Source organism: Streptomyces sp. NPDC047315 (genome assembly GCF_040643215.1).
GTDB lineage: Bacteria > Actinomycetota > Actinomycetes > Streptomycetales > Streptomycetaceae > Streptomyces.
On the sequence record NZ_JBEYTZ010000031.1, the window covers coordinates 55,737 to 103,346 of the forward strand.

37 protein-coding genes and 1 tRNA gene (1 of these 38 cut by a window edge) are annotated in these 47,610 nt (G+C 71.0%); 24 read left to right on the top strand and 14 right to left on the bottom strand.

Going from position 1 to position 47,610, the window contains the following annotated elements; translation table 11 throughout:
* Positions 1-1,658 carry the 3' portion of an NACHT domain-containing protein gene (locus tag ABZ842_RS30025; protein ID WP_361543592.1) on the top strand. It extends 1,366 nt beyond the left edge of the window, so the window shows 1,658 of its 3,024 coding nt (coding positions 1,367-3,024); its start codon lies off the left edge, out of view; the stop codon is at positions 1,656-1,658.
* Here the strand turns inward: ABZ842_RS30025 and ABZ842_RS30030 are convergent.
* Positions 1,635-2,228, bottom strand: coding sequence for a GNAT family N-acetyltransferase (locus ABZ842_RS30030; protein WP_361543595.1), 594 nt, complete (start codon positions 2,226-2,228; stop codon positions 1,635-1,637). The genes ABZ842_RS30025 and ABZ842_RS30030 overlap by 24 nt on opposite strands.
* 188 nt (positions 2,229-2,416) lie before the next feature.
* Here ABZ842_RS30030 and ABZ842_RS30035 point away from each other — a divergent pair, with 188 nt between their 5' ends.
* The 3 genes from ABZ842_RS30035 to ABZ842_RS30045 all read left to right on the top strand — a co-directional run bounded on the left by ABZ842_RS30035 (position 2,417) and on the right by ABZ842_RS30045 (position 3,861).
* Positions 2,417-2,923: a hypothetical protein gene (locus tag ABZ842_RS30035; RefSeq protein ID WP_361543598.1), complete on the top strand. Its 507-nt coding sequence runs from the start codon at positions 2,417-2,419 to the stop codon at positions 2,921-2,923.
* A 121-nt stretch (positions 2,924-3,044) separates the two neighbouring features.
* Positions 3,045-3,437 (top strand): ribonuclease domain-containing protein, encoded by a 393-nt coding sequence (locus ABZ842_RS30040; protein WP_361543601.1) that lies wholly within the window; start codon positions 3,045-3,047, stop codon positions 3,435-3,437.
* 34 nt (positions 3,438-3,471) lie between these two features.
* The gene (locus ABZ842_RS30045) at positions 3,472-3,861 is read left to right on the top strand and encodes a barstar family protein (protein ID WP_361543604.1); all 390 of its coding nucleotides are present in this window, start codon (positions 3,472-3,474) and stop codon (positions 3,859-3,861) included.
* Between the two features lie 17 nt (positions 3,862-3,878).
* Here the strand turns inward: ABZ842_RS30045 and ABZ842_RS30050 are convergent, their stop codons facing one another.
* Both ABZ842_RS30050 and ABZ842_RS30055 read right to left on the bottom strand, forming a co-directional pair.
* Positions 3,879-5,381, bottom strand: a complete 1,503-nt coding sequence (locus ABZ842_RS30050; protein ID WP_361543607.1) for an ankyrin repeat domain-containing protein — start codon at positions 5,379-5,381, stop codon at positions 3,879-3,881.
* Between the two features lie 23 nt (positions 5,382-5,404).
* Positions 5,405-6,601, bottom strand: a complete 1,197-nt coding sequence (locus ABZ842_RS30055; RefSeq protein WP_361543610.1) for a hypothetical protein — start codon at positions 6,599-6,601, stop codon at positions 5,405-5,407.
* Positions 6,602-6,955: 354 nt separating this feature from the next.
* Here ABZ842_RS30055 and ABZ842_RS30060 point away from each other — a divergent pair, with 354 nt between their 5' ends.
* From ABZ842_RS30060 to pyk, 8 genes are all read left to right on the top strand, one after another.
* Complete coding sequence (locus tag ABZ842_RS30060; RefSeq protein ID WP_361543613.1) at positions 6,956-7,708, top strand: serine protease; 753 nt, start codon at positions 6,956-6,958, stop codon at positions 7,706-7,708.
* A 289-nt stretch (positions 7,709-7,997) separates the two neighbouring features.
* Complete coding sequence (locus ABZ842_RS30065; RefSeq protein ID WP_361543616.1) at positions 7,998-11,114, top strand: endo-alpha-N-acetylgalactosaminidase family protein; 3,117 nt, start codon at positions 7,998-8,000, stop codon at positions 11,112-11,114.
* Positions 11,115-11,199: 85 nt separating this feature from the next.
* Positions 11,200-11,595 (top strand): chorismate mutase, encoded by a 396-nt coding sequence (locus ABZ842_RS30070; protein WP_361543619.1) that lies wholly within the window; start codon positions 11,200-11,202, stop codon positions 11,593-11,595.
* A gap of 209 nt (positions 11,596-11,804) precedes the next feature.
* The gene (gene pepN / locus ABZ842_RS30075; RefSeq protein WP_361543622.1) at positions 11,805-14,384 is read left to right on the top strand and encodes an aminopeptidase N; all 2,580 of its coding nucleotides are present in this window, start codon (positions 11,805-11,807) and stop codon (positions 14,382-14,384) included.
* A 257-nt stretch (positions 14,385-14,641) separates the two neighbouring features.
* Positions 14,642-16,036: a pyridoxal-dependent decarboxylase gene (locus ABZ842_RS30080; RefSeq protein ID WP_361543625.1), complete on the top strand. Its 1,395-nt coding sequence runs from the start codon at positions 14,642-14,644 to the stop codon at positions 16,034-16,036.
* Positions 16,033-17,547: a SidA/IucD/PvdA family monooxygenase gene (locus ABZ842_RS30085; protein WP_361543628.1), complete on the top strand. Its 1,515-nt coding sequence runs from the start codon at positions 16,033-16,035 to the stop codon at positions 17,545-17,547. Before ABZ842_RS30080 ends, ABZ842_RS30085 begins: the two co-directional genes overlap by 4 nt.
* Positions 17,548-17,739: 192 nt before the next feature.
* Complete coding sequence (locus ABZ842_RS30090) at positions 17,740-18,495, top strand: SIMPL domain-containing protein (RefSeq protein WP_361543631.1); 756 nt, start codon at positions 17,740-17,742, stop codon at positions 18,493-18,495.
* 179 nt (positions 18,496-18,674) lie between these two features.
* Positions 18,675-20,108, top strand: coding sequence for a pyruvate kinase (gene pyk / locus ABZ842_RS30095; protein ID WP_361543634.1), 1,434 nt, complete (start codon positions 18,675-18,677; stop codon positions 20,106-20,108).
* Positions 20,109-20,178: 70 nt separating this feature from the next.
* Here pyk and ABZ842_RS30100 read toward each other — a convergent pair.
* Positions 20,179-20,251, bottom strand: a tRNA-Leu gene (locus tag ABZ842_RS30100).
* A 99-nt stretch (positions 20,252-20,350) separates the two neighbouring features.
* Between ABZ842_RS30100 and ABZ842_RS30105 the strand changes: the two genes are divergently transcribed.
* On the top strand, positions 20,351-21,004 hold the full coding sequence (locus ABZ842_RS30105) for a response regulator (RefSeq protein ID WP_361543637.1): 654 nt from the start codon (positions 20,351-20,353) through the stop codon (positions 21,002-21,004).
* A 75-nt stretch (positions 21,005-21,079) separates the two neighbouring features.
* On the opposite strand, the gene ABZ842_RS30110 is transcribed toward ABZ842_RS30105, so the two are convergent.
* From ABZ842_RS30110 to ABZ842_RS30140, 7 genes are all read right to left on the bottom strand, one after another.
* The gene (locus tag ABZ842_RS30110; protein ID WP_361543640.1) at positions 21,080-21,796 is read right to left on the bottom strand and encodes an ABC transporter ATP-binding protein; all 717 of its coding nucleotides are present in this window, start codon (positions 21,794-21,796) and stop codon (positions 21,080-21,082) included.
* A complete protein-coding gene (locus ABZ842_RS30115) occupies positions 21,793-22,737 on the bottom strand; it encodes an ABC transporter ATP-binding protein (RefSeq protein WP_361543710.1) in 945 nt (314 codons plus the stop codon). Before ABZ842_RS30115 ends, ABZ842_RS30110 begins: the two co-directional genes overlap by 4 nt.
* A 5-nt stretch (positions 22,738-22,742) precedes the next feature.
* Positions 22,743-24,485: a branched-chain amino acid ABC transporter permease gene (locus ABZ842_RS30120; RefSeq protein ID WP_361543643.1), complete on the bottom strand. Its 1,743-nt coding sequence runs from the start codon at positions 24,483-24,485 to the stop codon at positions 22,743-22,745.
* Between the two features lie 5 nt (positions 24,486-24,490).
* Positions 24,491-25,423, bottom strand: a complete 933-nt coding sequence (locus ABZ842_RS30125; protein ID WP_361543646.1) for a branched-chain amino acid ABC transporter permease — start codon at positions 25,421-25,423, stop codon at positions 24,491-24,493.
* 107 nt (positions 25,424-25,530) lie between these two features.
* Complete coding sequence (locus ABZ842_RS30130; RefSeq protein ID WP_361543649.1) at positions 25,531-26,763, bottom strand: branched-chain amino acid ABC transporter substrate-binding protein; 1,233 nt, start codon at positions 26,761-26,763, stop codon at positions 25,531-25,533.
* Between the two features lie 933 nt (positions 26,764-27,696).
* Positions 27,697-28,215 carry a hotdog fold thioesterase gene (locus tag ABZ842_RS30135; protein WP_361543652.1) on the bottom strand — a complete coding sequence of 173 codons (519 nt, stop codon included), beginning with the start codon at positions 28,213-28,215 and terminating at the stop codon, positions 27,697-27,699.
* A 115-nt stretch (positions 28,216-28,330) separates the two neighbouring features.
* Complete coding sequence (locus tag ABZ842_RS30140) at positions 28,331-30,607, bottom strand: FdhF/YdeP family oxidoreductase (protein WP_361543655.1); 2,277 nt, start codon at positions 30,605-30,607, stop codon at positions 28,331-28,333.
* A 244-nt stretch (positions 30,608-30,851) separates the two neighbouring features.
* Between ABZ842_RS30140 and polA the strand changes: the two genes are divergently transcribed.
* From polA to ABZ842_RS30160, 4 genes are all read left to right on the top strand, one after another.
* Positions 30,852-33,584: a DNA polymerase I gene (gene polA, locus ABZ842_RS30145; RefSeq protein ID WP_361543658.1), complete on the top strand. Its 2,733-nt coding sequence runs from the start codon at positions 30,852-30,854 to the stop codon at positions 33,582-33,584.
* Between the two features lie 221 nt (positions 33,585-33,805).
* Positions 33,806-35,533: a lytic murein transglycosylase gene (locus ABZ842_RS30150; RefSeq protein WP_361543661.1), complete on the top strand. Its 1,728-nt coding sequence runs from the start codon at positions 33,806-33,808 to the stop codon at positions 35,531-35,533.
* Between the two features lie 146 nt (positions 35,534-35,679).
* On the top strand, positions 35,680-35,817 hold the full coding sequence (locus ABZ842_RS30155) for an SPW_0924 family protein (protein ID WP_361543664.1): 138 nt from the start codon (positions 35,680-35,682) through the stop codon (positions 35,815-35,817).
* A gap of 9 nt (positions 35,818-35,826) precedes the next feature.
* Positions 35,827-36,816 (top strand): DUF3068 domain-containing protein, encoded by a 990-nt coding sequence (locus ABZ842_RS30160; RefSeq protein WP_361543667.1) that lies wholly within the window; start codon positions 35,827-35,829, stop codon positions 36,814-36,816.
* A 43-nt stretch (positions 36,817-36,859) separates the two neighbouring features.
* Here the strand turns inward: ABZ842_RS30160 and ABZ842_RS30165 are convergent, their stop codons facing one another.
* Positions 36,860-39,568 (bottom strand): ATP-dependent helicase C-terminal domain-containing protein, encoded by a 2,709-nt coding sequence (locus ABZ842_RS30165; RefSeq protein ID WP_361543669.1) that lies wholly within the window; start codon positions 39,566-39,568, stop codon positions 36,860-36,862.
* Between the two features lie 168 nt (positions 39,569-39,736).
* On the bottom strand, positions 39,737-40,594 hold the full coding sequence (locus ABZ842_RS30170) for a class I SAM-dependent methyltransferase (RefSeq protein WP_361543672.1): 858 nt from the start codon (positions 40,592-40,594) through the stop codon (positions 39,737-39,739).
* A 384-nt stretch (positions 40,595-40,978) separates the two neighbouring features.
* On the opposite strand from ABZ842_RS30170, the gene rpsA reads away from it, so the two are divergent.
* From rpsA to ABZ842_RS30195, 5 genes are all read left to right on the top strand, one after another.
* Entirely contained in the window at positions 40,979-42,469 is a 1,491-nt protein-coding gene (rpsA, locus tag ABZ842_RS30175) for a 30S ribosomal protein S1 (protein ID WP_361543675.1), read from the top strand.
* Between the two features lie 142 nt (positions 42,470-42,611).
* On the top strand, positions 42,612-43,550 hold the full coding sequence (locus ABZ842_RS30180) for a PAC2 family protein (protein WP_361543678.1): 939 nt from the start codon (positions 42,612-42,614) through the stop codon (positions 43,548-43,550).
* A 48-nt stretch (positions 43,551-43,598) separates the two neighbouring features.
* Entirely contained in the window at positions 43,599-44,207 is a 609-nt protein-coding gene (gene coaE / locus ABZ842_RS30185; RefSeq protein WP_361543681.1) for a dephospho-CoA kinase, read from the top strand.
* 111 nt (positions 44,208-44,318) lie between these two features.
* Complete coding sequence (locus tag ABZ842_RS30190) at positions 44,319-44,699, top strand: DUF3592 domain-containing protein (RefSeq protein WP_361543684.1); 381 nt, start codon at positions 44,319-44,321, stop codon at positions 44,697-44,699.
* A gap of 95 nt (positions 44,700-44,794) precedes the next feature.
* Complete coding sequence (locus ABZ842_RS30195; protein ID WP_361543687.1) at positions 44,795-45,163, top strand: tetratricopeptide repeat protein; 369 nt, start codon at positions 44,795-44,797, stop codon at positions 45,161-45,163.
* A 28-nt stretch (positions 45,164-45,191) separates the two neighbouring features.
* On the opposite strand, the gene ABZ842_RS30200 is transcribed toward ABZ842_RS30195, so the two are convergent.
* Positions 45,192-45,485 carry a DUF6343 family protein gene (locus ABZ842_RS30200; protein ID WP_361543690.1) on the bottom strand — a complete coding sequence of 98 codons (294 nt, stop codon included), beginning with the start codon at positions 45,483-45,485 and terminating at the stop codon, positions 45,192-45,194.
* 125 nt (positions 45,486-45,610) lie between these two features.
* Here ABZ842_RS30200 and ABZ842_RS30205 point away from each other — a divergent pair, with 125 nt between their 5' ends.
* Together ABZ842_RS30205 and ABZ842_RS30210 are read left to right on the top strand one after the other, a co-directional pair.
* Positions 45,611-46,582 (top strand): acyltransferase domain-containing protein, encoded by a 972-nt coding sequence (locus ABZ842_RS30205; RefSeq protein ID WP_361543693.1) that lies wholly within the window; start codon positions 45,611-45,613, stop codon positions 46,580-46,582.
* A gap of 114 nt (positions 46,583-46,696) precedes the next feature.
* Positions 46,697-47,404 (top strand): methyltransferase domain-containing protein, encoded by a 708-nt coding sequence (locus tag ABZ842_RS30210; RefSeq protein ID WP_361543696.1) that lies wholly within the window; start codon positions 46,697-46,699, stop codon positions 47,402-47,404.
* The last annotated feature ends 206 nt before the right edge of the window (positions 47,405-47,610 follow it).

The window sequence follows — 47,610 nt, forward strand, 5'->3', positions numbered from 1 at the left end:
CCATGATCGGCGGAATGTCCTTCATGGATGAGGAGTCCCAGAGCCGGGACGACCCCATGGTTTCGATCATGACCGGCCTCGGCTGCGCGGTTCTGGCTGTGATCGTCTGGTACGCGACACCGGGAGATTCGCCCGGAAGGCTGTCTCTGAGGCGGCAAGGGTCCCTGGGACGGCTGGGAAAGGGATTCGCTTCAGGTCTGCGTCTGGGGGCCATCCTGGTCGTCCCCGTCTGCGCCGCGGGAGTCGTCGTCTTCATGATCCTGGGCGAGCGGACCGAGATGGATTTCGGCCTGTACGTCATCGTGTCGGCGGGAGGGTGCGGGATCGCCCTCGCGATCAGCCTGGCCCTGGCCGTCCACGCCTGGCTCGATGCATCGCCGGAACATTCCAAAGAGGCTAGCCCTTCGGGCCTCCTGCGTCAGGACCGCGCATCGTCACTGATCGGGGCCCTGGTATCCGGAACGATTCTCGGAGTCGTCGTCACACCGCTGGCCATCCTCTGCTGGGCAGTCGCGTACATCGTCTTTTCCGAACTCACGTACGGCCCTGTTGCTCCCTCGGGTGCTGCTTTCATCGCCGAGACATTCCGCACCAACACCGTATACAGTTCAAAAACTGCCGTCGCCATGACCGGGGTGCTACCCGCAGTGGTTTTCGCATTGCTTGTCCTGCTTGTTAGGGCGTGGCCGAGGTTTCTCCTGCTCCGCCTGATCCTCGCAGTCCAGGGAAGGCTGCCCTGGACTTTCATGCGTTTCCTTTCGGATGCGCGGGACCGGCAATTGCTGCGGCAGTCGGCGGGTGCGTACCAGTTCCGGCACATCCGTCTGCAGGAGCGGCTTGCCGGTCGGGCGTTGGCTCAGGACAGGGCGCTCCCCGCTGCCGCCCGGACCGACCGCCGTACGATCCAGGCGGTCGCTGCCGCCGTTCTCCTTCTGGTCGGTGCGCTTGCTGTACGCGAAAATGCCGCTGATGATTTCCGGCCCGGCTTCATGAAAACGGGTGAAGTTGTGCTCATGGCCTACGATACAAAGCCCAACACGCTCATTACGGTCAGTAGGCGCGGAGAGATGGCGTGGTGGAACACGAGAACCGGGCACAAGGTCAGGGGTGATGTGAAGGTTTCGGATGAAACCATCTGGCGTGACGGCCGCGAGCGAGGTTTCACGGGATTCGATCTCCTTGCGGAGGGGATCTTGGTTCGCGAAGCATATCGGCGGGATGAATTTAGCAGAGAAGAGCGAGTGCGTGAACGTCTGTTTCGATGGCGAGAAGGGAAATGGAGCTCGCCCAAGGAGTTTCGAGATCGGGATTTTCCGGCAGCTATCGGGAATGATCGCCGTTACGAGCTTCATGTTCAGTTAACGGATCGTGAAGAGCTGATTCGATTGGACACGAAAACCAAGGAGCGGAAGTCATGCGTGCGTGGCGGGGGTGAGGGGCCTGCTGATTATTGGCGAATTAGCGGAAATGGTGCGCGTGTGGCTGCGGTCACGGATGAAGATGCTGTCGCCGTAGGTGGTTTCGAAGACTGCGCGAAGCTCGACGAATTGTGGTTCGGCTTCGATTCCATCAGATCCATTGCGCTCAGTGCTGACGGAAGTGAGCTGGCGGTAAACGCCGGCGGCGTCACTCGGCTACGTCCCCTTGGCGCGCCGTGAGCCCGCTCTGAAACCCTTGTCGTCCTTGCCGCGGCCCGGCGCTCGTGGTGGCGGGCGGAGGGCGAAGGACTGTTCCGCTTCGTACGCCACGAAGCGCTGTTCCTCCTCGAAGCCCAGCCTCGACGCGAGCCGCATCGACGCGGCGTTCGCCGTCTGTGTCGCCAGGACCACCGGCTCGCCCGGGAGCGTCGTGGCGAACCAGGCGAGGGCCGCCTCACACGCCTCCGTGGCGTAGCCACGGCCCCACGCCGACGGCAGGAACAGATAGCCCAGTTCGACCCGGCCCTCCGCCTGGGGGAGGTGGCCCGAGTCGCGGGTGAGGAGGACCTGGCCGATCATCGCTCCGTCGAGGTCGACCACGAACAGGCCGGGGCGGCGGCCCGGCACCGCGGGCATGTCGCGCTCCAGCGCTTCGCGCGGCTGCGGGCCGCCGAGGTAGGCGTTCACCTCGGGGGAGGAGAACAGGCCGACGAACGCCGCACGGTCCCGCGCCTCCGACTCGCGGAGCACCAGCCGTTCCGTCGTGATGGGGGCGGGTGGCCAAGCGGCGGAGGGGCAGAGTTCGGTCATGCCGGCCAGCCAAACAGCAAGCGGGCGAACCGATCAACCCGCCGGCGCGGGGACGGTCGGTTAGCTGCTGGGCCGGGGAGTCAGTCTCACGGAGGACGTTTGACTCGCCCAGAGGCGGAGCCGGGCCAGGTGCGCGCCCTTCCCGTGGGCGACGTGGAGCCGGCGGGTCCACGGCCAGCATGGGTGCCATGACGACAGCACCCCCCGCTGCTTGCTCCGTTACGGCCCCCGCGCCCCCCTGGGCGCGCCGCGCCGCCCACGCCATCGCCCTGTGCGCCGTCCCCTCCGGACTGTGGCGCCTCGCCATGGCCTCGGGCGTCTACGTCGGGTACAGCGATCAGGTCCTGCGTGACGTCTTCGACATCCCGGGGTGGGGCATCGCGTACGTCGTGGGATTGGCCGTCATCAGCGAGCTGGCCGCCCTGTTCCCCCTGCTGCTGGTCAGCGAACGGTGGCAGCCGCTACGGCCCTCGACCCTCGCCCGGCTGGCCTGGACCGCCTCCGCCGTCCTGGTCGTGGGGGCGCTGTGGCAGGTCGTGGTCGCCTTCACCGTCGAGAGCCAGACGGACTTCGCGAGCGGTGCCGCGCAGACCGTGTGGGCCTTGGCCTTCGCCCCGCTGTTCGCGATTCCGGCCCTGATGACCGCGGTGACCTGGTCCTACGCGAAGCGACACCGGGTGCGAGCCCACGCGTGATCCCGGTGCGGCTGTTCGAGCGGGTCCGGGACGTCCCGTGTGCGCCCGTCGGGTGAACGTCCGGCGAACACACCGGACATGGGGTTGATGCGTGCATGCCCACCGGGGCCATCATGGGCCCATGCGCATCCCCCACCGCATCGCAACCCTCGGCGCGGCCATCGCCGCCGCACTCCTCGTCACCACCGCGACCGCCACCCCCACGTCCGCGTCCACGTCCATCGCCGGATTCGGCGAGATCTGCTACTCCGCCCTGCCGCCCGAAGCCCACACCACCCTTCGGCTCATCGAGTCCGACGGGCCCTTCCCGTACCCGCAGGACGGAGGGGTGTTCCAGAACCGGGAGGGGCTGTTGCCGCAGCAGCCCAGCGCGTACTACCACGAGTACACCGTCAAGACGCCGGGCGCGAGCAACCGCGGGACCCGGCGCATCGTCACCGGGGAGCAGCACCAGGAGGACTACTACACCCGGGACCACTACGCGTCGTTCGACCTGGTCGACCACGGCTGCTAGCCACGACCGTCAGCCGCGGCTGTAAACAGGGACCATGACGACGACGTACGTGATCGACGGCTCGACCATCGCCGGCCTGCCCGACTTCTGGCGGGCGGTCGGCGAGGCCGTCAACGGGCCCGGCGGATACTTCGGCAGCAACTTCGACGCCTTCGCCGACTGCCTCAGCGGCGGCTACGGCACCCCCGATGGTGACGACGACGTCGTCTTCGAGTGGCGGGACCACGAGCGTTCCCGCGCCGCCCTGGGGCACCAGGAGACCGCCCGCTACCTGGAACAGAAGCTGCGCCGGGCCCATCCCTCCAACCACCCCGTGATCCGTGAAGAGTTGGCGCACGCCGAGGCCGGGGACGGGCCCACGCTCTTCGACCGGCTGGTGGAGGCGATCGAGCGCCGCTACCCGGGCGGGGTGCGCCTGCGCTGAAGGAACCGCCTGCGGAGCTAACGGCAGCGCGGCGCCGTCGAGTCCAGGCGGCGGCGCGCCGTCTCGTCCGTGACGGCGTCCGCCGCCGCGCGCGCCGCTTCGTACGCCGCACCGTCCGGGGTGCCGTCCGAGAGCAGCCGTACCAACGCCGGCACGGCGCGCGGATCCTGACGGTGAGCCAGCCCGCCCGCGGCCCGCGCCGCCGTCGCCGGGTCCGGGTCGTCGAGCCGGGCGGCCAGGGCCTCGCGCACCTCCGGGGTGTCCGCCGGCAACTGCGCGAGCGCCTTCGTGGCCCCGTCCCGTACGCCGCCGTCCGCGTCCGCGCTCAGGCCCACCAGCGCGGCGATCCCCTCGTCGTGGTCGACGGGGACGACGGCGAGGGCCCGGGCGACCTGGCTGCGGACGGCGGGGGACGGGTGGGCCGCGTGCCGCAGGAGCTCCGGGAGCGCCGCCGCGTCGGCCCGTTCGCCCAGCGCCGCCACCGCCGCCTCGATCAGTACGGGCTCACGCGCCTCCTGCGCCACCGCACGCAACACCTCCACCGCGCGCCCCGACAGCGCGCCGTCCGGACCGCCCAGCCGGGCCAGTACGTCCGCGCCGAAGGCCCGCCGCAGCGGATCGGTGCTCGCGCACCACGCCTGCGCCGCCTGGAACGTCTCCTCGTCGCCGCGCGCCCACAGCGCCGACACCTGCTCCGTCCAGTTGTCCCGGGCACGGCCGCCGCAGCGCAGCGCCCGGTCGGCCAACTGCGCGTAGGGCGTACGGATCCCGAGGGCGGACTCCAACAGCGTCACGACCGCCGGGTGCCCGGTCTGCGACTCGCGACCGCCGATCACGCGCCCGTCCCGCAGCACCTCGACGACGACGGTGACCCCGCCCTCCTCGGAGATGCGTCGGGTGACCGTCCCGGACACCTCGTCCCAGGTGTCGAGGAGCGCGTTGCGCACCTCCTGCGCCACGTCGCGTTCCAGCCACGGCCGGGCCTCCGCGAGGGCCGTGGAGAGGTTCGCCCGCTGGGCCGCGGCGCCGTGGTCGAGCAGGGCGCGTACGGTCCGGGGCGAGCCCCTGCGCGCGGCCACCACCAACGGGGGCTCGCCGTTCGGGCCCGGCAGGTCGGGGTCCGCGCCGGCCTCCAGCAGGACCCGTGCGGTCGTCGCGTAACCCTGCTGGACCGCCCAGGTCAGCGCGCGGAAGCCCATCGACTCGGCGGTGTCGGGGCGGGCGCCGGCGGCCAACAGCGCCCGGACGACTTGCGCGTGGCCGCCGACGGCCGCGCCGCACAGCGGGAGGTCGCCGCCGTCGTCGCCGCTGGGGCGCTCAGGATCGGCGCCGGCCGCCAGCAACAGGCGTACCGCGCCGAGGTCGTTGTGGAGGGCGGCCACGTACAGCGCGGTCTGTCCCTCTTCGTCGGTCGCGTCGGCCGGCACGCCGGCCCGCAGCGCACGCACCACCCCGTCGGCGTCACCTTCGTGAACGGCCGCGAACAGCGCCTCCGGTCCCAAATCCGCATTACCTCGCATCGCCCGAGCGTACGGAAGATCGTTCACGTGTCGCATTCGAGAATCGTCCGGCAAAGTCCGCAGCGGGCCCGCACCCGGCCGCGGACGGGGACCCGGATGCGCTGGTGGCAGGTGGGGCAGGGGAAGGAGACCCGCAGACCGTCGGGGCCGTGCTCGAAGGCGTACCCCGCGCCACCGCCGCCACGGCCACTGCCGGTGTTTGAGTTGCTGCCGGGGACCGTGCTCGTGCCGCCGCTGGTGGCGTACGCCGGCCGCGGGCCCTCGGGGGACTCGCGCGCGTGGCGGCGGTCCTTGGCGTAGCGGTGGCGGCCGGTCCACCCCGCCGTCGTCAACGGCGGCTGCTGGGCGTCGCGCAGCGCGTGCGCGCGGCCCTTGCGGTACGCGGTGTAGCCCTGCGGCGAGGTGAACCACGGCGACGGGTCCTCGTCGAAGGCCAGGGCGCGCTTCGCGAGGACGTAGCCGAACTCCTCCGGGGTGAGGTAGCCGAGCTTCTGGCTGGTGAGGGCGTCCTCGCGGAAGGCGTCCAGCAGCAGCCAGCCGGCGCCGAGGTAGGTGGTCACGGTGTCGGTGAGGATCTCGTTGGCGCCGGTGTCGGGGAAGGAGAGGCCGAGCCGGTGCAGCAGGACGTGGGTGACCTCGTGGGCGAGGGCCGCGCCGATGTCCCTGCGGTGGGTGCGGAAGCGGTCGTTCAGCTCGATGAAGTACTCCGGGCCCTCCGTCAGTTCCACGCTGGCCGCGTGGTCCATGGGGCAGAAGCTCACGATCATCCGGGCGTCGGGCAGGCGCAGGTGGCGCACGAGTGCGCGGGCGACCCGCTGGGCGCCCAGGTGAAGGTCGTCGACGTCGGAGAACGCGACGTCGGCGGGGAGGACGCTCAGGGCGTACGCCTGGAGGGCGTCGGGCGCGAGCGTGCGGTGCAGGGCGGTGATGGCGGCGCGGACGGTGTCGAGGTGCGGGAAGCCGTGCGCGACGGCGCCGGCGGTGCCGGCGACCTTGGCGGTGGTCGCCGTACTGGCGGTGGTCGCGGTGGTCGCGGTGCTTGTGGTGCTCGTGGTGGTCGCGGCGGTCGCGCCCGTGGGTCCGGCGGCACTCTTGGTTCCGGCAGCGCTCTTCGTACCGGCGGTGCTCGCGGTCTCGGCCGTGTCCATGGTGCGGGCTCTACCGATGGTTTCGGCCGTACCCGTGACGTCGGCCGTACTCGTCGTCCCGGCCGTGCTCATGGCTCCGGGCGTACCTGCGCCCCTGGTCGTGCCGATGGTTTCGGCCGCTGCGGCGGCGCTTCCGCGCCCGGCGGTCCCCCTGTCGTTCGCCACCACGTTCCGTACCCCCTGTACGACGGTCGGCCCGCAATCCACTGTACGGGGACGGCGTCCGTCGGCACGTCGAGCCGCTCCCCGGACCCGGCGCACCTCCGGGGCATGGCCGAAAACCGCGCCTTGTGGCGTACGTCGCGCACTCTCCATAATCCGGATCACGTCTTGTCGGGCCCATGACAGATGCACCCTTCATCTGGCATGAGCACGTCAGTCACACACCGACCCCCCACGAAGGGCAGAGCCTTGAAGCTCCTCACCATGTTCAAGAGAGTCGCCGCAGCCGGCGCCGTCGTGCTCGCCGCCGTCAGCCTCCAGCCCACGGCCGCCTTCGCCGCCCCGCCGCCGGTCGTCGGCGGCACCCGCGCCGCGCAGGGCGAGTTCCCCTTCATGGTCCGGCTCTCGATGGGCTGCGGCGGCTCCCTGCTGACCCAGCAGATCGTGCTGACCGCCGCGCACTGCGTCAGCGGCTCCGGCAACAACACCAGCATCACCGCCACCGCCGGTGTCGTGGACCTCCAGAGCAGCAGCGCCATCAAGGTCCGCTCGACCAAGGTCCTCCAGGCCCCCGGCTACAACGGCACCGGCAAGGACTGGGCGCTGATCAAGCTCGCCCAGCCGATCAACCTGCCGACGCTGAAGATCGCGGAGACCGCGGAGTACAACAGCGGCAACTTCACCGTCGCCGGCTGGGGCGCGGCCCGCGAGGGCGGCGCGCAGCAGCGGTACCTGCTGAAGGCCACGGTGCCGTTCGTCTCCGACGCCACGTGCCGGCAGGCGTACCCGGGCCTGGTCAACAACGAGGAGATCTGCGCCGGGCTGCCGCAGGGCGGCGTCGACACCTGCCAGGGCGACTCCGGCGGCCCCATGTTCCGCCGGGACAACGCCAACGCCTGGATCCAGGTCGGCATAGTGAGCTGGGGTCAGGGCTGCGCCCGCCCCAACTACCCGGGCGTGTACACCGAGGTGTCCAACTTCGCCGCCCAGATCAAGTCGGCCGCGGCGAGCCTGTAGCCCCGCGGCACCAGTAGGAGCAGCAGCTTCTTAGCGGCGACGCGAATCCCCTGCGGGCAGGCGCGTGGACTTCGGGTCCATGCGCCTGCCCCTCGCCGCAAGCCGCACAAGCCGTACAAGGCGCACAAGCCGTACAAGGCGCACAAGCCCCGCAGGCCCCGCAGGCCCCGCAGGCCCCGTGCGTACAGCGCCACTTGAAAGACTTGAAGGACTTGAAAGTTCGGCACGTCCCAGGCGTTTGACCGCCCGACGAGGACCACGAGTACGACGAGTACGAGGAGAACCCCGCGTGCACCACGACCCCACCGCCGAAACGGGCTCGGACGCGGGGCGCCCCCGGCGCCGTACCGTCGTCGCGTCGGCCGCACTCGCCGCCGCCGGCGCCACCGGGCTCGTCACCGCCGCCCCCGGCAGCGCCCAGGCCGCCCCGTACGCCCGCACCACCGCCCCCACCACCGTGCTGCGCTCGCGCGAGCTGGAGGTGGTCGTCGACAGCCGCTTCCCGCGGATCGTGTCGTACGCGGACCGCGGCACCGGCGCCGTCCTGCACGGCCTGGACGAGACCGTCGCCTCTCTCACGATCGACTCCGTGGCCCGCACCCCCGGCTCCGTCACCGCCCGGGCGCGCGCCGACCGGATCGCGTACACCCTCGCCTTCGGGCCGACCGAGATCGACGTGGAGATACGGGTCGACGGCTGGCGGGTCCACTGGCGCGTGACGCGCCTCGCCGACACCCCCGACCTGCGCGTGGGCACGCTCCAGGCGCACCCGCTGCTCGCCGTCCGCAGCGACCAGCCCGGCGCCGTGCTGTACGCCGCGCGCATCCACCTCGACAAGGCAGGCAGCGGCGACACCCTCGTCACGCTGACCCCCGACACCCCGGCCGAGCCGGCGCCGACCGGCTGCGCGTACGCCGTCGTCGCCCACGACCGGCTCGGCGCCGCCGTCGAGACCAACGCCGTCTACGACAAGCCGACCTCCGCCGCCGGCACGACCTGGGAGAACGGCCGGCTGTGGCGGCAGACCGTGGAACGCGACGGGCACCGCACCGCCCGCCTCGGCCCCGGCCAGTGGACGCACCGCGCGGCCGGTGCCGACGTCGACGAGGTCGAACCCCTCCCGTACGCCACGGTCATCGTCACCCGCGACCGCAACGGCGACGGCGTCGTCGACTGGCAGGACGCGGCGATCGCCTTCCGGGACGTCATGGTCGAACCCCTCGGCGCCGACGAACAGCACCTCAGGGTCGTCCCGCACATCCCCTTCAACTTCGCCTCCCAGGCCACCAACCCCTTCCTCGCCACCCTCGACGAGGTCAAGCGGATCTCGCTGGCGACCGACGGACTGCGGCAGTACACCCTGCTCAAGGGCTACCAGTCCGAAGGCCACGACTCCGCGCACCCCGACTACGCGGGCAACCACAACAAGCGCGCCGGCGGGCTCGCCGACCTCAACGCGCTGGTGCGCGAAGGCCGCACCTGGGGCAGCGACTTCGGCGTCCACGTCAACGTCACCGAGTCGTACCCCGTCGCCAACGCCTTCTCCGAAACCCTCGTCGACAAGAGGAACGAGCAATGGGACTGGCTCGACCAGTCCTACCGGATCGACCAGCGCCGCGACCTGACCTCCGGCGACGTCGTGCGCCGCTTCGCCGATCTGCGCGCCGAGACCGACCCCGCGCTGAACATGCTCTACATCGACGTCTTCCGGGAGTCCGGCTGGACCTCGGACCGGCTGCAGCGCGCCCTGCGCGACCAGGGCTGGCTGATCACCACCGAGTGGGGCCACGGCCTGGAGCGCTCCGCGCTGTGGGCCCACTGGGCGACCGAGACCGACTACGGCCCCGACACCTCCCGCGGCATCAACTCGAAGCTGATCCGCTTCATCCGCAACCACCAGAAGGACGTCTTCGCCGACAAGTGGCCCACCCTGCTCGGCATCCCGCGCACCGGGAACTACGAAGGCTGGGTCGGCAAGATCGACTGGACCGTCTTCCACCGGCAGATCTGGACCGAGTCGCTGCCCGCGAAGTACCTCCAGGCCCGCCCGATCAAGCGGTGGACGGACCACGAGATCACCTTCTTCGGCCCCGAGGCCACGGCCGTGTCCGACGCCGACGGCACCCGCCGGATCGTCACCGACGGCCGCACCGTCTACGACGACGGCACCTATCTGCTGCCGTGGGAGCCGCGCGACGCCACCGACCCGGCGAAGCTGTACCACTACAACCCGGCCGGCGGGACGACGAACTGGCGACTGCCGCGCGGCTGGGTCGGCCGCAGCCGCCCGGCGCTGTACCGCCTCACCGACCAGGGCCGGGTGCACGTGCGGGACCTGAAGGTGCGGGGCGGGGGAGAGATCGCGATCGATGCCGAGCCGGGACAGCCGTACGTCGTCCACCGCACCCGGGTGCCCGCGCCGCGCGCGCCGCGCTACGGCCAGGGCACCGCGCTGAAGGACCCCGGCTTCCACTCCGGCACCCTGGACGCCTGGGCCGTCACCGGCGCCGCGGCCGTCGTCGTCACCGCGTTCGGCGACCGCGAACTGAACGTGCCGCCCGGGCCCGCCGCGGCGGTCGCCCAACGGCTGACCCGCCTCGCGCCCGGTACGTACGCCGCGTCCGTCCAGGTCGAGGTGGGGGAGCGGGCCGGCCAGCGCCGTCGGGCGAGCCTGGAGGTCCGCACCGCCGACGGCGTCACCGCCGCGAACTGGACGGACGTCTCCACCGCGACCAACTACGTCGCCGCCGACCGCAAGCACGGCACCCGCTTCCAACGGATGTTCACCCGCTTCACCGTCCCCGAAGGCGGCGGCCCCGTCACCCTCACCCTGCGCGCCGGCGCCGGCGGGGCCCGCGTCCGCTTCGACAACGTCCGCGTCGTCGCCGCCACCACCGCCTCTTCGCGGCCCGGTGTCGTGGCCCACGAGGACTTCGAGCACGTGCCCCAGGGGTGGGGCGTCTTCGTCAAGGGCGACGCCGGCGGCGCGACCGACCCCCGCACCCACATCGCGCAGCGTCACGCGCCGTACACCCAGCGCGGCTGGAACGGCAAGATCATCGACGACGTCGTCGACGGCACCGAATCCCTCAAGTCCCGCGGCGAGAACCAGGGGCTGGTGTACCGGACCGTGCAGCACACCGTCCGCTTCGTCGCCGGCCGCCGCTACCGGGTCGCCTTCCGGTACGAGAACGAGAAGGCGGAGCAGTACGCGTGGGTGACCGGCGTCGACGACCGCGAGCTGACCCGGGTGCCGCTGCCGGTGGCGACCGCGCCGACGACGTACGCGTACGAATTCACCGCCCCCGAGGGCGGCGAGACGTGGGTGGGGCTGCGCAAGACCGGGGCGGACGGGAAGGCCGAGTTCGTCCTCGACGCCTTCGAGGTGCGGGAGGCTGCGGAGTAGGGGAGGAGTAGTGGCGGTGTCGGACCCGTCCCAGAAGCTGAGCTGCGCCGACCCGCCCGCCGCTGTCGACGTAAGCTCGGTGACCATGACCACCAGGGACATCGACGAGAGCGTCACCGCCGAGCTCGAACGGCTCCGGGGGAGCATCGACAACATCGACGCCGCCGTCGTCCACATGCTCGCCGAGCGCTTCAAGTGCACCCAGCAGGTCGGCCGCCTCAAGGCGCTGCACCAACTGCCGCCGGCGGACCCCGCCCGCGAGGCCAGCCAGATCGCCCGACTGCGGGAGCTCGCCGAGAGCGCCAAGCTCGACCCGGCGTTCGCCGAGAAGCTGCTCAACTTCATCATCGCGGAGGTCATCAGGCACCACGAGACCATCGCCGCGAACGAGCACCCGCGGGACTCCGGCGGCCGGGACTCGGGCAGTCGAGACTCTGGCGGCGCGGGCTCCAGCGGCACGGGCTCCAGCAACGCCGGCTGACGGCGCGGGCTCACGGCGCGGGCTCTGACGGGGACGCCGGCGCGTCCGCCGTACCGAACGACTGACCCGCGCGCCGGCCCTACCGAACGGCTGACCGGGCCTGCGGGCGTACGCTCCGTGCGCCCGCCGTCACCGCCGGGACCCCGTGCGCTCAGAGCGCAACCCCCACCCGGTGTGCGATCCGACCCCCATCAGGCAGCATGGCCCTCATGCCCGTACTCACGCGTGACGAAGCGCAGACCCGAGCCCAGCTCCTCGACGTCCACCGCTACACGATCGGCCTCGACCTGACCACGGGGACGGGGACCGGAGGAGCCGAAGGCACCGGAGCAGCCGCAGCGGACACCGGGCCGCGGGCGGCGGACGCGTCGGGAGCCGAGACCTTCGGCTCGCGGACCGCCATACACTTCACCGCCCGCGCGGCCGGGGACACCTTCGTCGAAGTGAAACCGGCCGAACTGCTGTCGATCACCCTGGACGGCACCCCGCTCGACGTCGCCGCCCTCGACGGCAACCGCTACCCGCTCACCGGACTGACCGCCGGGGAGCACGAACTGGTCGTCGAGGCCCGGATGCGGTACTCCCGCACCGGCGAGGGCATGCACCGCTTCACCGACCCCGTGGACGGCGAGACCTACCTCTACACCCAGCTCTTCCTCGACGACGTCGAGCGCGTCTTCGCCTCCTTCAACCAGCCCGACCTGAAGGCCGTCTTCGAAGTCGCCGTCACCGCGCCCCGGGACTGGACCGTCCTCGGCAACGGCGTCGCCACCGACCACGGCGACGGCAGCTGGACCCTGGCCCCCACGCCGCCGCTCGCCACCTACTTCGTCGCCGTCGCCGCCGGCCCCTTCCACTCGGTGCGCAGCGAGCACGCCGGGCTCCCCTTCGGCCTGCACTGCCGCCGCTCCCTCGCGCACCACCTCGACGAGGACGCCGAGGAGATCTTCGAGATCACCCGCCAGTGCTTCGACCGCTACCACGAGAAGTTCGAGGAGCCCTACCCCTTCGACTCCTACGACCAGGCGTTCGTGCCCGAGTTCAACGCGGGCGCGATGGAGAACCCCGGACTCGTGGTCTTCCGCGACGAGTTCGTCTTCCGCTCCGCCGTCACCGAGACCGAGCGCCAGACCCGCGCCATGGTCATCTCGCACGAGATGGCGCACATGTGGTTCGGCGACCTGGTCACCCTCGCCTGGTGGGACGACATCTGGCTGAACGAGTCCTTCGCCGAGTACATGGGCTACCAGATCCTCACCGAGGCGACCCGCTTCACCGACACCTGGGTCGACTTCGCCGCCAACCGCAAGAGCTGGGGCTACGACGCCGACCAGCGCCCCTCCACCCACCCGGTGGCGCCCGCCCACGACGCCGTCCCCGACACCGCGTCCGCGCTGCTCAACTTCGACGGCATCTCCTACGCCAAGGGCGCCTCCGCGCTGCGGCAACTGGTGACCTGGCTCGGCGAGAAGGACTTCCTCGCCGGCATCAACGTCCACTTCGCCCGGCACAAGTTCGGCAACGCCACCCTCGCCGACTTCATCGACTCCCTCTCCCAGGCCACCGACCGCGACGTGCACGCCTGGGCCGAGTCCTGGCTGCGCACCGACGGCGTGGACACCCTGCGCCCCGCCCTCGCCGACGGCGGCGGGAACTGGTCGCTGGAGGTGGCACGACAGGGCGGCCGGCCGCACCGGATCTCCGTCGCCGCGTACGACACCGACCCGGTCGACCCCGACCGGCTGGTGCCGCGCGGCCGGTTCGAGGTCGACGTGCCGTCGGTCGAGGCCGCCGCCGACCCGCAGCCGGGCCGGCGCCCCTCCCTCGTCGTCCTCAACGAGAACGACACCACCTACGCCAAGGTCCGCTTCGACCCGGTCTCCTGGGAGACGGTCGTACGGTCCCTGTCCTGCGTGCCCGACCCGCTGACCCGCGCCGTGGTGTGGAACGCGGCGCGCGACATGGTCCGCGACGGGGAGCTGACGCCCACCGCGTACCTGGAACTGGCCCGCGCCCACCTGCCCCGCGAATCCGACCTCGCGGTCGTCCAGGGCGTGCTGACCTTCGCGACCCACCAGATCGCGCTGCGCTACCTGCCCGAGGAGGAACGGTCCGCCGCGCTCGGCACGATCCGCGCGGTCTGCCGCGACATCCTGCGCCGCACCGAGGACGGCAGCGACAGCAGCCTGCGGCTGATCGCCGTACGGCAGGTGATCGACGCGACCGCGCAGCCCGAGACCATCCAGGAGTGGCTGAACGACGGCAGCGTCACCGGCGGGCCCGAACTCGACCCCGAGCTGCGCTGGCGCATCCTGTACCGGCTCGCGGTCCTCGACGCCGTCGACGAAGCGGCGATCGCGGCCGAACTCGACCGCGACCCCAGCGCCACCGGGCAGGAGGGCGCCGCCCGCTGTCGCGCCGCGCTGCCCACCCCCGAGGCCAAGGCGGCGGCCTGGGAAGCCCTGTTCGCCTCCGACGACCTCTCGAACTACCTCTTCAACGCCACCGCGCAGGGTTTCTGGCAGCCCGAGCAGGCCGAGCTGGTGCGCGACTACCTGCCGCGCTACTTCGCCGACGCAGGGGCGCTCGCCGCCCGCAGGGGGCCGGCGATCGCCACGGCGGCCGGGCGCTGGGCGTTCCCGCTGCACGCGGTGGACCGCGAGGTGCTGGAGCGCGGCGAGCAGGCCCTGGAAGACCCGGAGTTGGTGCCGGCGCTGCGCCGTCAGCTCGTCGACCAGCTCTCGGACCTGCGCCGGGCCCTGGCGGTGCGCGCCCAGCCCACGGTCTGAGAGACCGCTCAGCGGAGGGTTTGCGCCGCGGCCCGTACGACGGAGGTACGTCGTACGGGCCGCGGCATTTCGCGCAGACGCGTCGACGTTTCGGGTCGGCGGGCCGATGTTTCGGGTGGGCGGGCCGAAGTTTCGCGGCAGCGCGCCGGGCTATCACGCGGTGCGGCCAACACCGGGCGGCCTCCGCGTCGTTGTGCATCGTGGTGTCCCGGGTCCCGGGCACTCGCTGCCCACGACCCCCGAAGGAGCGCAGCGCGATGGCCGTGCCCTCTTCGAACGCCGCCGCGGCAGGTGGGGCCGAGGGCCCCGGCGCGCTGCGACCCCTGATCGACGTCGTCCTGGAGGCGCTGCACGAAGGCGCCGTGACCCGTGGGGGGCCGTTCCCCGCCGGCGGACCCCAGCGGGTGGGGGCCGAAGTGCGGCACGCGCTGGGCGACCCCTTCCCGCAGCGGGGCGCGGGCGCCGAGGAAGCCCTGCGCAGCCTGGTGCGGGTGACGGCGCACGGCGCCGCCGACCCCGCCCACCCCCTGTGCGCCGCCCATCTGCACACCTCCCCGCTGGCCCTCGCGGTCGCCGCCGACCTCGCGGCCAGCGCCCTCAACCCCTCGATGGACTCGTGGGACCAGGCGCCCGCCGCCTCCGAGATGGAGGCCGCGATCACCGCGGCCCTGGCCGCCGAGGTGTACCCGGGCGTGTCGGGCGCACCGCACCCCGACGCCCTGGTCACCACCGGCGGCAGCGAGTCCAACCTCCTCGGCCTGTTGCTGGCCCGCGAGCGGCACGGCGCGGTCCAGGTGGTCTGCGGGGCCGCCGCGCACCACTCCGTACGGCGTGCGGCCTGGCTGCTGGGGCTGCCCGAGCCCGTCGCCGTGCCGGGGCCGGGGGACGTGCTCGACCCGGCCGCGCTGGACGGCGCGCTGACGGACGTACCGCCGCCGCACCTCGTCGTCGCCACCGCCGGCACCACGGACACCGGGCGCATCGACCCGCTGCCGCAGATCGCCGACGTGTGCGCGCGGCACGCCACGGAGCTGCACGTGGACGCCGCGTACGGCGGGCCGCTGCTGTTCAGCCCCCGGCACCGGGCCCGGCTCAGCGGGCTCGACCGGGCCGACTCGGTCGCCTTCGACCTGCACAAGCTGGGGTGGCAGCCGGTCGCCGCCGGCCTGTTCGCGGTACGGGACCGGGCCAGGCTCGCGCCGCTGGCCACCACCGCCGAGTACCTGAACCCGGACGACGACACGGAGGCCGGCCTCCCCGATCTCCTCGGCCGCTCCCTGCGCACCACGCGCCGCCCGGACGTGCTGAAGGTCGCCGTCACCCTGCGGGCCCTCGGCCGTACCGGGCTCGCCGCGCTCGTGGACCGCACCGTGGAACTCGCGGAGCAGTTCGCGCGCCTGGTGGCGGGCCACCCGCGGCTGGAGCTGTGGGAGCCGCCCACGCTCACCACGGTGCTCTTCCGGCCGGCGGGGGCGACGGACGACGAGGTCGCCGCAGCCCGGCGCGCCCTGCTGGCCGAAGGTGCGGCCGTGCTGGGGCGGGCCCGCGCGGACGGCCGGCTCTGGCTGAAGGCCACCCTGCTGAACCCCCGTACGACCCCCAGCGAACTGAACGACCTGATCGCCCTCGTGGAAGGCAGCACCCGACGATGACCGACGCGCCCGCACCGCCAACCGACCGGACCCGACCCGCGGAACGTCCCCTGGACCTCGTGGGCATCGGCATCGGGCCGGCCAACCTCTCGCTCGCGGCCCTGGCCGACGGCCTCAACCACCGGCGGGTCCCCAACCGGCCGGACCTCAATCGGCCGGTCCTCAATGGGCCGGGGCCCGGCGTCGTCGAAGGCGCGGCGGCGGACGGCGTTGAGGTCGCCTTCTACGAACAGCGCCCCGCCTTCAGTTGGCACGCCGGGCTCCTCATCGAGGGTGCCACCCTCCAAGTGCCCTTCCTCGCCGACCTCGTGAGCCTCGTCGACCCCGCCAGCCCCTGGAGCTTCCTGAACTACCTGCGCTCGCGCGAGCGGCTGTTCCCCTTCTACTTCGCCGAGCGCTTCCACATCCACCGCGCCGAGTACGACGCGTACTGCCGCTGGGTCAGCGAGCACCTGCCCGAACTGCACTTCGGCCACCAGGTCGACGCGGTGCGGTGGAATCCGGAACGGGACCTGTTCGAGGTCGACTTCACCCAGGTCGGCGCCGACGGCGAGGTGGAGGCCCTGGGGCGCACGCACGCCCGGAACGTGGTGCTGGGCGTCGGCACCGAGCCGTACGTACCCGATCCGCTGCGGCCCCTCGTCGACGCGCCCGCCGCTCCCGTGTTCCACTCCGCCGACTACCTCGACCACCGAGAACGGATCCTCGCCGCGGACCACGTCACGGTCATCGGCTCCGGACAGTCCGGCGCGGAGGTCTTCCTCGACCTGCTCAAGGCGCGCCCGGCGGGGCGCGAGAAGATCCACTGGCTGGCGCGCACCGAGGCGTTCGCGCCGATGGAGTACTCCAAGCTCGGCCTCGAACACTTCACCCCGGACTACGTCCGCTACTTCCACGCCCTGCCGCAGGAGACCCGCGACGGGCTCGTACCGCGGCAGTGGCAGCTCCACAAGGGCATCGACGCCGGCACGATCGCCGCGATCCACGAGGAGCTGTACCGCCGCTCGCTGCACGGCGGCTGGCCGGACGCCGTCCTCACGCCCGGGGTGCAGGTCCGCACGGCGGGGCGGGTCGCGACGACGAAGGTGGAGCTGCACCTGGAACACGTCCAGCAGGGCACCCGCTCCCGGCTGACGACGGAAGCCGTCGTGCTCGCCACCGGCTACCGCGAGTGGCCCCTCGGCCGGATGCTCGCCGGACTCGACCCGTACGTGCGCCACGACTCGGCGAACCGGCCGCGCATCGACGAGGAGCACCGGTTGGTGCTGGACCCGTCGGTGACGGGCTCGGTGTACGTGCAGAACGCGGAGACGCACACGCACGGCGTCGGCGCGCCCGACCTCGGGCTCTCGGCCTGGCGCAGCGCGAGCATCCTCAACTCGCTCACGGGGCGCCAGCCGTATCCGCTGCCGCGCCGCACCTCCTTCACCACCTTCGGACTCGACCAGCGCGAGGCACCGAAGATCCCCGGCCAGGGCAGGCGACTGACGCCGCTGGTGCGGGGCTGGTGACACGGGTCGCCGGGTCTGGTTGTGCGGGCCCGGTGACGCGGCGCCGGGTCCGGTGGTGCGGGCCGGGTTGACCAGGGCGGACGCCGTGGGGCGGGGAGGTTATCCACAGGGGCCGCGGGATGTCGGCCGTGGATGCGACAGTGTCGGTACGTCAGCAGCGGCGCCGCCGCGGTCCGTACGAGGGAGTTCGCCATGACCACCGATGTCCCGCCCCACTCCACCGCCCCGTCCTCCGCTCAGTCCACCGTTCAGTTCACCAACCCGTCCGCCACGCCCTTTGGTACGCCCGACGCACCGAGGGTCGCCGTGCGCGGCGAAGCCACCTTGGAGGTCGATCCGGAGATCGCGCGGATCGCCATCACGGTCAAGGCCCGCGGCAGCGACCGGCGCAGCGCCCTGGAAGACCTGACGCGCCGCAACCTCGCCGCCCTGGAGCTGATCAGGTCGTACGGGGAAGCGGTGGAGAAGTTGGAGACGGGCGCCTTCTCCATCACGCCCGAGCTGTCGCGGCACGGCAGGGGCGAGCGGGTGCGGACGTATCACGGCCGGGTCCACCTCACCGCCGTGCTGGCCGACTTCACCGCCCTCGGCGAGCTGACGACCCGGCTCGCCGATCTGGAGCTGACCAGCGTCGACGGCCCGTGGTGGGGACTGCGCCCCGACTCCTCCGCCCACGGCGACGCGCGGCGGGAGGCGGTGCTGGAAGCCGTCCAGCGGGCCCGGGAGTACGCGGGCGCGCTGGGCGCCGAGCTCGCCGCCCTGGTGGAGCTCGCCGACCTGGGCGCGGAGGCCCCCATGGCGTACGCCCCGCCCGCACCCGGTGCCATGGCCAGGGGGTACGGCGGCGCGAGCGTCGAGGCCGCCCCCGCGCTCGATCTCGAACCCCGTCGACAGACGGTTTACGCCCAGGTGAACGCCCGCTTCACGATCACCCCGCCCCGGCTGTGACCCCCGCCCTGCCCCTGCCGTTTGCCGCTGCCGTTGCCCCTGCCGTCACCCCACTCTGAACGCTCAAAGGAGCACCCCTGTGCACAGTTCGCGAATTGTCAATACCCTTTAACGCAAAGGTTGTTGAGTCGTCATGTGGAGCCCATTCGCTACCGCCCGGTACGGCATAGGCTCAGACCATGCGCCGAGCAAAAATCGTCTGTACGTTGGGCCCTGCCACCGATTCCTACGACCAGATCAAAGCCCTGGTCGAGGCCGGAATGGACGTGGCCCGCCTCAATCTCAGCCACGGCTCCTACGCCGAACACGAGGAGCGCTACCAGCGCGTGCGCAAGGCGTCCGACGAGAGCGGACGCAGCGTCGGAATCCTCGTCGACCTCCAGGGTCCCAAGATCCGGCTCGGCCGCTTCCGTGAAGGTCCCGTCCTGCTCGAACGCGGCGACGAGTTCACGATCACCGTCGAGCCCGCGGAGGGCGACCGCCACCTCTGCGGCACGACGTACTCCGGCCTGGCCGCCGACGTCACGCCCGGTGAGCGCATCCTCGTCGACGATGGCAAGGTGGCCCTTGAGGTGCTCGCGGTGGACGGGCCGCGGGTGCGCACCACGGTCGTCGAAGGCGGCATGGTCTCCGACAACAAGGGGCTGAACCTCCCCGGCGTCGCGGTCTCCGTGCCCGCGCTGTCGGACAAGGACATCGAGGACCTGCGCTGGGCGCTGCGCACCGGGGCCGACGTCATCGCGCTGTCGTTCGTCCGCAGCGGGCGGGACATCGAGGACGTTCACCGCGTGATGGACGAGGAGGGCCGCCGCCTCCCGGTGATCGCCAAGGTCGAGAAGCCCCAGGCCGTGGAGAACATCGACGAGATCGTGGCCGCGTTCGACGGCATCATGGTCGCCCGCGGCGACCTCGGCGTGGAAATGCCCCTGGAGCAGGTGCCGATCGTCCAGAAGCGCGCGATCAAGCTGGCGAAGCGCAACGCCAAGCCGGTCATCGTCGCCACCCAGATGCTGGACTCGATGATCGAGAACTCCCGCCCCACCCGCGCCGAGGCGTCCGACGTGGCCAATGCGGTCATCGACGGCACGGACGCGGTGATGCTCTCCGGGGAGACCAGCGTCGGCAAGTACGCCGTCGAGACGGTCAGGACGATGAGCCGGATCGTCACGGCGGCCGAGGAGGACGTCCTCGCCAAGGGGCTGCCCCCGCTGACCGAGCGGAACAAGCCGCGCACCCAGGGCGGCGCGGTCGCCCGGGCGGCAGCCGAGATGGGCGACTTCCTGGGCGCCAAGTTCTTGGTTGCCTTCACTCAGTCCGGAGACACCGTCCGACGGCTGTCGCGCTATCGCTCGCCGATCCCGCTGCTGGCCTTCACCCCGGACCCGGCCACCCGCTCCCAGCTCAATCTGACCTGGGGCGTGGAGACCTTCCTCGGCCCGCACGTCGACTCCACCGACGCGATGGTGGCCCAGGTCGACGAGGAGCTGTTGAAGATCGGCCGCTGTGAGCGCGGAGACATCGTGGTGATCACCGCGGGCTCGCCGCCCGGAGTGTCCGGATCCACCAACTTGGTGCGGGTGCACCACATCGGTGACGCCGAACTCGACGCCTGAGCGCGGCGAGGCCCCTCCGGGAACGCCACGGAGGGGCCTCACACGCCTGACCTTGGAAAGGAAGGGAAAGTACCCCGGGTGGGATTCGAACCCACGCTATATGGTGTTTGAGACCATTGCCTCTACCGCTGGGCTACCGGGGCATCCTTAGAAACGAAGGGTCAAGAGCACCCTTCGTGTCCTAACCATACAGGAGCTGGGTAATCTCTTGGAGAGCACCCTGCCTTGGAATGAGGAGTCCCGTGACCGCCCCCGACCAGCCACATCCCGTCCCGGACGACGACACCGCACACGTTCCACCGCTGACGACGCGCGTCGTGATCGCCGAGGACGAGGCCCTGATCCGGCTCGACCTCAAGGAGATGCTGGAAGAAGAGGGGTACACGGTCGTCGGCGAGGCCGGCGACGGCCAGAAGGCCGTTGAACTCGCCCGGGAACACCGGCCCGACCTGGTCATCCTCGATGTGAAGATGCCGATCCTGGACGGCATCTCCGCCGCCGAGAAGATCGCCGGGGAGTCCATCGCCCCCGTCCTGATGCTGACCGCGTTCTCCCAGCGCGACCTGGTCGAGCGGGCGCGCGACGCCGGCGCGATGGCGTACCTCGTCAAGCCGTTCAGCAAGAGCGACGTGGTGCCGGCCATCGAGATGGCCGTCTCCCGCTTCGCCGAGCTGAGGGCGCTGGAGCAGGAGGTCGCCGACCTCTCCCAGCGGCTGGAGACCCGCAAGCTGGTCGACCGTGCCAAGAGCGTGCTGCAGACGGAGTACGGACTGACCGAGCCGGCCGCCTTCCGCTGGATCCAGAAGACGTCCATGGACCGCCGGCTCTCCATGCGGCAGGTCGCCGAAGCCGTCATCCAGGACTCGGAGGAGAAGAAGGCGACGAAGGGCCAGTAGCCCGCGCCGCCGCAGCCCGTACGCGATGGGCCCGCACCCCGACAAGGGTGCGGGCCCATCGCGTACGGCGGTCGCTCAGTCCTCGCCGAGGTACGCCTTGCGGACGGACTCGTCGTGCAGCAGGTCGTCACCGCTGCCCGACAGCACCACCCGGCCCACCTCCATCACGTGCCCCTGATCCGCGAGCGAGAGCGCGGCCTGCGCGTTCTGCTCGACCAGGAGGATCGTCGTCCCCTGCGCCTTGAGCTCGGAGATCGTCGACATGATCTTCTGCATCATGATCGGCGACAGCCCCATCGAAGGCTCGTCGAGCATCAGCAGCTTCGGCTGCGACATCAGCGCCCGGCCCATCGCGAGCATCTGCTGCTCACCACCGGACAGGGTGCCCGCGGCCTGCTTGCTGCGCTCGCCCAGGATCGGGAAGAGCTCGTAGGCGCGCTGGATGTCCTTCTCGATGCCCGCCTTGTCCTTCCGCAGGAAGGCGCCGAGTTGGAGGTTCTCCACGATCGACAGCCGGGGGAAGATGTGCCGGCCCTCGGGGGAGTGGGCCAACCCCAGCGCGACGATCTTGTGGGCGGGCACCCCGGTCAGCGGCTTGCCGTCGAAGACGATTCGGCCCCCGGTCGGTTTCAACAGCCCCGACAGGGTGCGCAGCGTCGTCGTCTTGCCCGCGCCGTTCGTCCCGATCAGCGTCACGATCTGACCGGCCTCGACGCTGAAGGAGATGCCCTTCACGGCCTCGATCTTGCCGTAGGCGACCCGGAGGTCCTCGACCTCTAGCAGTGCGGTCACGGGGTCTTCCCTTCCGGCCGGCCGGCGGTGCCGGTGTCGCTGTCCTGCCGGCCGGAGTCCGACGGTCCGCCGGCGTGGTCCGCGCCCGAAGCGACCGCCTCGGCCGCTTCCACCTCCGCCACCTCCTCGGCGCCGGGCGCGCCCTCGAAGGGCGTGCCCAGATACGCGGCGACGACCCGCTCGTCGCCCTGGACGACCTCCGGGGTGCCCTCCACGAGCTTCTCGCCCTGCACCAGACAGGCCACCCGGTCACAGAGGTTGAAGATGAAGCGCATGTCGTGCTCGATGACGAGCACCGCGATGCCCTGGTCCCGGATCGCGTTGATCAGGACCTCCGCCGCCCGCGTCTCCTGCGGGTTCATGCCCGCGGTCGGCTCGTCGAGCAGCAGCAGCCCCGGGTCGCTCGCCAGCGCCCGGGCGATCTCCAGCTTGCGCTGCTCGCCGTAGGGGAGGTTGCGGGCCAGGTGTTCCGCCTTCGCCTCCAGACCGGTGAAGCGCAGCAACTCCATGGCCCGCTCGCGCGATTCGGCCTCGGCCTTGCGGAAGCCGGGGCCGCGCAGCAGCGCCGACCACAGCCCCTCCTTGGTCCGGGTGTGCCGTCCGACCAGGACGTTCTCCAGCACCGTCATGTTGGCGAAGAGCCGGATGTTCTGGAACGTACGGGCCACTCCCGCCTGCGTGACCAGGTGCGGCTTGGGCGGCAGCACCGCGCCCTTGTAGCGGACCCGTCCCTCGGTGGGGACGTACAGCCCGGTCAGACAGTTGAAGAACGTCGTCTTCCCGGCGCCGTTCGGACCGATGAGACCGACGATCTCGCCGGCGCCTACCGTCAGGTCGACCGAGCGCACGGCGGTGAGACCGCCGAAGCGCATCGTCACCCCGCTGGCGTCGAGGACGGTCTGCGCCGAGACCGGACTCGCGGTCGTGGTGGTGGTCGTCATGGCGTTCACGCCCCCGCCTTGGTGAGGCCGACCCCGGACTCCGGAAGTCCCTTGTCCGGTCCGTCGGTCTGGTCGCTCTCGTGGTACTCCAACTTGGCCCGCCGGTCGGCGACCAGGCCCTCCGGGCGGAAGCGCATCAGCAGGATCAGCGCGAGGCCGAAGCCGAGGAGCTGGTAGTCCTGGAGGAACTGGAGCTTCGAGGGGATCATGTACAGCAGGGCCGCGCCGATCAGCGGACCGCTGACGGTGCCCATGCCGCCGAGGATCACGGCGGCCAGCAAGAACGCCGAGTTGGGCGGCACCGGCCCGGCGAACTGGTACATCTCCGGGACGACGGTGTGCTGGACGTGCGCCTGCACGGTGCCGGCGAGCCCGGCGAGGCAGGCGCCGAGGGCGAAGGCGATCAGCTTGACCCGGAAGCCGTTGATGCCCATGGCCGTCGCCGCGGTCTCGTCCTCGCGGATCGCCACCCAAGCGCGGCCGATCCGGGAGTCGCCGGCCCGGTTGAAGACCAGCACCACGATGATCGTCACCAGCAGCATCAGCAGGTAGTAGTTGGCGTAGCTGCCGAGTTCGATCCCGAAGACGTCGTGCGACTGCCCGAAGTCGAAGCCGAAGAACTTCAGGTCGGGGATGTTGGGGATGCCGTTTGGACCGTTGGTGACCTGGGGGCCGGACTCGCCGTCCAGGTTCTGCATCACGATCCGGAAGATCTCGCCGAAGCCCAGGGTCACGATGGCGAGGTAGTCCCCGCGCAGCCGCAGCGTCGGCGCGCCGATGATCACGCCGAAGATCAGCGAGACCGCGGCGCCGGTGAGTGCCGCCGCCCAGAACGGGAACTGCACGTCCAGCACGGAGGCCGTGGAGCCGGAGACCAGCGCCGCGGTGTACGCGCCGACGCCGAGGAAGGCGACGTAACCGAGGTCGAGCAGCCCGGCGAGGCCGACGACGATGTTCAGACCCAGCGCCACGGTGGCGAAGATCAGGATCTGGACCGCGATCAGGGTGTACGTGTCGGTGTTCTGGGTGAAGGGGAAGACCGCCGCCGCGGCGAACGCGGCGACCACGGTCACCTGGCGGTACTTGGCGGTGAGCGCCGACACCCGGGCGATGAGCCCGGCCTTGCCGAGCGCCGCCACGGCGAAGCCGACGGTGACGAGGTAGCCGGTGAAGAGTTCGGCGTACTCGGTGTCGATGCCGTACGTCACCACGTACAGGCCGAGCGCGAACACCCCGATGATGATCAGGATCTCGGCCCAGGAGGGCAGTTCGCGGGGGCGGCCGGCCTTGCGGGTGTCGTCCGGCAGGAGGAAGGCCGCGAGCGGCAGGGCGGAGGCGACCACCGCCACGAAGCCGCCGGGCTCCAGGTTGACCAGGCCGCCGAGGTCGACGGCGATCGCGACCACGGTGTAGCCGGTGGTGCCGAAGGCGCCGAGGGCGAAGAACTGGAGTGCCCGGGCCGAGCCGGTGGGCACCAGCCAGCCGAGGCCCTTGATGCCGAGGGCCGCCAGGGCGAACACGGTGACCAGCAGGCCGCCGATCAGGCTCAGCACCTGGAGCCCGCCGGGATACCCGTAGACGGTCAGGTCACCGGGGAACTCGTCGGTGTACGTCCAGGCCAGGAAGGTGCTCGCGAAGGTCGCGAGGCCACCGGCCGCAACGAGCCAGCGCAGCAGGGCCGTGCGGGACCCGCCGCCTTCGGCGGTGGTGTCGGCGGTCTGGGAAGTGGCTTGGTTCTCGGTGGTCATCGCTATCACGCCCGATCCGCGACGCGCTCGCCGAGCAGACCCTGGGGTCGCACGAGGAGCACAAGGATGAGTAGGACGAAGGCCCAGACGTCGGACCAGGCGCCACCGCCCAGCTGCTGCATGCCGGGGATCTCCTCGATGTACGCGATGGACAGCGCCTCCGCGACTCCGAGCACGACTCCGCCGACCATCGCTCCGTAGATGTTGCCGATGCCGCCGAGCACGGCGGCCGTGAAGGCCTTGAGCCCGAGGATGAAGCCCATCTCGAAGTGGATCTGCCCCTTGTCGAGGCCGTACCCGACCGCGGCGACCGCGGCGAAGGCGGCGCCGATGGCGAAGGCCATCACGATGATGCGGTCCGTGTTGACGCCCATGAGCTTGGCGGTGTCCGGGTCCTGCGCGGTGGCCTGCATGGCGCGTCCACTGCGGCTCTTCGAGACGAAGAGGCCGAGGGCCAGCATGCACAGGGGCGCGACGATCAGGACGAACGCGTCCGCGCGCTGGATCGCCAGGTTGTCCATGATCTGGAAGGAGCTGCCGGTGAACTCGGGGAAGCTCCTCGCCTTCTTGGCGTCGGGGTACCAGGCCCACACCACCTGCTGGAGGGTGATGGACAGACCGATCGCGGTGATCAGCGGAGCGAGCCGGGGAGCGCCTCGGAGGGGCCGATAGGCGAATCTCTCCGCCGCGGCTGCGACGGCGACGGCCGCTATGGCGCCGCCTATGATCATGATCGGTATCGCCACGATCAGCGAGGTCCCGTCAGGGAGTGCGATGTAGGCGGTGAGGGCGCCGAAGCCCCCGATCATGAAGATCTCGCCGTGGGCGAAGTTGATGAGCTGGACGATGCCGTAAACCATGGTGTACCCGATGGCGATGAGACCGTAGAGGGCACCCAGGGAAAGGCCGTTCGCCAGCTGTTGCGGCAGTTCGTTCACCGCAGAGCCTCCGATGAGCGTGTCGGATATGAGTCCGCGCGAGGGCGCTGTTTGCGCCCTCGCGCGGCTGGTTCATGTGCTGCGGGGCCTTGGAGCCGGTGGCGGCGTCAGTCCTTGAACGTGGCGTTCTTGATGGACTTCCACGCGCCGTTCTCCACGGTGTAGACCGTGAGCTGCTTGTTCGTCGTGTCGCCGAACTCGTCGAAGGAGACCTTGCCGGTCACGCCGTCGAAGGAGACCTTGGACAGGGCCTCGGTGACCTTGGCGCGGGCGTCGCTCGGGACCTTGCCGTCGTTCGCCTCGACGACCGCCTTCACCGCCTGCACGACGGCCCAGGCGGCGTCGTAGGCGTAGCCGCCGTACGCCGCGTACGGGTCCTTGTAGCCGCCGGCCTTGTAGCCGTCGATGAACTTCTTCGCGGTCGGCAGCTGCTCGATCGGGTAGCCGACGGAGGTGGCGAGGTCGCCGTCGTTCGACTGGCCGGACGCCTTGATGAACGCGGGGTCGTACAGCGCGTCGCCGCCCATGGTGGGGATGTTCGCGCCGGCCTTCTTGACCTGGTCGGACAGGAGCCCGCCCTCGGGGTACTGGCCGCCGAAGAAGACCGAGTCGGCGCCGGACTCCTTCACCTTGTCGGCGGTGGCCGCGAAGTCCGTGGTCTTCACCGTGACCTTGTCCTCGCCGGCGACGGCGCCGCCGAGCCGCTTGAACTCCTCTGCGAAGATCGACGCCAGGCCGGCGCCGTAGGTCTGCTTGTCGTCGACGACGAAGACCTTCTTCTTCTTCGCCTCGTTGAAGAGGTACTGGGCGGCGAACTTGCCCTGGATCACGTCGGTGGTGGCGGTGCGGAAGTACGTCTTGAAGGGCCGCTTCTTGGCACCGGAACCCCAGTCGTCGCCCTGGGAGAGCGCGGGGTTGGTGTTGGCCGGCGAGACCAGGGCCAGGTCGGCCCGCTCGAAGACGCCCTGCATGGACTGGGCGACACCGGAGTTCAGCGGGCCCACGACGCCGAGGACGTCCTTGTTGCCCACCAGTTTGGTGGCGTTCGTCTGACCCGACGCGGGCAGCGCCTGGTCGTCGAAGGACTCGACCTTGAACTCCACGCCGGGGACGACGTTCTCCTTGGTCGCGGTCTTGGCCGCGAGGTCCACCGAGTTCTTGATGCCCTGGCCGAGCGCGGACAGGGAGCCGGTCAACGGGGCGTCGATGCCGATGACCACGGTGGTCTTGTCACCGCCGCTGTCGCTCTTCTTGTCGTCGTCGCGCGAGCCGCAAGCTGTGAGGGTGAGTGCTCCCGTGGTGACCACGGCGGTGAGTATGAGCAAGGAACGGTTTCGCACGATGTGTCCTCTCCCTGGCACGGCCCTCCCCCTAGAGGTGCCGTTAGGTCGCCGGGTCGCCAGATGTGCGCCGTGCTCCTCATGCGCCCGGCGGCGCGGTGACTGGCGGTGACTCTAAGGGGAGGTGGTTGAGCGGGGCACTAGGGAAGTCAGGATGTGACGCTCTTGTTATGCCGAGGTCAGGTATCGGTGCGCTGAGTGTGGGCAGATCGGGCAATCTTCCGTCGAGGTCCCGGCTCACATGGTGAGAACGCCCAGTTCCGCTAAGGCCCTTGAGGTGATCTTGCTGCTGTCAGGGCGTCTATCACATCTTTCGCATTTCCATGATCGTCGGCGGTGTCGGGCCGGGCGTTCTGGCGCGTTTTCGCGACCCGGGCTCAATTACCGAGAGTGACATTTCCTGCGGGCTGTGACATATCACGTGCCATGACGGGGAGTTGTTGAGCGGCTATGTGGAACGTGATCGTCCAGTGCCGGTCGGGGAGGGGCGGGGGCGGTCGGCGGTGCAGGTCGACCGAGGTCCGCGCGGGGTGCCGGGTGAGAGGTCTGGACCGTGACCAGCGAATCGGGCTGACGGTCAGGGGTCGCGGACGGCGAACTCACTCGTACGGGTGAAGTGTTGGCCCCGGCGACAGTGCTCATTGGTGCGGGTGGTGCGCATGGTTCCGGAAGCGGATGCGGCGTCGTGCGGCCGGACGACAGGTGGATCACGGAGAGTACGGGCGCGGCCACGATCGCGTGCGCTGCGGCCCGCCGTGGGTGCCGGACCGGCCATGAAGAAGGCGCCGCGGCGGGGACGTGCCCCAACGCGGCGCCACGGGGCGCCCGGTCGGCCGCCCGTCGAATCGAGTACGAGCGCCCGCAGGTGCCCTCAAGTGCCTTCAGTTGCCCTCAAGGTCCTCAAGTGTCCTCAGCTGTCCTCATCAGGTGCCTTCAGGCGCCTTCGGTGCCGGCCGCGAAACCGCGTGCGGCCCCAGGCACGTGATCCGCGTCGCCCGGCCTGGCGTCCCGCAACATGCACGTCAACCGGGCCGTGCACACCCGCTTGTCCTGCTCGTCGGTGATCACGATCTCGTACGTCGCCGTCGACCGCCCGCGGTGCAGCGGCGTCGCCACGCCCGTGACCAGTCCGGACCGCGCGCCGCGGTGGTGCGTGCAGTTGAGGTCCACGCCCACGGCGATCTTGGCGCTGCGCCCGTGCAGCATCGAGCCGATCGACCCCAGCGTCTCCGCCAACACGGCGGACGCGCCGCCGTGCAGCAGCCCGTACGGCTGGGTGTTCCCCTCGACCGGCATCGTGCCCACGACCCGCTCGGCCGACGCCTCCACGATCTCCACGCCCATCCGATGGCCCAGGTGCCCCGCGGAGAACAGCGCCGGCAGGTCCACCCCCAGTGCGGCGTACTCGTCGATGATGTCCTGAGGGAACTTGGTCGTGCGCTGCTCGCCCATGGGGCCGACTCCGATCTCCGTCGTCCAGTGCAGAAGTGCGAATGCGTGCTCCGTGCACTGTCTTATCAGATGCCTGAGCGAACGCTTAGGGCTTGGCCGGAGGGTGGGGCGCACCTCAGGGCTTGGCCGGCTCCAGGCGGATCACCACCGACTTGCTCGCGGGGGTGTTGCTCGTGTCCGCCGTCGCGTCCAGCGGCACCAGGACGTTCGTCTCCGGGTAGTACGCCGCGGCGCATCCGCGCGCCGTCGGGTAGTGCACCACCCGGAAGCCGGGGGCCCGCCGCTCCACACCGTCGCGCCACTCGCCGACCAGATCCGCGTACGCCCCGTCCGCCATCCCCAACTCCTCGGCGTCGAGGGGGTTCACCAGGACCACGCGCCGCCCGTCCCGGATGCCCCGATAGCGGTCGTCCAGCCCGTACACCGTGGTGTTGTACTGGTCGTGCGAGCGCAGGGTCTGGAGCAGCAGCCGTCCCTCGGGCACCCGCGGGTACTCCACCGGGGCGGCCGTGAAGTTGGCCTTGCCCGTCGCAGTCGGGAAGCGGCGCAGGTCCCGCGGCGCGTGCGGGAGCGTGAAGCCGCCGGGGCGCGCGACCTTCTCGTTGAAGTCCTCGAAGCCGGGCACCACGCGTGCGATGCGGTCGCGGATCGTGCCGTAGTCCCGCTCGAACTCCTCCCACGGCGTCGCCGAACCGGGGCCGAGCACCGCGCGCGCCAGACGCGCCACGATCGCCGGCTCCGAGAGCAGGTGCGGGCTCGCGGGCGGGAGGTTGCCGCGCGAGGAGTGCACCATGCCCATCGAGTCCTCGACGGTCACGAACTGCCGGCCGGCCGCCTGGACGTCCCGGTCGGAGCGGCCGAGGGTCGGCAGGATGAGCGCGCGCGTGCCGGTGACCGCGTGGGAGCGGTTCAGCTTGGTCGACACGTGCACCGTCAGCCGCGCCCGCCGCACCGCCGCCTCGGTCACCTCGGTGTCGGGGGTGGCCGCGACGAAGTTCCCGCCCATGGCGAAGAACACCTTCGCGTCCCCGTCGCGCAGCGCCCGGATGGACCGTACGACGTCCAGGCCGTGGTGGCGCGGGGGCGCGAAGCCGAACTCCTTCTCCAGGGCGTCGAGGAAGGCGGGCGCCGGGCGCTCGAAGATGCCCATGGTGCGGTCGCCCTGCACGTTCGAATGGCCGCGAACGGGACAGACGCCGGCGCCGGGGCGGCCGATGTTCCCCCGGAGCAGGAGGAAGTTCACCACCTCGCGGATGGTGGCCACCGCGTGCTTGTGCTGGGTCAGACCCATCGCCCAGCACACGATGGTCCGCCGGGACTCCAGGACCATCGCGAGCGCCTGCTCGATGGCCTCCCTGTCCAGCCCGGTGGCCGCCAGCGTCTCGTCCCAGTCGGCGGCCCGGGCCGCGGCGGCGAACTCCTCGTACCCGTGGGTGTGGTCGCGGACGAACTCCTCGTCCACGGCTCCGTCCGTCTCCAGCACGAGCTTGTTGAGCAGGCGGAACAGCGCCTGGTCGCCGCCGATGCGGATCTGGAGGAACAGGTCGTTCAGCGCGGTGCCCTTCAGCATGCCGCGCGGCGTCTGCGGGTTCTTGAACCGTTCGAGACCGGCCTCGGGGAGGGGGTTGACCGAGATGATCCGGGCACCCGACGCCTTCGCCTTCTCCAGGGCCGAGAGCATCCGGGGGTGGTTCGTGCCCGGATTCTGCCCGGCGACGATGATCAGGTCGGCCTGGTGCACGTCCTCCAGGGACACGCTCCCCTTGCCCACCCCCAGCGTCTCCGACAGGGCGGAGCCAGACGACTCGTGGCACATGTTCGAGCAGTCGGGGAGGTTGTTCGTGCCGAACTCGCGGGCGAAGAGCTGGAGCAGGAACGCGGCCTCGTTGCTCGTGCGGCCCGAGGTGTAGAAGAGGGCTTCGTCGGGGGAGGAGAGCGCGGTCAGCTCCTCCGCGATGATCGCGAAGGCGCGCTCCCAGCTCACCGGCTCATAGCGGTCGGCACCCTCGGGGAGATACACGGGCTCGGTGATGCGGCCCTGCTGCCCCAGCCAGTAACCGCTGCGCTCGGCGAGGTCGGCGACGGGGTGCGCGGCGAAGAACCCGGGGGTCACCCGACGCCGGGTCGCCTCTTCGGCGACCGCCTTCGCGCCGTTCTCGCAGAACTCGGCGTGGTGACGCTTCTCGGGCTCGGGCCAGGCGCAGCCGGGGCAGTCGAAGCCGTCCTTCTGATTGACCTTGAGCAGGGCCCTGGTGGCGCGGCCCAAGCCCATCTGCCGCTGGGCGATCTTGAGCGTGTGCCCGATGGCCGGGACGCCCGCGGCGGAGTGCTCGGGCGCGGTGATGCGCGGGGCGTCCTGGACCGGGTCGTCCGCGGGCGGCTTGCTGGCCATCGTGCTCCCCTTCGATATCCCCTCGATGTTCCCGGCGGAGGGACCGGTCACTCGGTGCCACCGCCGCTTCACCTTCCGACGTCCATGGTGGCACGCACCACTGACAGCGTTCCGGTAGCCGGGTGCGGACGAGGCCGTCAGCGGCCCCGGGGCAGGCGGGCGGACGTGGTGGCCCCCGGCCCGGCGGCCGGGTGCGGACGCGGCGATGGCGGCGTTGTCAGTGGCACGTGGCAGGATCGTCCCCGTGGCTGAGACAGCATCGAAGAAGACCCAGAAGCCCGACGACCGCGGTGGCCGTGAGGCGCGCCCCCGCCTGCTGCTCATGGACGGGCACTCCCTGGCGTACCGGGCGTTCTTCGCGCTGCCCGCGGAGAACTTCACCACCGCGAGCGGGCAGACGACCAATGCCATCTACGGCTTCGCGTCGATGCTGGCGAACACCCTGCGCGACGAGGCGCCCACGCACTTCGCCGTGGCGTTCGACGTGTCCCGCAAGACCTGGCGGTCCAAGGACTTCCCGGAGTACAAGGCCAATCGCTCCTCGACCCCCGACGAGTTCAAGGGCCAGGTGGAGCTGATCGGCGAACTGCTCGACACGATGAACGCGGTGCGGTTCGCGGTGGAGGGCTTCGAGGCGGACGACATCATCGCCACCCTCGCGACCGCGGCCGAGGCCGAGGGCTTCGAGGTGCTGATCGTCACCGGCGACCGGGACTCCTTCCAGCTCGTCAGCGAGCACACCACCGTCCTGTACCCGACCAAGGGCGTCTCGGAGCTGACCCGCTTCACCCCGGCGAAGGTCGAGGAGAAGTACGGACTGACCCCGCAGCAGTACCCGGACTTCGCGGCCCTGCGAGGCGACCCGTCGGACAACCTCCCCGGCATCCCCGGCGTCGGCGAGAAGACGGCCACGAAGTGGATCAATCAGTTCGGCTCCTTCGCGGAGCTCGTCGCCCGCGCCGACGAGGTCAAGGGCAAGGTGGGCCAGTCGCTCCGCGACCATCTGGAAGCGGTCAAGCTCAACCGCCACCTCACCGAGCTGGTGCGCGACGTCGAACTGCCCAAGGGCGTCATCGACCTGGAGCGCGCCCCCTATGACCGGTCCGCGCTGAAGGGGTTCCTGGAGGTCCTGGAAATCCGGAACCCGAGCCTGCGCGAGCGCCTGCTCGCCGTCGACCCCGGCGCCGCCGAGGACGAGGCCCCGGCGCCCGAGGCCGGCGTGGAGCTGGACGGCACCGTCCTCGCCGCCGGCGAACTCGCGCCCTGGCTCGCCGAGCACGGCGCACCGCCGCTCGGCGTGGCCACGGTCGCGACCTGGGCCCTCGGGGTGGGCAGCGTCAGCGAGGTCGCCCTGGCCGCGGCCGACGGCAAGGCCGCCTGGTTCGACCCGACCCGGCTCGACGAGGCCGACGAGCGGGCCTTCGCCGAATGGCTCGCCGACCCGGACCGCCCCAAGGTCCTGCACAACGCCAAGGAGTCCCTCCGGGTCTTCCCCGAGCACGGCTGGCAGCTCGCGGGCGTCACCATGGACACCGCCCTCGCGGCCTATCTGGTCAAGCCCGGCCGTCGCTCCTTCGCCCTGGACACCCTGGCGATCGAGTACCTGGGCCGGGAACTCGCCCCCGCCGCGGCCGACGGCCAGCTCGCCTTCGGCACCGACGAGCACGCCGAAGCGGACGCGCTGATGGCCCAGGCCCGCGCCGTCCTCGACCTCGGCGACGCCTTCGCGACCAAGCTCACCGAAGTCGGCGCGGCCGATCTGCTGCACGACATGGAGCTGCCCGTCTCCCTCCTCCTCGCCCGGATGGAGCGGCACGGCATCGCCGCCGACCGAGCCCACCTGGAGACGATGGAGCAGCTGTTCGCCGGCGCCGTCCAGCAGGCCGTCAAGGAAGCGCACGCCGCGGTGGGCCACGAGTTCAACCTCGGCTCGCCCAAGCAGCTCCAGGAAGTCTTCTTCGGCGAGCTGAACCTGCCCAAGACGAAGAAGACGAAGACCGGGTACACCACCGACGCCGACGCGCTCGCCTGGCTCGCCACCCAGACCGAGCACGAACTGCCCGTCATCATGCTGCGCCACCGGGAGCAGGCCCGACTGCGCTCCACGGTCGAGGGCCTGATCAAGACGATCGCCGCGGACGGGCGCATCCACACCACCTTCAGCCAGACGGTCGCGGCCACCGGTCGACTCTCCTCCACCGACCCGAACCTGCAGAACGTCCCCGTGCGCACCGACGAGGGCCGGGCCATCCGCCGCGGCTTCGTCGTCGGCGAGGGCTTCGAGTCCCTCATGACGGCGGACTACAGCCAGATCGAACTGCGCGTCATGGCCCACCTCTCCCAGGACGAGGGCCTGATCCAGGCGTTCACCTCCGGCGAGGACCTGCACAACACCGTCGCCTCCCAGGTCTTCGGCGTCGAGACGTCGGCCGTCGACGCCGAGATGCGCCGCAAGATCAAGGCCATGTCGTACGGCCTGGCTTACGGCCTGTCCGCCTTCGGCCTCTCCCAGCAGCTGAACATCGAGGCGGCCGAGGCCCGCGCCCTGATGGACACCTACTTCGAGCGCTTCGGCGGCGTCCGCGACTACCTCCACCACGTGGTGGACGAAGCCCGCGCCACCGGCTACACGGCGACGCTGTTCGGCCGCCGCCGCTACCTCCCCGATCTGAACAGCGACAACCGCCAGCGTCGGGAAGCCGCCGAACGCATGGCGCTGAACGCCCCCATCCAGGGCACCGCCGCGGACATCGTGAAGATCGCCATGCTCCGGGTGGACGCCGCACTGCAAGAGGCCGGGCACGCCTCGCGGCTGCTCCTCCAGGTGCACGATGAAATCGTGTTGGAGATCGCCCCCGGCGAGCGCGCGGACGTCGAGGCGCTGGTGCGCCGGGAGATGTCGTCCGCGGCTTCGCTGAGCGCGCCGCTGGACGTCTCCGTCGGCGTCGGACCGGACTGGGAGTCCGCGGCCCACTGACCTGTACCCCCCTCACGCCGTTTGTCGCTGCTGCCCGTTGTCCTGTCGGCGACTGGGTGACCGCGATAGCGGAGTGAGGGGGTCCGGTGGGCTAACGAGAGGTGCCGAAACGGTGAATACCGGTCACGCACTGGTGTTCTGGAGAGCTCGGTTGCCGTAGTGTCGCCTGGGTTGGCGCATTGGTGAGCGTGGCATGACCGCCCGGGGAGGGAAACAGACGTATGGCAGCGCACTTCGGCCGTCGGCTGCGCAGGGGAGCGACCACCACCGCCGTGGCGGCGGCTGCCGTGGCCGCGCTCTCGGCCTCACAGGCACCCGGTGTCACACACGCGATCTCGGGTGACAGCCAGGGCACCCAGGACGAGGCGGCGGACGCAACGCCCCCACCCGGCACGCCCGCAACGGGCGACTCCCCCTACTACACGGACCTCCCGCCCCTGGAGTCGCCCAACAAGCAGGGCACTTCGCCCAGCGGCGGCGTCAAGGGAGCCGCCGAGGCGGGCATACCGGCCACCGTGCTCGACGCCTACAAGCGCGCCGAGCGGACCATCGCCTCCTCCGACCCGGGGTGCCGGGTCCCGTGGCAACTGCTCGCGGCCATCGGCAAGGTGGAGTCCGGGCAGGCGCGCGGCGGCCGGGTCGACGCGAACGGCACCACGCTCTCCCCGATCCTCGGCCCGGTCCTCAACGGAGTCGGCTTCGCCAACATCCTGGACACCGACAACGGCGCGTACGACGGGGACACCACCCACGACCGCGCGGTCGGGCCCATGCAGTTCATCCCCTCGACCTGGGCCTCCTGGGGGCAGGATGCCAACGGGGACGGGCGCAAGGACCCCAACAACATCTACGACGCGGCCCTCGCCGCCGGCCGCTACCTCTGCGCCAACGACCGCGACTTGACCCAGGCGCAGGACCTGGAGCGGGCCATCCTCAGCTACAACCGCTCGCGCGAGTACCTGACGACGGTGCTGTCCTGGTTCGACTACTACAAGCGCGGCACCCACTCCGTGCCCGACGGCTCCGGCGTGCTGCCCGGCTCCAGCACCCCCGACAGCCGCCCGGGCACCGTCGCCACGCCGCCGGCCAAGCCCACGCCTCCCGCCACGGCCACGCCGCCTCCGTCGAGCGGTCCCCGGGACAAGCCTGAGGACCCGGCGAAGGAGCCCGTGACCGAGCCCAGCAAGCCGCCGACGCCGCCGGGCAGCAAGCCCCCGAACCCCACGGTGCCGCCGAAGCAGCCGGCCAAGCCGGTCCAGGTCTCCGCGATCGTCAACGCGGGCACGGGCGAACTCTCCGCGATGGCCGGCCGCGACTTCACCGAACGGGTCGCGGTGCGCGTCATGAGCAACGCCGACCGCGCCATGGCGGGAGTGAGCGTGCGCTTCGAGATCGTCGGCGCGACGGACGCGGCCTTCGCGGACGGCGCCAAGTCCGTCATCCGCCCCACCGGTGTGAACGGCACGGCCACCGCCCCCGTCCTGAAGTCCGGCAAGAAGACGGGGACCTTCACCGTTCGTGCCCGTGTCGTCGGCAGCACGGTGGCGCCCGCCGACTTCACCGCGAAGATCACCGCCCCCGAGGCGGACAAGGTCACATGGGTGAACGCCAAGGAGATGACGGCCGCTCCCGGCGCCGGATTCGAGCACCTGCTGGAGGCCAAGGCCACCCACGACGGCACCGCCATCTCCGGCGTCGCGGTCAAGGCGGAACTGTTCGAGGTCGGCGCGAACGGCGAAGAGACCCCGAGCAAGTCCGGCCCCTACTTCAAGGGCGCCGACGACAAGCCGGTCCACACCCTCTCCGACCTCACGACCGATGCCGACGGCCTGCTGAAGCTCCCGAAGATCCACACCGACGATCAGACGGGCACCTTCCTGCTCCGGCTGACCGCGGCGGGCGGCCAGACCCTGACCATCGAACTCAAGGTCGTCGCCCCGGCCGCCTGACGGCCCGGCCACCACTCGATCGCACCGCCCCCCTCCGCCACCCGGTGAAGGGGGGCGGTGCGACGTGTTCTCATCTCACGGCCCGATTGCTACGGTGCCCCCGCTCTGACGCCACGTCAGATGGATCCGAACCCGGGAGGCCCAGCATGCGCGCCCTCGTCGCCGCCGCCGTCGGGCTGGCCGCCGCCTTCGCCCTCGTCCTGACCGTCACCGCGATCGGCGCGCCACCGGGGGAGACCTCCCCCGAGCCGCTGCTGACCACCGTCCCCGGCCCCAAGAAGTAGGGGGCAGCTGTGCGCCGCCGTGCGAGCCTCGTGCTACTTGCCCTCGCCGTCTTCCTCGCCGCGCTCTCCCCGCTGCTGCGCTGGTACGCCTTCCCCCGACTGGTGAAGGTCCCGCCCAGCCAGTACCAGGAGGTGGTGCTGGAGGCCCGGCCCGCGACCCTCCTGGACTACGGGACCCTCCAGGCGAAGGAGGTCGAGAAGGTCACCATCGTCCAGACCCTCAAAGGCAACGTCGAGGAGTCCGAGAAGATCGAACGCAGCGCCGGCCGCGACGTCGTGGTCTGGGACGCCCTCTCCTACATCCAGGGCCCCGACGGCAAGATGGTCTCCCAGATCCCCGAGCGCTACATCTTCGACGCACACAGCCAGGACCCCGTCCACGCCACCGGCGAATCCGTCGACGGCGACCCCGTCCGGCGCGAGGGCATCGAGTACAAGTGGCCCTTCCTCACCGAGAAGCGGGACTACGAGTACTTCGATGCCCAGACCCGCACCTCCGCCCCCATCCACTACAAGGGCACCAGGACCTACCGGGGCCTCGACGTCTACTACTTCGAACAGACCATCCCCTGGACCAAGGTCCCCTTCCCGAAGAAGATGCCCATCCCCGGTGTCGACGCGACCACGCTGGAGAAGCAGACGGGCACCACGCGCTGGTACACCACCAAGCGCATGTTCTGGGTGGACCCCGTCACCGGCGCCCCCGTCAACGGCGAGGAGATCCACAAGGAGGAGCTCCGCGGCGGCACCCTCCTCGGCGGCCGTGACAAGGTCACCGCCTTCGCGGGTCATGTGAAGATGCGCCCCGACTACGTGGCCGACACCGTCGACCTGGTCAAGTCCCAACGACTCCTGGTCCTCTTGATGACCTCCTATCTGCCCTGGGGCTTCCTCGCCCTGGCCACCGGACTCCTGGTGCTCTCCCTCGCGTTGGAGGCCCGCAGCCGGCGCCCCCGTGACCACGAGCCCGAACCGGAACCGCAACCGGTGCCCGTCTGACCCGGTCGGCTGCCCCGGCCTGCGCACGCGCCCACCGCCCGGCTCATCTCCGGCCCTCGTGCTGCCTGGTCTTGGTGTCCGGAGCCTTGGTGTGCCGGGCCTTGGTGTGCCGGGCCTTGGTGTGCCGGGTCGGCTCCGCCGACGCAGGATCCTCCGGCCAAGGGTGCTTCGGATAGCGACCGCGCAACTCCGCCCGCACCGCGCGGTACCCGTCCCGCCAGAACGACGCCAGGTCAGCCGTCACCGCAGCCGGCCTCCCGGCGGGCGAGAGCAGATGCACCAGCACCGGTACCCCGGCGAACCTGGGCGTCTGCTGCAACCCGAACAGCTCCTGCAACTTCACCGCCAGCACCGGCTGCTCCCCGCCGTACTCCACGCGTATGCGCGAGCCGCTGGGCACTTCGATGCGCTCGGGCGCCAACTCCTCCAACCGAGCAGCCTCACCGCTCGCCCACGGCAGCAACCGCTGCATGCACTCGCCCGCGCGCATCCGCCCCAGGTCGCCCCGGCGCCGGGCCCGGGACAACTCCGGCTCCAACCAGTCCTCCACGCGCGCCAACAGGGCGTCGTCCGACACCTCGGGCCACGGCTCGCCCACGGTCCGGTGCAAGAACGCCAACCGCTCCCGCAGCCTCTCGTCCTCCCGCGTCCACCCCAACAACCCCAGGCCCTCCCGGCGGAGCCCGTCCACCAGCGCCTCCCGCACCACCCGTGGCCGAGGCTCCTTGAGAGTCCGCACCGACATCTCAACGGCACCCAGTCTCTCCACCTTCCGGGCCGTGACGTCGCCGTCCTCCCACCGCACCTCCTCGACGGTCTCCAACAGATGCCCTGCCGCGGCCCGTGCGGTGTCCTCGTCGACGACCGCTGCGAGCCGCACCCGAGCGGAGGCGGCCGATGCGGGGCGATCCGCCACCGCCACGGCGAGCCATCCCGCGCCCCGTAGGGCGGAGCCGCCCGTGACCTCCGCCCCGGTGCCGGACGCCATCAAGAACGCGCCCTCCCCACGCGCCCGCGCCACCCGCTCCGGGAACGCCAGAGCGGTGACCAGGCCAGCAACGGCGTCATCGGAGAAGCCTCCAGGGCGCGAGAAGAGCCCAGGACCTGATGACAGCCCCCGGAGACCGGAGCCACCCCTTCCACTCCCCTCGGAGCCGGAGCCGGAGCCGGAGCCGGAGCCGGAGCCGGAGCCAGGGCCAGGGCTGGGGGCGCCCGCCTTGGCGACCCCTTCGGCGGACAGTGACGACTCCAGCCGTCGGGTCTCCGCGCGCCAACGCGCCGCATAGCCGTCGCCACCCCGACGCGCGGCCCGCCAAGCCGCCGCCAGGTCGTCCCCGTACTCCCGCGGAGGCTCCTCGCTCAGTAGCGCCACCACCTCGGCCGCCCTGCGGGCCCCCACCTCCGGCGCACCGTCGAGCAGGGCCCTCGCCAGCCGCGGATGCAAGCCCAGCCGGGCCATCACCGCACCCCGCTCCGTCGCCCGCCCCTGGCCGTCCACCGCTCCGATCGCTCGCAGCACGGACCCCGCCGCCGCCATCGCTCCACCGGGGGGCGCATCCAGCAAGGCCAGCCCCGCAGCCGAAGGGTCACCCCAGGAGGAGGCCCGCAGGGCGAACGACGCCAGGTCCGCAACGCGGATCTCCGGCGAGGGGAACCGCGGGCGCCGGACGTCTTCGGCCTCCGCCCAGCACCGGTACACCGTGCCCGGCGCCTCCCGTCCCGCCCGGCCGAGCCGCTGCGTGGCACCGGCAGCCGACACCGGAACGGTCGTCAGGGAACCGAGCCCACGCGCATGATCCATCCGCGGCTCACGCGCCAGCCCCGAATCGACCACCACCCGCACGCCCGGAACGGTCAGGCTGGACTCCGCCACCGACGTGGCCAGCACCACCCGACGCCGCTCGCCACCGCCCCGCAACACCGCGTCCTGCACCGCCGCGGGTGCCCGCCCGTGGAGTTGCAACACCTCAGCGTCGACTCCGTCCAGCATTCGCGCAGTCCGCGCGATCTCGCCCGTACCCGGCAGGAAGCACAGCACGTCGCCCTCGTGTAGTTCGAGTGCCAGCCGCACGGTCGTCGCGACGTGCCGCAGAAGCGCGGGATCCACCCGGGTGCCGTGGGCGGGGCGGACCCCCGAAGGGGGAGGAGCGTAGTGGACGCGGCACTCGAACCCCTGGCCGTGACTGGCGACCACCGGGGCGGGCGCGGAGCCCTCCGCGGACGTGAGCAGCCGTGCCCACGCCTCCGCGTCGCTCGTCGCCGAGGCCGCCACCAACTGCAACTCCGGGCGCAGCGCGGCCCGTACGTCCACGAGGAAGGCCAGTGCGGTGTCCGCGTCGAGGTGGCGCTCATGGCACTCGTCCAGCAGGACCGCGTCCACCCCCGGAAGCTCGGCATCGCGCTGCAGCCGCTGGAGCAGCACCCCCGTGGTGACCACCTCGACAAGGGTGTCCGCCCCCACGCGACGGTCGCCGCGGACCGTGTACCCGACGGCCTCGCCCACGTCCTGGCCCAGCAGCCAGGCCATGCGGCGGGCGGCGGCCCGCACCGCCATCCGCCGCGGCTCGGCGACGACCAATCTGCGCGCGGGCCCGCCGCCGACCAGCCCGGCCAGCGCCAGCGGCACCAGCGTGGTCTTCCCCGTACCCGGCGGCGCGTGCAGCACCGCAGTGCCGCGCTCGTCGAGCGCGGCACGCAGCGCGGGCAGCGCGTGCCGCACCGGGAGGCTGTCGAGTGCGTCGGTTCTGATCATGCGCTCAGTGTCATCCGTCCCCGCGAGCCGTGCGCCGAGTTACCCACAGCCCTCGTGAGCTCATCTATCTCATAGGACTAATGAGGTCGTTGGCTCACGGCGCGGATGCCCGCGGGCTCCGAGCGCCGCCGCCCGCTCCTGCTTCAGCTCCTGCGCTCCGCCGGCGCCTCAGTCCCGAATGCACACGAAGATCGCAGTGCCGGGGATCAGGTGCCCCCGCAGCGGGGACCAACCGCCCCACTCCTGACTGTTCCACGCGGGCCACTCCGGTTCGACCAGGTCCACGAGGCGGAAGCCGCCCTTCACCACGTCCCGGACCCGGTCGCCCAGTGTCCGGTGGTGCTCCACGTACACCGCGCGCCCCTCGTCGTCCTGCTCGACGTAGGGGGTCCGGTCGAAGTACGAGGCGCCGACGCTCAGGCCCTCCGGCCCCGGCTCGTCCGGAAACGCCCAACGAATGGGGTGCGTGACCGAGAAGACCCAACGCCCGCCCGGCCGCAGCACCCGATGAACCTCGGAGAACACCTTCACCGGGTCGGCCACGAAGGGGACGGCGCCGTACGCGGAGCACGCGAGGTCGAAGGAGCCCTCCGGGAAGGGCAGCGCACCCGCGTCCGCCTCCACCAGGGACAGGCCGCCGCCGATCCTCAACGCGTGCTGGAGTTGGCGGTGCGAGATGTCGAGGGCCACGGGACGTGCGCCCTGGGCCGCCAGCCACCGGGAGCACTGGGCGGCGCCCGCGCCGATCTCCAGGACGTCCAGGTCCTTCAGCGACTCCCGGGGGCCGAGCAGTGCCGCGTCGGCCTCGTCAAGCCCCTCGGGGCCCCAGAGGAAACGGTCATCCCCGAGGAATGCGCCGTGCTCACTCTGGTACTCGTCGGCGTTGCCGTCCCACCAGACCCGGCTCGCCCGACTGCTCTCCGCGTCCGAGGCGTCACGCCGGGTGGCCTCGGGTTCGGGGGCGGTGGGGCCCTGGAAGTCGGTCGCCGCGGAGGAGACCGTAGGACGATTGACGTCTTGGCTCATGTTCACCGTCGTTGTAGTTTGCGTTCAGCGTGACCAGAGGCGCCCATTGTGGCCTCCGCAAACCTTAGTTGTGCCGGGTATGGGGCGATCCGCCCCCGGTGTGGGCCTTCGCGCATTGACCGCCTCCGGCTGCCCCCGTATGCTACAAGTTGCGCTGCGGGCCTGCGTGCCTCAGACAGAGCAGGCCGCGCTCGCATCTGTGATGTATGTCCCCTCGGTTCACGAGGCGCCTCCAGACGGAGTCGTTTCCGGAGCCCGCAAGGCTCCGGGGATGTTCCACTGGTTCGGTGCTTCCATGGCTGTCCGGCTTCTTGCAGCTGCGATACGGGCTCTCGGCGTAGCAGTACCTACGACTTCAATGTCCGTACCGGAGCCCTTTCCCACATGACGAGCAGCACCGAGACCACCGCCACTCCGCAGGTAGCGGTCAACGACATCGGTAACGAGGAAGCCTTCCTCGCCGCGATCGACGAGACGATCAAGTACTTCAACGACGGCGACATCGTCGACGGCGTCATCGTGAAGGTCGACCGGGACGAGGTCCTGCTCGACATCGGTTACAAGACCGAAGGTGTCATCCCGAGCCGCGAGCTCTCGATCAAGCACGACGTCGACCCGAACGAGGTCGTCAAGGTCGGCGACGAGATCGAGGCCCTCGTCCTTCAGAAGGAGGACAAGGAAGGCCGACTGATCCTCTCGAAGAAGCGCGCCCAGTACGAGCGTGCCTGGGGCACCATCGAGAAGATCAAGGAAGAGGACGGCATCGTCACCGGTACCGTCATCGAGGTCGTCAAGGGTGGTCTCATCCTCGACATCGGCCTCCGTGGCTTCCTCCCGGCCTCCCTGGTCGAGATGCGCCGTGTCCGCGACCTCCAGCCGTACGTCGGCAAGGAGCTCGAGGCCAAGATCATCGAGCTGGACAAGAACCGCAACAACGTGGTCCTGTCCCGCCGTGCCTGGCTGGAGCAGACCCAGTCCGAGGTCCGCCAGACCTTCCTCACCACCCTCCAGAAGGGCCAGGTGCGGTCCGGTGTGGTGTCCTCGATCGTCAACTTCGGTGCCTTCGTGGACCTGGGTGGCGTCGACGGTCTGGTCCACGTCTCCGAGCTGTCCTGGAAGCACATCGACCACCCGTCCGAGGTCGTCGAGGTCGGCCAGGAGGTCACGGTCGAGGTCCTGGACGTCGACATGGACCGCGAGCGCGTCTCCCTGTCGCTGAAGGCGACCCAGGAAGACCCGTGGCAGCAGTTCGCCCGCACCCACCAGATCGGCCAGGTCGTTCCCGGCAAGGTCACCAAGCTGGTTCCGTTCGGTGCGTTCGTCCGCGTCGACGAGGGCATCGAGGGTCTGGTCCACATCTCCGAGCTGGCCGAGCGCCACGTGGAGATCCCGGAGCAGGTCGTCCAGGTCAACGACGAGATCTTCGTCAAGGTCATCGACATCGACCTGGAGCGTCGCCGGATCTCGCTGTCGCTGAAGCAGGCGAACGAGTCCTTCGGCACCGACCCGGCCTCGGTCGAGTTCGACCCGACCCTGTACGGCATGGCCGCGTCCTACGACGACCAGGGCAACTACATCTACCCCGAGGGCTTCGACCCGGAGACCAACGACTGGCTGCCGGGCTTCGAGGCCCAGCGCGAGGCGTGGGAGACCCAGTACGCCGAGGCGCAGCAGCGCTTCGAGCAGCACCAGGCCCAGGTCATCAAGTCCCGCGAGGCGGACGAGGCCGCTGCTGCCGAGGGTGGCGCCGCCGCTCCGGCCGCCGCGCCGACCGGTGGCTCCTACTCCTCGGAGTCGGACGACAACTCCGGCGCCCTGGCGTCGGACGAGGCGCTGGCCGCCCTGCGCGAGAAGCTGGCCGGCGGCCAGAGCTGACGCTCTGACCGGCTGGACAACGGCTGAGTGATGAGGCCCGCTCCCTGAGGGAGCGGGCCTCATCCGTGTTCGTTGCGTAGGAAGGGAATGCCGGTGCGTCACCACGTGTTCTCTCCTAGGAACACGAGGAGGAGCGGTAGCCGTGCTTGATCCACAGGATTTGTACGAATGGGAGCCGAAGGGCCTCGCCGTCGTCGATGTGGCGCTGGCGCAGGAGTCGGCCGGCCTGGTGATGCTGTACCACTTCGGCGGATACATCGACGCGGGGGAGACCGGCGAGCAGATCGTCGACCATCTGCTGGCCACCCTGCCCCACCAGGTGGTGGCGCGCTTCGACCACGACCGGTTGGTGGACTACCGGGCCCGCCGACCACTGCTGACCTTCCGGCGCGACCGCTGGACTTCCTACGAGACGCCCGCCATCGAGGTCCGGCTCGTCCAGGACGCCACCGGTGCGCCCTTCCTGCTGCTCTCCGGCCCGGAGCCGGACGTCGAATGGGACCGCTTCTCGGCCGCCGTCGCACAGGTCGTCAAGCGCCTCGGCGTCCGTCTCGCGGTCAACTTCCACGGCATCCCCATGGGCGTGCCGCACACCCGTCCCGTCGGTCTGACACCGCACGGGAACCGCACGGACCTGATGCCCGGGCACCGCAGCCCCTTCGACGAGGCCCAGGTCCCGGGCAGCGCCGAATCCTTGATCGAGTACCGCCTGATGAAGGCCGGGCACGACGTCCTCGGCGTCGCCGCCCACGTCCCGCACTACGTCGCCCGCTCGGCGTATCCGGACGCCGCCCTGACGGCCCTGGAGGCGATCACCGCCGCCACCGGGCTGGTCCTCCCCGGCGTGGCGCACGCGCTGCGCACCGAAGCCCACCGCACGCAGAACGAGATCGAGCGCCAGATCGGTGAAGGCGACGACGAACTGGTGGCGCTGGTCCAGGGCCTTGAGCACCAGTACGACGCGATGGCAGGCGCCGAGACCCGGGGCAATCTGGTGGCCGAGCCGGTGGACCTGCCGTCCGCCGACGAGATCGGGCGCGAGTTCGAGCGCTTCCTAGCGGAGCGGGAGGGCGATTCCTGACCGGACCTCCACTGCGGGCTCCGGGCGGCGGGAGCTAAGCTGCCGCTCATGCTGTCCGTAGGGCTGACCGGTGGAATCGGCGCCGGTAAGAGTGAGGTCTCCCGACTCCTGGAGTCGTACGGGGCGGTGATCGTCGACGCCGACAAGATCGCCCGCGAGGTCGTCGAGCCCGGTACGCCGGGGCTCGCGGCCGTGGTCGAGGAGTTCGGGACCGAGGTCCTGGCTCCGGACGGCGCCCTGGACCGTCCGAAGCTCGGATCCATCGTCTTCGCCGACCCAGAGCGGCTGGCCGCGCTCAACGCGATCGTCCACCCCCTGGTGGGTGCGCGGTCCCAGGAACTCTCGGAAGCGGCCGGCGCGACCGCCGTCGTCGTCCACGACGTACCGCTGCTCACCGAGAACGGCCTCGCACCCCTCTACGACCTGGTCGTCGTCGTGGACGCGGCGCCGCAGACCCAGCTCGACCGGCTGGTGAACCTCCGCGGAATGGCCGAGTCCGAGGCGCGCGCCCGGATGGCGGCCCAGGCCACCCGGGAACAGCGTCGAGCCATCGCCGACCTGGTCATCGACAACGACGGTCCCCTGGAGGCCCTGGAGCCCCAAGTCCGCACCCTCTGGACGGAGCTGACACGGCGGGCGGCGGCGCGCACCGTGTGACCCCTGCGACCGACCGCCCGAAGCCTCCTCCGGGAGCGACATCCGACAGTGCGGCGTCAGCATTGCGTCAAGCAGCGCTGTCGAGCAGGGGCGAGCACTAGCATCGACGTGGTGCAGATCGTCTTCGCCGTCTTCACCGTCCTCGCCGGGCTGGTCGCCGCCCTCGCGGGCGGATACGGGCTGCACCAGGCCCGCCGCATCCGCAGGGCCGGCCACGGCGCCATGGCCTTGGTGAAGCCCCCGCAACCAGGAGCGGAGCGGGCGTTGCTGGAGTACGAGACGCGGGACGGGCGCGTGATGGAGATCCCCTCGCCCGCACCCCTGCGCCCCGGAGGCAGCGTACGGCTCTGGTACGACCCCGCCGACCCGCGTGACGTCGTCCTCGATGGTCACGAAAGGACCTGGCTGGACTGGGGGTTCGTGACCGTCGGGCTGGCGCTCACCGTCGTCGGGGCGGCGCTGGCCCTGCTCGCGGGCGCGTCCGCCGGTTGACGCCGCCGTGCCGTCGGAGCGGCTGTGCCGCGTCCGTCGGAATAGTGCTGCCGGGGCCGGTGTTGGAACCGTGCGCCAGAGGGAAGGATCCGAGCGTGCCCACAAGTGATCCGCACACGCATGTCATCGACTACCGGGCGGCGGAGCAGCTGCTCGCCGCGAGGGACCCTCGTGGCGCCGTGAAACTGCTGGACTCGGTCATCGCGGCCCACCCCGAGAACACCGCTGCACGCCTGCTGAGAGCCCGGGCGTTCTTCGCCGCGGCCCAATTGCGCCCCGCGGAGTTGGAGTTCGAGCTGGTGCTGGAGCGGGAGCCCGACAATGCCTTCGCGCACTTCGCCCTGGCCCGCACCTTCGAACGCGCTGGCAAGCCGGAGCAGGCGAAGCGGCACTTCCGCCTGGCCGCGGCACTCGACCCCAAGCCCGAGTACGTGAAGGCCGCCCGTTTCGACGACGGTCGTTGATCCGGCCCCGAACCACGGGACATCTTCGCTAGGGGCGTGGGTCGTCCGGACGGCGGTCCGACCCGCGCTCGTCGACGGGTTCGTACGGCGGGACGTCGGGACCCGGTTGGTAATGCGGGCCCTGCCGAATGTGGCGGATGACCACGACCAGGTCCACGATGACGATCAGCAGGAGTGCGCCGCAGAGGGCGGCCCAGCCGGGGTGCGAGGTCAGGCTGAAGATCGCCGTGCCGCCGGCGGCCCAGGCGAGCCCCCAGATTCCCAGCCAGAACCGCATCCGCAGAGGACTGCGTGCGGTCGTCGGTTCACTACCGGTGCGCATGGGCAACCATCTCCCCCTCCAGCATGCCGCATGTTCCGGACGCAGGGCGGCCGGAAAGCGAGGCCCCAATGGGCACCGAAGAGGAGCGCGAAACGTTCACCGGACGGGCGAGGGAAGGAAACGACGTGACCGTGGGGAACGTGCACCTGCCTGAGGGCGACGACTTGGCGGAGGTGCTGCTGGATCTGGCGGTGCCGCACGAGGACATCGGGGAACTGCTCGCACTGCGTGGTCGGGTGACCGCGGATCCCGGACTGCGACGCATGCTGGACGAGGGGGCACGCAGCCTGGTGGAGAGCATCGGAAGAATCGATTCGGCCGACGATCTGCCCCGCCCCGAGCTGCCGGAGCAGGGGCGCGAGTCCGCCGACGCCGTGGGTCGGGGGCACGGGCCGGTGTCCTCCGATGCCGTCGCCCGGTGCTTCCCCGTCTACGTGTTCGTCGCCGTCCTACCGCATGTCCGCGCCTACCACCGGGCGCGGTCGGTGCCCGAGGAGGTGTCCCGCCGCACCCTCGCCGACCTCGGCCGTCAGATGGCGGTCCACCGCCGCGCGCAGGGCACGGGCGGGCTGGTGGCCCCGCAGTGGCTGCGACTCCACTTCACGGGACTGCTGTACGGGTTGGGGCGGCTCCAGTTCGAACGCGGCAAGCTCGGGAAGCCGCTGGGGAGCTCCGTCGCGGCGGCGGGGCTGGCGCTCGGGCCCGGCGACGACGTGTTGGGGCTGCACGTGCCCGACTACCTGGGGCCACTGACCCCAGGGGCGTGTGACCGGTCCCTGGGCCGGGCGCGGCAGTTCTTCGCCCGCTGCTTCCCCGAGGTGACGTACCGGGTCGCCGAGTGCCACTCCTGGCTGCTCGACCCGCAGCTCGTCGAGTACCTGCCTCGGGAGTCGAACGTCCGCCGTTTCCAGGAGCGCTTCCACATCGCCCACACGGACGACGAACCCAGCGACGAAGTCCCGGTCGGCTTCGTCTTCGGCGACACGGACCTCGTGCCTGCGGCCCTGCCCCGCCGTACGGGGCTGGAGCGGGCGATCGGTGACCATCTGCGGTCGGGGAAGCACTGGTACAGCGGGCACGGCTGGTTCGAGCTGTGACCGCCTGCGGGGAGTGGAGCCATCGGTAGGCCATCAGCAGGGGTGCGAGATCACGGGGGGATGGCGAGAACTCGCCACGGGGAACGGCTGTTGGGCAGGGCTCGTTCCTCAGACATGACCGATCGCATTCACGTAGGACACCAGGGGACAGGACCGGGCGCCAGGACACCCGACGGTTGCTCGGTCGAGCTGTACGAGCGGATGAAGGCCGGGGCCGAGCCGGACATCGTCGCCGCTGCCGCGCCCGAGGGCGCCTCCATCTTGGAACTGGGCGCCGGTGCCGGCCGGGTGACCCATCCCATGATCGAGCGAGGCTTCGTCGTGACGGCCGTGGACGAGTCGCCCGAGATGCTGGAGCGGATCCACGGCGCCCGGCGCACGGTTCACTCCTCCATCGAGGGGCTTGAGTTGGGGGAGAAGTTCGACGTCGTGATGTTGGCGTCCTACCTCGTGCACACCAGCGAGCCCGAGGACCGACAGGCGATGCTGCGGGCCTGTCGTACGCACGTCAAGGACGACGGCTGCGTGCTCATCCAGCGCGAGGGCGCTGACTGGCACGTCAACGTACCGAGGGAGCGGATCGACCCCGCGGGGTACACGGTGCGGATCGTCTCCTCGGAGCCGGTCGGGGAGGGAGTCCATTCCGTGTACGCGGAGTACATTTTCCCCGACGCCATCTGGACACAGACCTTCCTGTCACGTCCGTTGCCCGAGGACGTGTTCCGGGAGTGCTTGGCGGACGCGGGCCTGGAGCTGGACGCCGTGCTGACGGACGACGGCACATGGGTCCGGGCTCGCCCCAGGGTGGCCTCCGCAGGCTGACCCGTTCGCAGGGACCGGCCCGATGCCGGGCGCGGGTTTCGTCACTCCGAGGTGTCGGGATGTGCCGCTCCGTAGCGTGGCGTGGTAACCGCGAGGCGCCGCGGACCCTGGCAGTGCACTGCCAGGGGGCCCCGCGCCCCCGGGCCTTCCCGCCCGGGGGGGGGACACGCCCCCCCCCCCCCCCCCGGCCGAAAGAAAGGAAGGGG

Coding starts and splice junctions, on each gene's coding strand:
- ABZ842_RS30030 (WP_361543595.1), bottom strand. CDS start 2,228: ATGACCGAACTCTGCCCCTCCGCCGCTTGGCCACCCGCCCCCATCACG.
- ABZ842_RS30035 (WP_361543598.1), top strand. CDS start 2,417: ATGACGACAGCACCCCCCGCTGCTTGCTCCGTTACGGCCCCCGCGCCC.
- ABZ842_RS30040 (WP_361543601.1), top strand. CDS start 3,045: ATGCGCATCCCCCACCGCATCGCAACCCTCGGCGCGGCCATCGCCGCC.
- ABZ842_RS30045 (WP_361543604.1), top strand. CDS start 3,472: ATGACGACGACGTACGTGATCGACGGCTCGACCATCGCCGGCCTGCCC.
- ABZ842_RS30050 (WP_361543607.1), bottom strand. CDS start 5,381: ATGCGAGGTAATGCGGATTTGGGACCGGAGGCGCTGTTCGCGGCCGTT.
- ABZ842_RS30055 (WP_361543610.1), bottom strand. CDS start 6,601: ATGAGCACGGCCGGGACGACGAGTACGGCCGACGTCACGGGTACGGCC.
- ABZ842_RS30060 (WP_361543613.1), top strand. CDS start 6,956: ATGTTCAAGAGAGTCGCCGCAGCCGGCGCCGTCGTGCTCGCCGCCGTC.
- ABZ842_RS30070 (WP_361543619.1), top strand. CDS start 11,200: ATGACCACCAGGGACATCGACGAGAGCGTCACCGCCGAGCTCGAACGG.
- pepN (WP_361543622.1), top strand. CDS start 11,805: ATGCCCGTACTCACGCGTGACGAAGCGCAGACCCGAGCCCAGCTCCTC.
- ABZ842_RS30080 (WP_361543625.1), top strand. CDS start 14,642: ATGGCCGTGCCCTCTTCGAACGCCGCCGCGGCAGGTGGGGCCGAGGGC.
- ABZ842_RS30085 (WP_361543628.1), top strand. CDS start 16,033: ATGACCGACGCGCCCGCACCGCCAACCGACCGGACCCGACCCGCGGAA.
- ABZ842_RS30090 (WP_361543631.1), top strand. CDS start 17,740: ATGACCACCGATGTCCCGCCCCACTCCACCGCCCCGTCCTCCGCTCAG.
- pyk (WP_361543634.1), top strand. CDS start 18,675: ATGCGCCGAGCAAAAATCGTCTGTACGTTGGGCCCTGCCACCGATTCC.
- ABZ842_RS30115 (WP_361543710.1), bottom strand. CDS start 22,737: ATGACGACCACCACCACGACCGCGAGTCCGGTCTCGGCGCAGACCGTC.
- ABZ842_RS30120 (WP_361543643.1), bottom strand. CDS start 24,485: ATGACCACCGAGAACCAAGCCACTTCCCAGACCGCCGACACCACCGCC.
- ABZ842_RS30135 (WP_361543652.1), bottom strand. CDS start 28,215: ATGGGCGAGCAGCGCACGACCAAGTTCCCTCAGGACATCATCGACGAG.
- ABZ842_RS30140 (WP_361543655.1), bottom strand. CDS start 30,607: ATGGCCAGCAAGCCGCCCGCGGACGACCCGGTCCAGGACGCCCCGCGC.
- ABZ842_RS30150 (WP_361543661.1), top strand. CDS start 33,806: ATGGCAGCGCACTTCGGCCGTCGGCTGCGCAGGGGAGCGACCACCACC.
- ABZ842_RS30155 (WP_361543664.1), top strand. CDS start 35,680: ATGCGCGCCCTCGTCGCCGCCGCCGTCGGGCTGGCCGCCGCCTTCGCC.
- ABZ842_RS30165 (WP_361543669.1), bottom strand. CDS start 39,568: ATGATCAGAACCGACGCACTCGACAGCCTCCCGGTGCGGCACGCGCTG.
- ABZ842_RS30170 (WP_361543672.1), bottom strand. CDS start 40,594: ATGAGCCAAGACGTCAATCGTCCTACGGTCTCCTCCGCGGCGACCGAC.
- rpsA (WP_361543675.1), top strand. CDS start 40,979: ATGACGAGCAGCACCGAGACCACCGCCACTCCGCAGGTAGCGGTCAAC.
- coaE (WP_361543681.1), top strand. CDS start 43,599: ATGCTGTCCGTAGGGCTGACCGGTGGAATCGGCGCCGGTAAGAGTGAG.
- ABZ842_RS30200 (WP_361543690.1), bottom strand. CDS start 45,485: ATGCGCACCGGTAGTGAACCGACGACCGCACGCAGTCCTCTGCGGATG.
- ABZ842_RS30210 (WP_361543696.1), top strand. CDS start 46,697: ATGACCGATCGCATTCACGTAGGACACCAGGGGACAGGACCGGGCGCC.